Origin of the sequence: Rufibacter psychrotolerans (genome assembly GCF_016924645.1) — a bacterium.
Taxonomy (GTDB): domain Bacteria; phylum Bacteroidota; class Bacteroidia; order Cytophagales; family Hymenobacteraceae; genus Nibribacter; species Nibribacter psychrotolerans.
Genome location: NZ_JAFFJV010000013.1, coordinates 1 through 57,671, shown reverse-complemented (window position 1 = coordinate 57,671; position 57,671 = coordinate 1). Strand labels below are relative to the sequence as shown.

The following is a 57,671-nucleotide window of genomic DNA, read 5'->3' as shown; positions in this document are numbered from 1 at the left end:
AATGTTTGACCAATCTCCATCAATATCAACTCCTTCTGCTGGCGCCGGGCTAACTCCAGGGCCTCCACATGATCAATCTCTATGTACGGGAAGGTGTCATAGTGCATCCCGATGATTTTATTCACGTTCACGTAATTGGCCGCTACCAGGGCGTCTTCCATGTCCATGGTGAAGTTGTCCCCAATGGGCAGGAGCGCGAAGTCCAAACGATAACGGTCGCCAATCAGTTTCATGTCCATGTGCAGGGCGGTGTCGCCGGCGTAGTAGAAGGTTTTCTCGGCGCTTTCTACCACAAAGCCGGCCGCGGTGCCTGCGTAGGTTCCGTCTGGCAATGAGCTGGAGTGCACAGCGTTCACCATCTTCACCGTACCGAAGGGCAGGTGCACCTTTCCGCCGGTGTTCATAGGATGAACGTTCTCCACACCCTTTTTCTGATACCAGCTCACAATCTCAAACATGGCCACCAGGGTGGCGCCGGTCTTCTTGAGCAGGTACTCCGCGTCTGCCACGTGGTCTCCGTGCCCGTGCGAGAGCAGGATGTAATCGCATTCTATGGAATCAATGTCAATCTCAGATGCTAATGGATTTGGAGTGATGAAGGGGTCAAAGAGCACCCTGGTACCACCCATGTCAAAAAGAAAGCAAGATTGTCCGTAATAAGTGATTTTCATCTTTCTTGTGCCAATAGAGACGTTTAACTACCAGATAAAGCATACGCTTTTACAAAGATAAGGTAATTTGGAGAGACTTGCAGCCAAGACTTATTAACACTTTGCAGTTATTTATCCCCATTTTGGCCCAAAAACGGAGTTTGCCATCTTGTTGAATCAAGCAGGCTTAGAGCCCTGATAGTTATCATTTTAGGTTTGGGTTGGCCGGGGCGGCAGCGGCCCGCCGCCCCGGGCTGCTGCCGAAGGAGCGACCGGCTGGTTTAGAGGGCCGCCGAAAGCAGGTTAAGTACCAAAAGAGCGCCCCAAACCACCTCCAAAGTGCCCGGATTCCGGTCCAGAATTGCTGCTTTCCGGGCGTTGGCCCTGCTGTTTTGGGGCCAATTTAGAGAAAACAGCCCCAAAATAGGATTGATCAAATACTAACCAGATTAGTGTTGGCTAATGGGCTGTTTGGCCACTTTTTGAGGCATACATAGGCGTGTCTCGGCTCCTTTTCACCCGTCCAGAACTAGGAAACAGATCCCGGTTTTACCTGCTTTTTTTGTTTAGATGGGCGTTTGTAAGTGGTTGATGCCTAATGGTTTGCTTTGAGGTTGTTTCATGAAAAACGCATAAAAAAAGCCCGGCGTGAACCGGGCTTTCTCTAAGGGACTAAAAGGCTGTTATTTGGTGCCTTTCTTGCGCTTGGCTTCCTGCTCTGCGGCGGCTTTCATGGCCTCCTGCAGGCGCTTCTGGAAGCCTCCTTTGGGCTCCTTTCCTTTGTTCTTCTCCTGATACTCTTCCAGGTTCTTCCGGATGGTGGCATCGTCTACGAAGCGTCTGATCAGGGCCTGCTGGCCGAAGGTCACAATGTTAGACACGAAGTAGTAGAAGCTCAGACCAGCCGGGAAGCTGTTCAGCACGAACATGAAGATCACCGGCATGAGGTACGAGTAGAACTTCATAGGCCCCTGGATGGAGCTTACCTGGTTGTTAGACCACGTGTACAGAATGGTAGAGGCGGTCATCAGCAGGGTGAACATGCTCACGTGGTTGCCATAGAACGGAATGGTGAACGGCAGCATGGCAAACACGTCATAGGTGCTCAGGTCATGCGCCCACAGGAACGGCTCCTGCCGCAACTCAATAGAGTTAGGGAAGAAGTTGAACATGGCAAACAGGATAGGGATCTGCAGCAGCATGGGAATACACCCGCTCATGGGGTTCACGCCCATCTTGGAGTACAGGGCCATGGTTTCGGCCTGCGTCTTCTGCATGTCGCCTTCGTGCTTCTCCTTGATGGCGTCAATCTCGGGCTTCAGGACCTTCATCTTGGCCATGGAGATGTACGACTTGTAGGTAAGCGGGCTCAGGATCAGCTTGATGTAGAGTACCAGCAGGATGATGATGATGCCGTAGTTGCCAATGAAGTCTTCCAGGAAGTCAAACGCGGGAATGATGAGCAGTTTGTTCACCCACGCGAAGATGCCCCAGCCCAGCTCCAGGTTGCGGTCAAACTCATCGGTCACGTTCTTGAGCACATCGTAGTCATTGGGGCCGAAGAAGTAGGTGAAGTTGGCTTTGCCGGTCAGGGCGTCGGCCACCGGCACGGTCAGCTTAGACTGCAGGGTCTTTACCTGGGTGGTGTCCTCGGCGTTGAAAGCACTGCTCACCTCTGCGCTGGCGAAGTTGTTCTGCGCAATGATGGCGGCCGTGAAGAAGTTCTGTTTGTTGGCCACCCATTTCACCGGCTCCGCCACTTTCTCGCTCTCAGGGTCAGTGGCGCTGGCCGAAAGGTTGTCAAAGCTGCCGTCGGCGGTGTAGTAGTTAACGGTAGAGTGGTTGCGGTTCTGCTTGATGTCTTTCTCCAGGCGCTTCAGCTCATCGGTCCAGGTCAGCTGGATGGGCTGCTGCGCCACCAGGCCTTCCATGCCCCGGAAGTTCAGCTGGTAGCCTACCTCATAGGAGTCGTCTCGCAGGGTGTACACCTGCTCAATGGATTGGCCGGGGGCCACCTGGGCCGTGAAGGTGATGGCCTTGGCCGGCTTCTCATTTACCGTAAGGCTGGTTACCGCCGAGGGCTGAAAGAACAGGTCAGACAGCCTGATGCTGCGGCCGCCCTTGGTCTGGAACGTGAACTCCTGCTGGCTGCTCTCCTTGTCAAACAAGATGAGGGGCTTCTGGTCCCAGGTTTTGTAGTTCTTCAGTTCTACCTGCTCTACTTTTCCGCCCTGGGTGCCTAACGTGATCCTGAGCACCTGGTTTTCCAGAACGGTGGTCTGGTTCTGGCCGGTAGCCAGCGCACCGAACTCGCCCAGTTGGGCAGCGCGTTGGGCCAGGGCCAGGGAGTCATTGGCGGTATTGGTGGTGGCCGCCGGGGCGGCGGTAGTTGCTGTTTTCTTCTGTTGCACCGGCTGTGGCTCCGGTCCTTTCATAAAGAATATACTGTAAGCCAGTATAATCACGGCAATCAGGCCCATGCCTATTGCTGAATTTCTATCCATAGAAGTTAATAAGGGTTATTTGTTTCTGTTTTTAGAGTACGTGATGGCCGCCTTGATAAAGCGAACGAACAGCGGGTGCGGGTTCAGGACCGTGCTCTTCAGTTCTGGGTGGTACTGGGCCGCCACAAACCAAGGGTGGTGCTGCAGCTCAATCACCTCTACCAGGCCGGTGTCTGGGTTAACGCCGGTGGCGTGCATGCCCGCCTCCTCAAAGGCCTGCAGGTACTTGTTGTTGAACTCATAGCGGTGGCGGTGACGCTCAAAGATGTGGCCCTTGCCGTAGGCCTGGTACGCCTTGGAGCCTCTTTTCAGGTCGCAGGCATAAGAGCCCAGGCGCATGGTGCCTCCTTTCTGCGTGATGCTCTTCTGCTCCTCCATCATGTCAATAACAGGGTGGGGGGTGCTTGGGTTCATCTCGGTGGAAGCCGCGTCTTGCAGACCCAGCACGTTGCGGGCAAACTCCACGGCGGCCGTCTGCATGCCCAGGCAAATCCCGAAGAACGGAATCTGGCCCTCGCGCACGTAGCGGATGGCCTCCAGCTTGCCCTCAAACCCGCGTTCACCGAAGCCCGGGGCCACCAGCACGGCGTCCATGCCTTCCAGGTGGGTGTGCACGTTCTCGGCGGTGATAAACTCAGACTGGATGAACTTGAGCTTTACCTTGCACTCATTGAACGCCCCGGCGTGGATGAAGGACTCAATGATGGATTTATAGGCATCGGGCAACTCCACGTATTTCCCTACCAGGGCAATCTTCACCTCCTCGGTGGGGTTTTTCAGACGGCCCAGGAATTCTTTCCAGCTGTCCAGGTTTACTTCTTGCTTGCTGGTCAGTTTCAGTTTCTTGATCACGCGCTCGTCCAGCTTCTCTTTTTTCATGAGCAGCGGCACGTCGTAGATGGTCTCGGCATCCAGGGACTCAATCACGGCGTTGGGCGCCACGTTGCAGAACAGGGCGATTTTCTTCCGCATTTCGGCCGGAATAGGGTATTCTGAGCGGCACACCAGAATGTCTGGCTGCACGCCTGACTCTGACAGGGCTTTTACCGAGTGCTGAGTGGGTTTGGTCTTGAGCTCGCCGGCGGCCTTAAGGTAGGGCAATAGGGTAAGGTGAATCACTACGCTGTCATTGGGGTTGAGCTCCCAGCGCAGCTGGCGCACGGCTTCAATAAACGGCAGGGACTCAATATCGCCCACGCTGCCGCCAATTTCAGTGATCACCACGTCAAACTCGCCGGTCTGGCCCAGCAGCAGCATGCGACGCTTGATCTCATCAGTGATGTGGGGAATTACCTGCACGGTTTTGCCCAGGTACGCGCCCTGGCGCTCCTGCGTGATCACGCTGTGGTAGATGCGGCCGGTGGTCACGTTGTTGGCCTGCGAGGTGGGTACGTTCAGGAAGCGCTCGTAATGCCCTAAATCCAGGTCGGTCTCGGCACCGTCATCGGTCACGTAGCACTCGCCGTGCTCATAGGGGTTGAGCGTGCCCGGATCAATGTTGATGTAGGGGTCAAACTTTTGGATGGTGACAGAGAAGCCTCTCGCTTGCAATAATTTAGCCAGTGAAGCCGAGATGATGCCTTTTCCCAGTGAGGACGTAACCCCTCCCGAAACGAAAATGTATTTAGCAGAAGCCATAAGTAGTGTTTGTCTTATGGACTGCAAAGTTACTCTAAATTATTGGAACCGGCGGGAAAATGTTTGGATGCGGCGGGGCAGGAGGGACCAGGAGGGTCCGGCCCCTGCGTTTTACGCCTCTTTTCAGGAAAATTGGCTTAAAACCGGTTTCGCTTACCTCTTGAGCAAGGCATGCAAAGGCCGTAGCCTTTTTGGCCCGTCAAGGCCACTGGTAAGAAACGACTCTCCCCCGCCCAGGCCCTTTATTTGGTAAATGGCCTGGGCGAGGGAGGTTGGGTTGTGGGTGGGAAGATGTTTACCGGGAACTGTTACTTCTCCTTGCTCTTGAACGTGTAGCCTACGCCAAGCGAAATCACCTTTTCGTTGTCTGGCCTAAACCCTAAATTCTCTACCATGGCCATCACTTTGTATTGCCACACGTACGCTCCGGCGCCTATGTGAAGAAAAGGGACCATGTCTTTCTGCTTAAAGTCACTGTTGGCAGAGAATTGGGCGGTTAAACCGAAGTTTACAAACGGAGAGATCTTCTTGCCCGGAGCGTTGTTGAAGTTGTACTGGGTACCTATTGGTAGCCTAAGCATGTGCCTTTGCTCCTTCACTTCATAAGGTTTGACGGAGTACCCGTTTCGGGTTCTAGAGAGATAGTCATAGCGTATGTTCAGGTAGTTGAGGCCCAGTTTGGTGCTGAACCTGCGGCTCACGTTTGGGGCCACAATGTCCCAGGAGATACCGGCCCAATACCCGTTTCCGCCCAGGAAGGCGTCCTTGTCGGTGAGGAAAGCATCTTTATTGGGGGCGTACACAGTAGCATAGCCCGCCTCTGGTCCCCACTTCACCATAGCTTTGGCCTTGTAGGTGTGCGCAATGTTGGCGGAGGCGGGGTCCTTGCAGGAATTGTATTTAGAGATCAATGGAGCAAGCGCCGCATCTTTGAACGATACCTTATGGAGCGAGGCCGGTGCTATGGTGGGGCAGTCGTTGAGCAGGGAGATAAGTAGCCCAACGTATCTTTTGTCAACCCGGTACCCGTTGTCAGTTAGTACCTCATACTGGGCCAGGGTATAAAAGGTGGTGTCTTTCTTTAGCACGTAAACATGCTCATTGTCTTTTAGGTACTCCTGCGCTTGCTCCGTTCTGGGGAGTTGCAATTTGTACAGGCTGGTATAGCCTGTCACCAGTTTTTTAGCGTACCGGGTGGTTGTCTCAGTGGCAGAGATGCTACGGATTTGGGCGGGCACCGGCGCAAAGTGCAAGCCGTCCTTCGGGAACCCGAAACCTTCAAGTTCACCCACCGCATAGTGGCGCACGGCAGAAGATGAGTTTTCCTTGAAATTGACAGCAACGCTCAGCTTGGTTTCATCGGTTCGTTCAATAAATCCTTTCAGGGAATCTCCTCTGACAATAACATACCCCGGCTCAAAAAAATCTGCCTGGGCGAAGCTGTAACACTGGATGGAAACCACCAGGAGGAGGGTGAGTAAACATTTTTTCATGAAATAGGAATTGTGTTATAAAAGATTAAAATAAAGCGATTTGTATTCCATCAGGTAAGGACTGGAGAGGAGTTGGGTGCGGGTTTAGCGGAGGATATAGTCCAATTGATTAGAATAATGATTCTGAAAGGTAAATATTTATAATTATTCTCTAAAGAAGCAGGCCTGGTTTTTACCATCACCTGCACGGCTTTGCCTGACCAGGCCTGCTCCGGAAGCCGGTAATTGCCTGCTTCGGTAAGCACATACCGCACCCAGAACAGGAAGACATGCAGCAGAAGCCATTCGGAGTGGCTGGCCCGTGAACCGCAAGGTTGCCCCACGGATTGGGGCAAATGGTTCAGCAGAAATTGCTGGGGGTGCCGGAAGAAGGAGAGGGTATTGCGTTTTTGGGGTAATTCCAGAAAAAGAGCCCTGCAACGGGGAAGCTGCTCCAGTAAACAAGAGCAGCCTCCCCGTTGTAGGGCCTAAACTCTGGCCACCTCTTTGCTGAAGTGGGTTCTGTTTTGAGGCTTATTTTCAGAAAACCGCCCCAAAAGGGTGCGGGGTAATGGGAAGAATGCCCAGACTAAAAGCGGTTTTACCGCTCAATCCAGATGATGGAGTTGCCGGTATGGTGCTCGTTCTGCTCCCAAAGTTTGTTGTCGGGGTCAATGATCCATTCGCCGTCCACAATGAACTTGTAGCGGTTCTTGCCCACCGGCAGGTGCAGACTGAACACCCAGTCGTCTCCTTCCTTCTTCATGCGCAGGGCCTTGGGGTCCCAGTTGTTGAAATCGCCGGCCACGTACACCGCCTTGGCCTTGCCGTGGTTCCTGAGCCGGAACGTGTGGTTGGGCGAGAGGATGAGGTAGGAGTTGCCGGTGCCCTCTGGGTTGCCCACCTTCAAGGGATTTGCGGGGTCTAAGACCCATTTGCCGTCTACCTTGAACTTGTACTCATAATTGCCCGGACCAATGGCGTAGGGCAACTCCCAGCCGGTTGGGGTTTTCTTCATGGGCAGCTCAAAGTCGCGCCACTGGTTGAAACTGCCCGCCAGAAACACCTCCCGGGCCCCGGTATACCCTTCTAACCGGAACAGGTGCGTGGGCCCCAGGCGCAGCAGCGAGTTAACGCCGTTGTGCCCGTCTGGAACGGTCTCGGGGTTGGCCGGGTCATGGTGCCAGTCGCCGTCTACTATGAATTTATAGACATGGGTGCCCGGGGCCAGGAACAGCGGCAACTCCCAGCCATTAGCCGTTTTGGTCAGCTGCAGGTGGCGCTCGCGCCAGTTGTTGAAACTGCCGGCCAGGTACACCCGCTTGGCGTTGGGGAAGGCATTGAGCCTGAACACCACGTTGGTTTTGTAGTACACCGAGTTGATGTTGCCCCGGCCGTCGTTCTCGCGCAGCTGGTTGTCAAAGTCGGGCTCCCAGTGGTCGTCAATGACAAACTTGTACCAGTGCTTCCCGGCGGCCAGGGGCACCTGAGCGATCCACCCGCTGTCTACGCGGTTCATCTTCAGGCTGGTGGGCGACCACCCGTTGAAGGTGCCGGCCAGGTAGACCTTGCGGGCCGAGGGGTTGTTGCGCAGGTAAAAGGTGACCACCGAGTCTTTCTCCGGGAAAGGCTTCTTGTTCTTGAACCGGTTAAAGCCCAGCACCACCCGTTGGTGACCCTCCGGGAACAAGTCTGCCGCGGCGTGGTCTTTCTCGGTGAAGATGATGCGGTCGGCGGGGTTTATCAGGTTCTCAAACACCATGAGCGGCTTGGTGATCACCACCAGCTGGTCTGAGTTGTGCTCAATGTGCCAGCCCTGTTGCTGCAGAGAATCGGGTTTACCCGTCTGCAGGAAATGCTTCAGGCCCAGGTCGGTGAGGTTGAACTGCACCAGAAAGCTGTCTATAGAGGCGGCGGGCAGTTGCTTGTTCAACTCAATGAGCATGCGCCCGTCGCGCACCATGTATTTTCGCCCCGGCGTTTGGGCAAAAAGGTGCACCTGCAGGCAGACCATCAAGAGGATGGTGCACCAGCAGCGCCTGCGCCATGTTTGCCCAGAGAGCCGGTTGTGGGTTATTTCCATATGTAGAGTTCGCGCTTCACAAAGTTAAAGCCAATTTTATTGTTGTTGGCTGCCAGGAAGTCAAAGCCCAGCACCCCGTTGATACATCCGTTATACGAAAAACAGGTGTTCTCCAGGCTGGTGATCAAGACCGGTAGCGAAGCAAAGGCCTGGCTGCCCAGCCTCATGTCTTTCACATCGCCCCGCAGGGCTTCTATCTTTTTGTTGCCGGTGCCGCTCACCAGCACCCGGCCGGTGATGACCACCTGCTCAAAGATTTTGTTGGGCAGGCGGCTGTCCAGGATGTTGGTCTCGGCGCCGCAGTCAATGATGAAGTCTACTTTCTTGCCGGCCAGCTCAGTGCGGGCAATAATGCGGTTGTCCTTCAGGTCAATGGGAATGCTGTGGTACCGGGCCGTATCCTGTAACATTTTGCTGCGGTAAGTAGTTGCCTCTTTCCTGCCAATCTGGTGCAGGTAAATAAGGCTGCGCTCGTAGTCAATGATCATCTCGCACTGCCTGAACAGCTCCATGCCCAGCAGCCCCAGGATTTTCACCTGCTTGGAGTTCTCAATGTGGCCCAGGTTCACCAGGTCGGCCCGCAGGCGGCTGTAGCGCAGGGTGCCGAAGGAGAAGCTCCTGACCACCGTCTTCAGCACCGTGGGCGAGGTGCCGGTCACGCTGGTCCTTTCGGCGTTGCTGACCTTTAGTGTAGGGTAATCCCGGAAATAGGTGATGTTCAGGACCAGGTTCTGGGCGCCGGTGTCTAAGATGAAGTTGCCCACGGTGGTGTCGGCGGTGGCCTGGATCAGGATCAGGTTGCCGGCGCGCGTGAACGGAATAACGCAGGAGGTGGAGTCGCTGCCGGCAAAGAAGGAAGAGATGGAAAAGCCCGCCACCTTCTGGGCAAGGGCCGTGACAGCGCCCGCCCGCTGCTTCCGCTCCTTTTCCCCGGCCGCCGGCTTGGCGCAGACAAACCCACTCCCGCTCATCACCAGCAGGAGCAGCCCAAGAAACCTCACCAAGGAGAAGCGGCGCGAAAAAGGCATTAGGAACGTCTATGGTTCTGGGTAGGGAAGGGCTCAACGGCCCGTTAGGTACTTTCTAAAATAGGGTACCAGTATGTATAAGATGGAAAGAGGCGCACTTACCCTTATGCCGGGCCCAGGAAAATTTTCAGATGCCGTTGGCGACCGTGAGAATCACGGGTTTGCCGTCGGTGACCAGAATGGTGTGCTCGTGCTGGGCCACGTACCCGCCTTTGTTGCCCAGCAGGGTCCAGCCGTCTTGCTGCTCCACGGCAATGGTAGAGCCCGTGGAGATAAACGTTTCCACGGCTACCACCGAGTTTTTCCTGAACCGGGTCTTGTTTGACTTGTCGCCCCAGTTGAGGATGTCGTGCGGCTCCTCGTGCAGGCTGCGGCCCACGCCGTGCCCGGCCAGGTTCTCAATGACCTTGTAGCCGCGCTTGCGGGCCTCGGCCTCTATCAGGAAACCAATGTCGGCCACTTTCACGCCGCCCCTAATCTGGCTTACTGCTTTTTCCAGAATCTGCCGCGAAGCGTCTACCAATGGCTGCCGCTGGTGCAGATCCCGGCCCAGAATAAAGGAGCCGCCGTTGTCGGCCCAGAAACCGTCCAGCTCCGCCGAAACGTCAATGTTGACCAGGTCGCCTTCCTGCAGCACCTTTTGGGCCGAAGGGATGCCGTGCGCCACCTCCTGGTTCACGCTGATGCAGGTCCAGCCCGGAAAGCCGTACGAGAGCCGCGGAGCCGACCTGGCACCCGCCGCCGACAGCAGCTCCCCGCCGAAGTCGTCCAGTTCCTGGGCGGTCATGCCGGGTTTGGCGTGTTCGCGCATCTGGCGCAGCGTCTCCGCCACGGCCGCACTTATTTTCTGTATTCCAAGTAATTCGGCTTCTGAGGAGATAGACATGGGATTGGGTTTTTAAGGGGTGAGAATGAAGACGGGGCGAAACGAGACGCTTGGGCCAACAGGCGGGCCTTGAGGTAACCTGCCAAAGGCGCGAGGTTGCAGCAGGTGCCTCTGAAATCCTTGGGCCAGGTACGTTGGGTTTCGGGGCCGTTTTAGAGAAAACAGCCCCGAAACCCGGGAACGCTCCGGGGCGCTACGCCTTATAGTGCCGGATAGCCGCGATGATTTCCTGAATCATGTCATCGGTCAGGTCCAGATGCGTCACCATCCGGATTTGCTGCGGACCAAAGGTGGAAGCCAGGATTCCTTTCTCTTCCAGGTAGCCAATGAACCCATTGGGGTTCACCTCAGGGGCCAGCGTGAAAATCACAATGTTGGTGTCTACGGGGAGCACCTCCGTTACATAAGAGGCTTCCTGCAGCACTTTGCCCAGCAGGGCGGCCCGGTCATGGTCCACTTGCAGGCGCGGTATGTTGTGTTGGAGCGCGTACAAGCCGGCGGCGGCCAGGAAACCGGCCTGACGCCATCCGCCGCCTAAGGCTTTGCGCACCCGCTTGGCTTTTTCAATCAGAGGTTTTGGACCCAGCAGGAGGGAGCCCACCGGAGCGCCCAAACCCTTGGAAAGGCATACCGAGATGGTGTTGAAATAGCGGCTGTAGTCCTGCGGGTTCTCGCCGGTGGCCACCAGGGCATTGAACACGCGGGCCCCGTCTAAGTGCAGCGGAAGGTGGTGCTGGCGGCATACCTCAGAAATGGCGGCAATCTCCGGCAGGGTGTAATAAGAGCCCCCGCCCTTGTTGCTGGTGTTCTCCAGAGACACCAGGCTGGTGACCGGATGGTGGATGTTGTCTGGGTTGATGCCGTCTGCCACCTGCTGCGGCGTGATTTTCCCCCTGGTGCCCTGGATCAGGTGCACCGAGGCCGCCGAGTTGAAGGCAATGCCGCCCACTTCATATAAATAGATATGGCTGGTGCGCTCACAGATCACCTCAGAAAGGGGCTGGGTGTGCAGTTTAATGGCAATCTGGTTGGTCATGGTGCCGGAAGGGCAGAAGAGGCCCGCCTCCATGCCAAACAGGCGGGCCCCGTAGGCCTGCAATTCGTTCACGGTGGGGTCCTCGCTGTACACGTCATCGCCTACCTGGGCCCGAAACATGGCCTCCAGCATGGCGGGGCCAGGTTTGGTCACCGTGTCGCTCCGGAGATCTATCAAAGGATTCATCGGTTTTTTTAAGCTGAAATTTGAGATTGTAAAAGTAATAACTTACTTTTGCGATTCAATTTTAAATATTGACCGATGGCAGTTACTAGATTAAAAAGAAAAGACCGGAAGAATAAAGCAAGACAGAACAACAAAGTGCGCGTGATCAAGCAATTGTTGACTACTCCCGTAATCAAAAACGTAGACGTTGAAGAGCTGAAAGCTCGTTTCGCTACCGCTCCAGCCGCTTCTACAGCAGCCGCTGAGTAATTCTGCGTTTTTTCGTTCGCCTGCTGCCTTTCGGCAAACTGTACGCGATTACTCTAGCTACAAGATACTTTAAAGTGTAACCACTGCGGTTACACTTTTTTTATGCCCTTTTGCCTAGCTCAATCACCTGCAGGTGCTGCACCTTGCCGTCCAGGACCTCAAAGCGCATCATGGTGCGTACCTGGTGGAAGCCGTGCCGCCCGGCCGCGCCCGGGTTCAGGTGCAGCAGGTTGCCGTGCCTGGGGTCTTGCATCACCTTTAAAATGTGGGAGTGGCCGCAGATGAACAGCCCCGGCGGGTTTTCCTTGATCAGGGCCCGCACCTCTGGGGCATACTTGCCCGGGTAGCCGCCAATGTGCGTCATGAGCACGTCCAGCCCGGCGCAGGTAAACCGAAGCGTCTTGGGGTGGAGCGCCCGCACGTCCTGGGCGTCAATGTTGCCGTACACGCCCCGTACGGGAGCCACCTGGGCCAGCCGCTCAGACACCGCCGCCGTGCCAAAATCGCCCGCATGCCAGATCTCGTCGCTCCCCTGCAGCAGGGTGAGCATCCGGTCGTCCAGGTAGCTGTGGGTGTCAGAGAGCAGGCCAATTTTCATAAAGTAATGCTAATGTGCTAATGGGTTAATGTGCTGATGTGCTAATTATCGTGGAACGGATAGGGTAGGATACGGCTTGAATGAGTTCCAGTTTTGGGCTTGTTTTTAGAAAACAGGCCCAAAACAGATTCATCAATCTTAACATCTCCACATCCTCAAATTTCACATTCAAAAAATTAGCACATCAGCACATTAGGGAATTAGCACATTACTTCCCCCACGTTTCGGGTTGCTGGCGCCATTGGGCCAGGGTGGAGATGGCTTCTGAGGAGATGTAGCCTTGTTGGGCGGCAATCTCTAACAGGGCGTTGTAGTGGCTGAGGCACACGGTGGGGATGCCGGCGGCCGCGAAGTTCTCATCGGCCTTGCCGAAGCCGTAGGTGAAGATGGCGGCCATGCCAATCACTTCGCCCCCGGCGGCCTGTACCGCCCTGGCCGCTTTCAGCGACGAGCCCCCGGTGGAGATCAGGTCCTCTACCAGCACCACGCGCTGGCCCGGTTCTAACTTCCCTTCAATTTGGTTGCCCATGCCGTGGCTCTTCGGCTCGGGGCGTACGTACAAATACGGCAGGTCCAGCAGGTCGGCTACCAGGGCGCCCTGGGCAATGCCCGCCGTGGCTACGCCGGCAATGGCCTGCACGCCGGGAAACTGGTCTTTCACGGCCTGGGTCAGCGCGTTTTTGATGTACGTACGGATGTGCGGATAAGAAAGCGTGACGCGGTTATCGCAGTAGATGGGGGAGTTCCAGCCGGAGCTCCACTGGAACGGCTGCTCCGGACGGAGGCGCACCGCCTGGGTTTCCAGGAGGTAGGCCGCAATTTGTGCGGCGGTTTCTGTGTGTGGCATGGGCGAAATTACGCAAATACTGCCAATCTTTTCCGCGCCGGCACTGCTTGTACCCTATGAATTTTCTTTCTTATTTTGTATCCTCTATACGCTCCGTACATAAGCGCCTACTTCATGAATGTCTTTATCAACGACATCCCCCTGATCATCAAGAAGAGCAGTGACAAGATCTTCAAGCACAAATACGACTTGGTGCTGGGTAAAGACGATCAATTTACTTCCAAGGACCTGGTGGGTGACGTGCTCATCCGGGACGTGGACCCCATCCTGATAGACCGCCTGGTACGGTTAATGGAAGTCAAGAAACTCAAGAAGCTGGATTCCCTCACCCTGGTCACTGACAAGAAGAAGAAGCTCATTGAGCACCTCAAAGACCAGTTCAAGATTATCAAGGCGGCCGGCGGTCTGGTGGAAAAGGACGGAAAACTGCTCATGATTCACCGCCTGGGCATCTGGGATTTGCCCAAGGGCAAGCTCAACAAAGGCGAGGACGTGCAGCTGGGCGCCCTGCGCGAGGTAGAGGAGGAGTGCAACATTAAGGTGGCCATTACCGGCGAGCTCCCCAATACCTGGCACTCCTACGCGTACAAGGGCAAGAAAATCCTGAAGAAGACCAGCTGGTTCACCATGCAGTGCCTGGACGACACTTACATGAAGCCCCAGGCCGAGGAGTTCATTGAAGAAGTGCGCTTTATGTCCCCCAACGAGGTGCTGGAAGTGCTGCCAGACACCTACGCCTCCATTCAGTTCGTTATCCGGGGCTATTTGAGGGCAATGCGGAAAGGTGGAAAGGGATAAAATCCTGCACGTCGCCGCCAAAGCGGTGAATCTCCCTGATGATAGAAGAGTTGATGGCCGCCAGCCGCGGTGAGGTGATCAGGAACACGGTTTCCAGGTCTGGGTTCACGTGCCGGTTGGCCTGCGCAATGGTGTTCTCGTACTCAAAATCGGTGGTGTTGCGTAAGCCGCGCAGCAGGAAACGGGCCCCCACCTCCTTCGCGAAATCGGCCGTGAGGCCTTTGTACGCCTGCACCCACACCTTGGGGTTGTCTTTGAACACGCCCTCAATAATGCCCACCATGTCGGCCACCTGAAAGTAGCGGTTCTTGCTGCTGTTGTTGCCAATGGCCACAATTACGTTGTCAAACAGCTCACAGCCCCGCTGTACCACGTCATAGTGCCCGTTGGTGAAAGGATCAAAGGAGCCGGGAAAGATGGCAATGCGTTTCATGCGGTGGTCTGGTTACGGTGAAAGGGAATGCAGGGGTGAAGATGCTGAAAAAATCCGTACCCCGCCCGCTTGCCCCCTCAATTCTTTCCTGAAATGCGGTTTTAGCCCCTTTTTCCAGAAAACAAGCCCAAAACAGGCATCCTCACCGGCAGGCAACAGGACTGCCTTCGGCGCCCGGGCACACCACCCGGCTAATACGCCTTGATCAGGTCCTCCAGCCGGGTGGTGTAGCAGGGCGAAAGGTTTTCGCTCTTGATCTTCCACTTGTGGGAGGTGCCCTGTACCGCGTATTTCACAATGCCGTGCCCAAACTTCTCCCGCAGCCCGTCCAGGGTCTGCATGAGGCTGTTGTCCCGCTCCCGGGTGTTGGCCGAGAACAGGCTTTCCTGCACCTGGTTGGCCGGCACCAGACCAGACACAATAATGCCCGTCTTTTTGTACCTGAACCCCGGCCGGTAGATGGCCCTGAGCGCTTCTAGGGCCTTTGCCACCAGGACCAGCTCACTGCTGCTGGGTACCTCCAGCTTTACCGTTCTGCTCTGGTGGTAGTGCTGGGTGGGGCAGGTAAAGCGGCTGGTCTCCAGGAAAACGGTAAAGGAGAAGGCGCAGCTGTTCTGTTTCCGGAGCTTGGAGGCGCACCGCACGGTATGGGCCGCCAGGGCTTCCTCAATATCAGTCAGTTCGGTAAGGGGCTCACCGAAGGAGCGCGAGGTGCAGATGTTCTGCTTGGGCGGCGGGGCCAGCTCCAGGTCAAGGCAAGACTCGCCCCGCAGTTCCTTTACCGTGCGCAGGCCCACAATGGTGAGGTGTTTCTTCACAAAGCTGTCGGTGGCGCAGGAAAGGTCATAGGCGGTCTGCACGCCATACCCGGCCAGTTTGCGCGCGTACTGCCGCCCTACGCCCCAAACATCGGCGACGGCTGTGGCTCTCAGGGCCTGCTCTATCTGCTCCCTGTCTCTGAGCACCAGGGTGCCCGTTCCTTTCTTGGCCAGGCGGTTGGCTATCTTGGCCAGCGTTTTGGTAGGGGCCACGCCCACCGCCACCGGAATGCCGGTGGCCCTGGGAACGCGCTCCCAGATGGCGCGGGCGTGCTGCTCCAGATCTACGTGCAGGAAATTGCTCAGGTCCAGGAAGCTCTCGTCAATGCTGTAGATCTCCAGGTGGGGCGTGTACTCAGACAGGATGAGCGTCACGCGGCGGCTCATGTCGCCGTACAGCTCGTAGTTGGAGCTGAACACGTGCACGCCGTGGGCCTTCACCAGTTCCCTGATCTCAAAGAACGGAGCACCCATGCCAATGCCCAGGGCCTTGGCCTCGTTGCTGCGGGCAATCACACACCCGTCGTTGTTGGAGAGCACCACTATGGGCTGGCCTACCAGGGTGGGGTTGAAAACCCTCTCGCAGCTTGCGTAGAAGTTGTTGCAGTCTACCAGGGCAAACAGGCTGGTCATGGGCTAAAACTTACGGTGAATGCCTACCACCACGCCCCAGATGAGGCCGCCCTCGGGCGAGTCTATCTTGATGGGCGGGTACTTCTCATTCTCAGACATGAGGTACGCGGCGTCTTTCTTCACCTGCAGGCGCTTGATGGTGTAGCCGCCCTCCACAAACGCCAGCACCACCATGCCGCTCGTCGCCCTGAGGTCGCGGTTCACGATGGCCAGGTCGCCGGGCATGATGTGCGCCCCGATCATGCTGTCGCCCATTACCTTCACCAGGAACGTAGACCCCGGATGGGTGGAGGCATAAGTGTTCAGGTCAATGGGCTCGGCGCTGTAGTCAGAGGCCGGGCTCGGGAAACCGGCCTGCACGGTGGTGGTGAAAAGGGGCAGGGACTGACCCTGGTTAATGATCACGAGGAACCTGTTTTCCTCCACGGGGTGTAACGGGATAATGGCTGCTTCCATACGGCTCTTGCTGTTCTGTTGCTCTTTACGAACAAAATTAGCAAAAGCTCTATATTTAGCTAATTATTTTAGTTTTTAAGGACTAAGTGGCGATTGCTGAAAGGGCCTTTTTGCGGCTATTCAGTTGGATAGCTTGTTGGTGTGGGGGTGCTTGTTGGTGATAACACCAACAAGGGTGTAGGGATGTAGGATAGGAGGAAAGCAGGGGTAGGAACGATAGGACAGGTGGAAAGCAGGAAACGGAGGAGCACCCACTGAACCAGTTTAGAAGGCACAAGCCGGAGGTTCGCGCCAGCGGATCTCCACCAGCGGACCTCTGTAGTATAAAGGAACGCTTACTTCTGTTTTCCTATTGAAGCTAGTACTTCACTGCTTTGCAAACTGCCGCCATGGTAGGTCCAAGTCACAGACTTGAACCATGGGAGGAGTGAAGGGATTACCCCTTTTACCCTTTTTGAGAGGAAAGCGCGCAGACGCTCGCAGGTCCTCCAGATGCTACGAAGTTTTTTGGGCAGGCGGTAGTACGGCGGCAGGCGGCCTGTACCCACCCCTGCCCCTCCCGGGAGGGGAGTCATCTGCACGAGTAAGGAAATTGCCTTAGCGGGCCATAGGCTCCCACGTACGCAACCCATCGGCCAAGGTCCACCCTAAGGCAATTCCATCCGCCATCAACCGGAACTCCCCTCCCGAGAAGGGCAGGTCTACTCCTGCAGAGCTGCCGTTGTTACTTTTTGAGACGGCAATCTTTGTAGTGTGATTGAGTAGGTCTACTCCTGCTGAGTACCGTCGTTACAAGCAAAGCTTCCGCCACCAACCAGCAGTAGCCTCTACTAAACGCACCTATTCCAGTCTTTGGCTCGAGCGCCTCGCTTGTGGCCCCTGAAGAACAGAAGCTAAGCACAAACTACAAAGGTGGGCCGCAAGGGCAGTGCGAGGGGCAAAGACGGGGCCTCGCGGCCGTGAGCGCACCAAGTAAACTATGCAACAACACAGCCTATAAGTTCATAGGCAAACCGCCACTACGCCAGTAAAAACCAAGAAAACACGGCTTTCAAAGCCATAAACAAGCCAGAACTACGCCAGCAACACCATCTTAGCAAGGACCAGGTAAGTAGACAACCGCCGCCACGCCAACAACAACCAAATCAGCAAAGGTCAAGCTATTGCTCAGCAAGCACTCTGCCAGCAGCAAACAACTTTGGGCGCAAAGGAGCAGGTTCCTGCCAGGCCTAGCGGCTAACAAAGAAAGGGTGTTTTCGGCTCGTTCTTCAAAAAAGAGCCCGAAAACACCCCCTGCGTGATACCCAGCTCAGACCAAGCCTCGCTTGACAGACAATTCAAACCGAAGGAGCCAATTCCTTGGCCTCAGCCGTCGGCGCCACCAGCCTGAACCCATTGCCGTGCACGTTGATGATCTCCACCCGGGGGTCGCCTTTGAGGTATTTGCGAAGTTTGGTGACAAAGACATCCATGCTGCGGGCCGTGAAGTAATTGTCGTCTTTCCAGATTTTGCTGAGCGCTACCTCCCGCGGCAGCACGTCGTTGAGGTACTGGCAGAGGAGCAGCAGCAGCTCGGCCTCCTTGGGCGAAAGTTTCTGGGTGTCTCCGTGGTGGGTGATGAGGCGGGTCTTCGCGTTGAAGTGGTAATGGCCCAGCTGGTACTCAGTGGCGGCGGGCTTTTCGGCGGTGGTGGGTACCGCCTTCCGCTGCAGAATGGCCTTGAGCTTGCAGAGCAGGATCTCAGAGTCAAATGGCTTGGTGATGTAGTCATCGGCGCCCAGCCGGAAGCCCTCCAGCATGTCGGCCTTCATGGCTTTGGCGGTAAGGAAGATCACGGGCATGAGCGGGTCGGCCTTCTTGATGTCGGCGGCCAGGGAAAAGCCGTCTTTGAGGGGCATCATCACGTCCAGGATGCAGGCGGCGAAGGCCTCTTTCTGGAACATGCGCCAGCCCTGCAGGCCATCGGTACAGAGGGTGACGTCATAGTCATGAAGCTCCAGGTAGTCTTTGAGGACCATCCCGAAGTTGGGGTCATCTTCTACCAGGAGAAGGCGGGTGGCAGACAGTGCGGTCATGGTGTAAGGCGTTTAAGGGTAGAGAATCGTTTAGCTCATGTTTTTCTGAAAAGGCAGCCAAAGCGTGAACTTGCTGCCCTTGCCCAGTTCGCTGCGGAGGTGGATGCTGCCGGCGTGCGCCTCGGCCATGGTCTTCACGTAGCTGAGGCCCAGCCCAAAGCCTTTCACGTTGTGCACGTTGCCGGTGGGCACCCGGTAGAACTTGTCAAACACCCGTTTCTGCGCCTCCCTAGACATGCCCACGCCCTGGTCCTCCACCGAGATGTGCAGGCCTTTGGAGATGGTGGTGGTCTGGATCACAATCTTGGGCGCGGTGGGCGAGTACTTGTTGGCGTTGTCCAGCAGGTTGGCCACCATGTTGGCCAGGTGCCCGGGGTCGGCCCAGACGTACGGTTCCTGGGCCTCCAGCTTCAGGTCCAGCATGCCCTGGCGCTGCTCAATGTGCAGCTGGAACGGCTCGGCGGCCTTCCTGATGAGTTGGTGCACGTCTACCCGCTCGCAGGCCAGCTGGATGGATTGGCGCTCCATCTGGGCGGTCTGCAGCACTTTCTCCACCTGCTGGTGCATGCGCTTGTTCTCATCCCTGATGATGCGGGCGTAATAGTCTACCCGTACCTCGTCTGAGCGCACCTTGGGGTTCACCAGCGCATCCAGGGCCAGGGAAATGGTGGCAATGGGCGTCTTGAACTCATGCGTCATGTTGTTGATGAAGTCGTTCTTAATCTCAGAAATCTTCTTCTGCCGCAGAATGGTGTACAGGGTGAAGGAGAACGTAAGAATGATGATGAGGGTGAACAGCACCGAGATCACCGACGGAAGCAGCAGGCTTTGCCACACGTACAGGTTGCGGTTGGGGAAGTTCAGCAGCAGGAAGCTGGGGGCGGTCATCACGTCGTTGGGGAAAAGGCGCACCGCGTACTCGTTCTCCCGCAGGTTGGCAGAGGCAAACGTGTGGTGCGAGGCCAGCACAAAGTTGGCGTCTTTGGAGGCCGCCGCCACCGACCGCAGCGAGCAACGGTAGGGGGTGGAAATGCTGCGGTTGTGCAGTTCGTTGGCCAGCAGTTCCTTGAGCTTGAGCTGCTGCAGGCGCTCTTCCAGGGGCTTCTCCTTGCGCACGTACTCCACCGCCATCTGCTGCATGACCTGGTTCAGGTGCTGCGCCTTGGCCTGGGCTTTCTGGTGCGGGTCCTTCTCCGGGGTGCCGCTGTGGGCGGGAGCCGGTGTCTTTTGCTTTACCGCCTGTCTGCGAGCTGGTTGCGCAGTGGCATTGAAGCCAGGACTTGAATGGGTAGGAGCCTTGCCGGACCAGGTCTTTCCGCTGTGGGCAGGTACGTATCTGGTAGGAATCTGAAGGGAATCAACGGAGATGGTGAACGACTGCCGCAGTTGTTTGCCAAGCAGAGAGTCGGTGACCAGGTCTATGGTCCTGCCTTGCAGCTTGATGGACTTGAGGTGTTTGGGGTTGAGTAGCCGCAGGGCTTCCTGCTGCCTTAGGGGAGTAAGCGTGTCGCCCTCCAGCCTGTACAGGAAATCCTGGTCGGCCTTGCCGCGCTGGAAGTGCTGGGCCAAACCTTTTTTCAGGAGCGAATCGGCCTTGGCCTGCGAGGCCAGGAACTTCCAGACCACCACTGAGTCGGTGGCTCCCTTCCCGAAGATCTCAATGTGCTGCCCCCCCGACACGAAAGCCCGGGTGCGGGGAGCTTTTACGCGGGTGGTTTCCACCATGCCGTACACCTGCGTCAGCGCCTCGGTGCGCGTCACCAGTACCTGCGGGGGCACTACCGTAACCGCCGGTGGACCAACGGAGGCCGTTACCGGTGCCGGCGGGGCAGGAGCCGCTTTCCTGGGCTGCCGCTTTCGGGCTTCCCTGGACTGGGGTTTGGCGGGCTTGGCGGGTACGGTGGGCTCGGCCTCCGCCAGGGGGGCCGGAGCATCTGTGGTCAAGGCCGCCGCCGTAATCTGGGGAGCTTCCTCTTTGAGGAAGTGCACGGCTTCCTGCTGCTCCAGCCGGCGGGCCACCTGGTGCAGGGCATCGTTGACGTTCCTGTCAAACACCTCTTCCTCCATCTGCACCGCATGCTGAATCCAGTACACCTGGAAGCCTATCAGCCCTATCAGGGAGATGCTCATCAAGACAATGACCCAAAGGAGCGTTTTCTTTCTCATCTCAACAAAGATACGGGGGAAAATGAGGCCTATTCTTACTTTAACGTTTCATTAACAGACTTTAACCAAGCCTTAACCTCTTCTCAAAAAGATACCCGGTAATATTGTAGGCATCAACCACATAACAAACCTAATGTACAAGTTCTATGGAGAAGAAACAATACTTTCTGCACTGCTTTGCCGCGCTGGCCTTCTTAGGAGCCACTGCCTTTTCCCGGGCGCACGCCCAGGCCCCCCAGAAGGAGAAGGCAGCCCCCGCCAGACAGGCAAAGGTGAAAATTCTGAAGCAGGAGAACGGCGAGTTTCTCCTGCTGGACACCACCCTTACCGTGGCGGAGGGCAAGTCACTGGAGGAGGCCGTGAAGCAGATGGAGGCAAGCGGAACCGCGTTCAGAAAGCTGGGGGCCAAGCCCATTGCCCCGGCAGACCTGGCGCCGGGGCAGGACCTGAAGGTGTTCCGCCGGGTGCCGGGCCAGGGCCACGACTCGCTGCGGGTGTTCCGGTTCAGGAGGGCCCTGCCAGACTCAGTGTTCAGCCGGCTTAAAGGGGCTGCCCGGCTCCACGACCTGGAGATGCTGCACCCCGAGCGCCTCAAGGACCTGGAGCACCGGGTGCTCACCATCACCGGCGACTCTATCGCGTTCAGGACCTCCATCAAAGTAGATTCCCTGATAAGGGGCCACCGGTTCTTCCGGCTAGACAGTGCTTTCCACGTGCGGCCCGATTCCTTTCTGCTGCGGGAGACGATCAGGGTGGAGAAAGACGGCACCGGCGAGGTGAAGATCCTGCGGGAGAGCGGCCCGGGAGCGGTGGAGCTGCTGGAGGAAGGGGAGTATGACGTCATTAAGCTCCGGAACGGGAAGCAGCAGGACCGGGTCATCATCCTGAAGGCTACCAAAGCGCCCGCCAGCAAAAAAGAAGCCGCCAAGGCCGCCAAAGCCAGCCGGAAGAAAGGAGAGGCCAAGGCCGCCAAGCTGGACGTGACCTATTCCCCCAACCCCACCAGCGGCAGGGTGAACGTGTCTTTCCACGCGCAGAAGAAAGCCAAGGCGCAGCTACGGGTGGTAGACAGCCAGGGCAAGGCAGTGTTCCAGGAAGACCTGGGCACCGTTCAGGGCACCGTCTCCAGAGACCTGGACCTTAGCCGCTTTGGCAAAGGCGTGTACGTGGTGCAGCTGCAGGTGGGCAACACCGCCCAGGCGGGCAAAGTAGTGGTGCAGTAGCGTTTTAGCCTTGTTTTTAGAAAAAGGCCCGGGAAATAACTTCCGGGCCTTTTGTGCGTTTTCATCACAGCAACGCTGCCTGCGCCTAACCCCCAACTTTAGAGCATGAATTTACCTTTACCCAACCCGCAACTATTTTGTAGTAAGTTACTTGTGTCTGTGTGCCTCCTCTTGTGGTTGAATGGGGCACCAGGGTGGGTGCGGGCCCAGGACAAGGCCGAACACCCATGCGCGGCCAGCCGAATCAGCACCACCCCGGCGCTGCTGGCCGACGGCATTACCTCTGAGGCCCACCGAAACCTGATGCAGAAGTATGACCTGCACTGGTACAAACTGGACCTGCAGGCCGAGCACAATTCGCTGGACCTGAGCGGCAACGTCACCCTCTACGCCACGGCCCTGGCCCCATCCCTCACCGAGTTTGCCTTTGAGCTGCACCCCAATTTCACCATTGAGCAGGTGCTGCTGGAGGGAACTCCCTGCGTGGTGCGGCGCTCGGGCAGTGAGGTGGTGGCCCTGCTGCCCCAAGCCCAGCCCCGGCAGGTCAGGTTTAAGGTGCAGGTGTTCTACGCTGGCTGGGCACCCTCAGGAAGCAGCGCCGCCATCGGCAACGGGTTTAACACGGCCCCCACGCCCTGGGGAGGCGTGACCTGGAGTTTGAGCGAGCCCTTTGCCGCCTCTGAGTGGTTCCCCTGCAAGCAGTTGCTCAGTGACAAGGCCGACTCGGTGGAGGTGTGGGTCACCACCAGCAAAGGCAACAAGGTGGGGTCTAACGGGAGGCTGCAGCGCATTACCCCCGTGGGGGCGCAACGGCACCGGTATGAGTGGAAATCAAACTACCCCATTGCCTATTACCTTATCTCGGTGGCCATCGGGCCCTATGAGGAGTATTCCTTTCAAACCCAGATTCCCGGAGCGCCGGCGCCAGTGCTGGTGCAGAATTACCTCTACCCGGGTGTCCTGAGTTCCATGAAAACAGACATAGACCGTACAGGCGATTTTCTGCGGCTCTTTTCTGAGCTGTACGGCGTGTATCCGTTCCACCGGGAGAAGTACGGCCACACCATGGCACCCATTGGCGGTGGCATGGAGCACCAGACCATGACCACGCAGTCTAACTTTGAGTTCTCGCTCACGGCCCACGAGCTGGCGCACCAATGGTGGGGCGATGAGGTCACCTGCGCCGACTGGAGCCACATCTGGCTGAACGAAGGTTTTGCTTCTTATAGTGAGTACCTGGCCTACGAGCGGCTCTTGCCCGCCAATGCCCCCAACTGGCTCAACGGGGCCCACCAGAGTGCCCTGAGTGCGCCGCAGGGATCGGTGTTCGTGAGGGACAGCACCAACGTGGCCCGTATCTTCAGCTCGGTGCTTTCTTACCGCAAGGGGGCCCTGGTGCTGCACATGCTGCGCCATGCCCTGCAGAACGATGCCCTGTTCTTCCAGGCCCTGCGGGCTTACCGGGAGGAGTACCGCTACCAGGTGGCCACTACCCGAGACTTCCAGCGCGTGGTGGAGCGGGTGAGCGGGCGCCCTTTGGGGTACTTCTTTGACCAATGGGTGTACGGCGAAGGGTTCCCGGTGTTTGACGTGGCCTGGGCCCAGCAGAAAAACGAGGTCTACCTCCAGAGCCGGCAGTTTACCTCCAGCCCGGCTACGCCGCTGTTCACCACCGAGGTGGAATACCGGATCAGGATGGCCACCAAAGACACGGTGGTGCTGGTGCAGCACGGCCAGGAAACAGAAAACTACCGGTTCAAGGTAAGCGGTCAGGTGACCGGGGTGGAGGTAGACCCCCACCAGTGGCTCCTGAACCAGGCCACCGTGCGGCAAGACGCTTCCATCGTGCCGCAGGCGGGGTGGGTGGCTTACCCAAATCCAACCCAAGGGGCGGTGCTGCTCAAAGGGGGCGCGGGCACTCCCCAGCAGATTTCCATCTATGACGTAGTGGGCAGGCACGTTAGAACTGTCTTAGCCTCAGGTACTTCCTTCTCGGTGGAAGGCCTGCCGGCCGGCACGTATCTGGTGCGGGTGTTGGCCGCCGGGGAGTGGTCTCAGGTGCGGGTGGTAAAGCTCTGAAATAAAAATCCTGCTTTTTTAATGTTTTTTTCTAAACAAAATCTTAATATATCAGTTTAAAGCTTTGCGAGTTCTTTAAAGATTCTGCCCCGTTTGCGTTTCTTTTCCCTAAAACAGCCCAAAAACCGGCCTTTTTACCAAGAGGTGCGCCTCTGCCTTGAAAGTCTTTTGAGCTTACCAGATAAGAAGTTAAACCTTTACCTATTGCTAAAACTATGTCTATAACTACTGAAACCGCCCTTGACCTGGATATAAAACATAGGTTATTAGAAGAATGCCTGCGCCAACAGACAGACTTTGTTGACAACGCCCGGCAAGCCATGGAAGAAGCCCAGATCAGCGCCAATGAAAGCCAGGGTGCCATTGAAGACAAGTTTGAGTCGTTCAGGGAGGCTTGCCAGATTCAGCGGGACATGTTTGCCAAGCAACTGGACGAGGCCATAGGAAAACTGGGAATCCTGAAGCGCATTGTGCGCAACAAGGTGAACGAGGATATCTCGCTGGGCTCCGTAGTCCGGACCGATGCCCAGAACTACTTCATCTCGGTGAGCCTGGGCGAGATTGTGCTGGACGGGGAGAAGTACTACGCCATCTCGGCCGCCTCCCCGGTGTTCCAGGCCATGGCCGGCAAAACCAAAGGCGAGTCGTTTACCTTCAGAGATAAGAAAATCAAGATCCTGGACCTCTGCTAACCCGGGCAGGGCAAGTGCCTGAAACCAAAAAAGGGGCTTCTATGGAAGCCCCTTTTCTATTATTGCTGCAATCTGGTTTACTGTACCCGGGTCCACACCTGGGAGCGGCCAATGAGGGAAATGCCAATGTAGCCTTTTACCTCCATCTTGTCGTTGCCCATCAGTTTCATGTAAGAAGAATAGGTCTTGCCAGACTTGGGGTCATAGATGGTGCCGTCGTCCCACTTGCCTTCGCCCTCAGGGGAGAAGTTCTTCAGGAACACCAGCCCAATAATGGGCCGTTTCTGCAGCTTGGGGTCTGGGTTGAACTGGTCAAGTTTGGGTTTGCCGTCGCGGTTGGGTTCTTTCAGCCAGATGATCTTTCCGCAGAGTTTGTCGCCGCACTGGTAGATTTCAAAGCGGGCTTCTTTCTCCTCGTTGGTCCAGATGCCAATGGGAGATTTCTTCTGCGCCCAGCCCAGGGTGGTCAGGCAGAGGAAAAGCGCTAACAAAAAGATCTTTCTCATACGTTTGTTGTTTGATAGTTTGGTTTTAGTTACTCTAAATATAGGCAAATATTGATCCTAAATAATCCGGGGCCCGAAAGTTTCTCGTAGACCAGAGGCAAATACCGGTCTGCTGAGCAGAAACCAACATGCGCAAACTACTTTTAACCACGCAAGGGATATTTTACACCCTCACCGGCCTCTGGCCCCTGCTGCACCGGCCCGGTTTCCTGGCCGTTACCGGGCCCAAGAACGAGGTCTGGCTGGTAGACACGGTGGGCGTGCTGGTGCTGGCCATTGGGGCCGGGCTGCTGACCGCCGCCTTCCGGAAAGAGCGGGAGCGGGGCCCCGAACTGATAGGATTCTTCTGCGCCGTGGGCCTGGGCGCCATGGATGTGCGCTACGCCACCCGTGAGGTTATCCTGGATATTTACCTGTTAGACGCCGCCGCCGAGGCGCTGCTGGCCCTGGCCTGGATCTGGGTTTTCTTCAAAACAGAGAAAACCGGCCCGGAAGAAAAAACATAAAATTTTTCATCAAACCTTTTGAACTATCCTTCCGTCTTTTAACTTTATAAAACGGAAGCGAGTGCTCCGGGCCCCTCTACACAACCATAAGGTACTTGGAAGTCCAGATGGGTTTATGTTGGACTTAAAGAAAGGAGGTAAAAGTGTCTAATCCCAGTAAGAATGTATCAAGCCTAGCTCATGTGTCAACCGTTAACCGTGTTGAAGCTTGCTAAAAGACCTTGGTCTACTGGCGAATCCGGCATGAGGTAGCCAGGCGCGTGAGGGAGGCAGTTCCTTCCTGTGTCGCTTGATACCATTTCAAAGGATTCCGTACCCGGCTACTGCAATGGCCGGGTATTTTTTTGTCCTTACTTTTCTGGCTTGCAAGTAGTAACTGTTGATAATCAAGGGGTTGTATTGTATAAATCCGGTATTTATACTGAGGAAGCCAGGATCGTTTTCTTAGAAAAGTTCAGTTCAACAGCCGGGCGAACCAGGCCGCAATCTAAGCTTGTACTTTGAAGATGAAGCACTTAAGTGCCGGGCCTCAGCCGAAGTTCCGTTTTTGGGGCGTTTCCCTGAAAATCCCCCTGAAACGGCTGCCTCGCCCCTCAGGGCAACACCCTCCTGATGTCCAGGAAGCGCTTCTGGTACAGGGTGCCTTCCACCTCGCTCACTTTCACCCCGCCCTCTGAGGAAGAATGCACAAACTGGATGGGCTTGGGGGCGTTGGAGATGACTATGCCCACGTGCCCGGGCGTGCGGTCCTCGGGGTTGGTGCCGGTGAAGATGATCAGGTCGCCTTTGCGGGCTTCCTGCATGGACACGCTTTCGCCCAGTTTGGCCTGCAGCGTGGAGCCGTGCGGCACCTTCTCCCCAAACCGGCTGTAGACGAACGTGATAAACCCCGAGCAGTCAAAGCCTTCTTCCTCGGTTACCCCGCCGTAGAGGTACTCGGTGCCGTAGCGCTGCAGGGCAAAGGCCACCAGGCTGTCGGCTTTGGTGGGGTAGTTGCCGTCCAGTACGCCCAGGGAGGCGGCTCCGTCAGCCGGGGCAGGGTTCGCCGAGGTGTCGTTATGGAACAGCTGGTCGCCTCCGTCCTGGCTGGTCTGCTTTACCGCCGGACCCAGCAGGGTGCCGGGGCCAAAAACCGCCCGGTACAGGACGAGCAGAGAGAGGAGTACGCCAAAAATGATCCAAATTTTCTTCATGGGAGGGCTTTCTCCTGCATACGTTCGGCCCCGGGGCCGCGGTTGCCCACCAGGGGCTATTCCTTGGATTAACAGGTTTTTAGCCGTATTATTCGCTTTTTAACCCCATCTACCCTTACATGTGTATGCAAAGAATAATCCATTCCTGGGCGTGGGGAGTGCTGCTGCTTCTGGCGGTGGCCCTCTCTTCCTCCGCGTCTGCGGCGCCCACCATCACGTACCGCCTGTCTATGCCAGAGCCGCACACCCACTACTTTGAGGTGGAAATGCGCCTGCAAGGTTTCAGGGGCAAGCACCTGGACCTGACCATGCCGGTCTGGACGCCGGGCTCTTACCTGATCAGGGAATTCCCCAGGAACGTGGAGGCGTTTGAGGCCCAGGCAGGCAACCGGCAGGTGTCCGCCTCTAAGCTGGACAAGAACACCTGGCGCGTGGCCACCGGCGGAAAAGACGTGACCGTGACCTACAAGGTGTACGCCTTTGAACTGACGGTGCGCACCAGCTTCCTGGACGCCAGCCACGGCTACCTGAACGGCACCAGCGTGTTCATGTACCCCGAAGGCCACAAAGACCTGCCCTCTACCTTAACAGTGGTTCCGTTCCAGGGTTGGAGCAAAGTCTCCACCGGCCTGCCTCCGGTACCGGGCCAGCCGTTTACCTACCGGGCCGCCAACTATGACGTCTTAGCCGATTCGCCCATAGAGATTGGCAATCATGAGATCCTGTCGTTTGAAAGCAACGGCGTGAAGCACGAGGTGGCCATGTACGGTGATGCCAACTATGACCCGGCCCGCCTCACGGCTGATATGAAGCGCGTGACCGATGAGTCTACCAAAATATTTGGCGAGCTGCCGGTAGACTATTACCTGTTCATCGTGCATAATTTACCCGCCGGCGGGGGCGGACTGGAGCACCTGAACTCCACCACGCTACAGGCTACCCGCACCGCCTACGGCACCGAGCGCGGCTACCAGGGCTTTCTCACGCTGGTGGCCCATGAGTACTTCCACCTCTGGAACGTGAAGCGCCTGCGCCCCGCGGGGTTGGGCCCCTTTGACTACAACCAGGAAGTGTACACCAACCTGCTGTGGGTGTCTGAGGGCTTCACCTCTTACTACGCCGATCTGATCATGCGCCGGGCTGGCCTGCTCTCGGAGCGCGAGCACCTGGACAAGATTGCCAGCAGCATCACCAGCGTGGAGAACACGCCCGGCAACAAAGTAGTGTCGGCGGCGGAGTCCAGCTTTAACACCTGGATCAAGCAGTACCGCCCCGACGAGAACTCCTACAACACGCACCTGTCTTACTACAGCAAGGGCGCGCTGCTGGGCATGCTCCTGGACCTGGAAATCCTGAAAGCCACCAACGGCACCAAAAGCCTGGACGATGCCCTGAAAGCCCTGTACGACGAGTACTACAAAAAGAAAGACCGCGGCTACACCGACCGGGAGTTTCAGCAGGGCATTGAGAAGTTCACCGGCCGCTCCATGGAAGACTTCTTCCGGCGCTACGTGTACGGCAAAGAGACCCCAGACTACAATGCCTTCCTGAGCACCGTGGGCATCCGGCTCACCGATGTAAACGCGGGCACCAACCAGCCTTTGCTGGGGGCCGCCATCTCCACGGCCAGCGGCAAGCCGGTGGTGAGCATTGTGACCAGAAACGGCAGTGCCTGGCAGGCGGGCCTCAACGTGAACGATGAGATCATTGCCGTGAACGGTTACCGGGTCTCAGAAGACATCAACCGGTCCATTCCGGCGTACGCCGTGGGCGATGTGCTGGAACTGGTCATCAGCCGCAGCGGGCAGCTCATGGTCATTCCGGTGAAGTTGCTGAAAGACCAGACGCTCAAATACCGCGCAGAGTTGGTGCCCTCGCCCACCGAAGCCCAGCGGAAAGCCTACCAGAAGTGGACCAACCCCAAGTGATTTGTGGCTGTTTCCCGTAAAACAGGCTATAAACGCGTAATCAATCTCCATTAAAAACAAGAAGGCCACCCGTTGGGGTGGCCTTCTTGTTTTGGGTCTGTTTTCTGGAAAACAAGCGAAAAACGGGCGCTACTCAATCCGTTTCAGCTCAACCTCGCGGGCGGGTTTAATGATGAGCGGCACTTTCTCCACCTTTACTGAGCTGGTGTCTAGCCCGAACCATTTGCCCTCTGAGGTGGTGAACTCCTTGATGTAGAAGTACGACTGCATGATGGTGTTCTCCCAGAACGGCAGGTCGTTCTCGTAGCTCAGGAACTTCTCCAGCACCACAAACCGGAAGTCCCCAATGAGGTTCTGCTTGTTAAGGGAGCTGTAGCGGCTGGTGATGTCTACTTCCTTGTTCTGCACCAGGTCTTCCACCACTTTCCTGAAGAACAGGTTAATGCGCTGTTCCACCCTGAAGCCCAGGTTGAAATCAATGCGCACCACATCCTGGCTGGCCAGCACCTTCACCTTGTATTCCATGGTGTAGGGCTCATCTACCGTGTTCACGTGAATGAACCAGTAAATGTCGGCGCGTTTGGGCCGCTTCTGGAAGATGGAGTAGATGATTTTAGACTCAATGTCGGTAGTGCGCTCGGCGCTGGTCATGAACACCAGGTGGGTGGTGTACTTGGGAATGGTGTCATCCTCGCTCAGCTCGCGCAGGGCAGGCACGTACTCAGGCAGGGGCACGTACTCGGTGAGGCGACGCTTGATGTAGAACGCCTTCAGCCAGATGTACATCACCGAGATGAGCAAGAGCCCGATCACCAGGGTCACCCAGCCGCCGTGCGGAAACTTGATGAGGTTGGCCACCAGGAACGAGCCCTCAATGGCCAGGTACACCGCCAGGAACAGCCAGACCCACACCTTGGCCACGCGCTTGGTAATGAGGTAGTAGCTGAGCAGGGTAGTGGTCATGAGCATGGTCACGGTAATGGCCAGGCCGTACGCCGCCTCCATGTTCTCAGATTTCTGGAAATACAGCACCACGCCCACGCAGCCCAGCAGCAGCAGCCGGTTAATGCTGGGCACGTACAGCTGGCCTTTCACGTTGGTAGGGTAGATCAGGCGCACCTTGGGCCACATGTTCAGCCGGATGGCCTCCCCGATGAGGGTGAAGGAACCCGTGATGAGGGCCTGGCTGGCAATGATGGCGGCCATGGTGGCAATGGTGATCCCGATGATGAGGAACCACTCGGGCATAAGCCCATAGAACGGGTTGCGGTTAGAGAGCGAGGTGAGCAGGCGGCCTTCAAACTGCATCAGCCAGGCGCCCTGGCCCAGGTAGTTGAGCACCAGACAGGTTTTCACGAAGGCCCAGCTGATCCGGATGTTGCCGCGGCCGCAGTGGCCCAGGTCTGAGTACAGCGCCTCGGCCCCGGTGGTACACAGGAACACCGCGCCCAGCAGCCAGAACCCGCCCGGGTAGTTCACCAGCAGGTCATAGGCGTACACCGGGTTAAAGGCCTTAAAGATCTCCGGGTGCTGAACGGCCGATACCAGCCCCAACACCGCCAACATGGTGAACCAGACCAGCATGAGCGGCCCGAAAGCCTTGCCTACAATCTGGGTGCCGAAGCTCTGCAGCAGGAACAGGACCACCAGAATGCCAATAACAATGGGCACGGTGGGGATGTGGGGGTAGAGCAGCTCCAACCCCTCTACCGCCGAGGACACCGAGATAGGCGGGGTAATGATGCCATCGGCCAGCAGGGCGCTGCCGCCAATGATGGCCGGCACCGTGAGCCACTTGGCCCGCCGCCGCACCAGCGTGTAGAGCGAGAAAATACCGCCCTCGCCCTTGTTGTCGGCCCGCAGGGTGAGCAAGACGTACTTGATGGTGGTTTGGAGGGTCAGCGTCCAGATCACGCAGGAAATGCCTCCGTACACCAGGGCGCCATTGATGGGAGAACTGCCTATGACGGCCTTCATCACGTACAGCGGTGAAGTGCCAATGTCGCCGTAGATAATCCCCAGCGCGATCAGCAAACCTGCCCCCGATACCCGGTGGGCGTGGCTAGTGTTGTTCATCTTTGTTGTGTCTAAGAAAGTTTCCCCCAAAGCCATTCCTTAAACTGGCGGAGCCCCCGTAATGTTCTCCCTTTCTGAGCCATTACGGGTTGCCCGTTTTGAGAGGGGGCCAAAAATACTAGCTGTTCCTGAATAAAAATAGGCTTGCCAAAGGTATTTTATTGGCGGACCGGCGGGCCACGGAAGGGCAGAAAAAGCGGGCCGGGGCGGCAGCCTGGCCCGGAAGGTGTAGGGTGAAAAATAGCTACATCTCTATTTAACTATGTAAGAGTTTGGTAAATCGGGTTGCTGTTGTATATTTATAACAAATTTTATTCAAATACCAATAAATATCCTTTATTCATAGTAATTAACTAATACTAGAAAGCCGGTAAAACTATATGGTTCCAATTGAAACAGAGTGTTTTAAAGTTTTTATTGATGAAGCAAACGCTATAGCGGTCCTAATCTGGAACGGACAGGTGAACACCAAGGAATACCAGAAAGGGTGCGCCACCCTGATCAACACCATGACGAGCCACCACCTGAAGAAATGCCTGATTGACACCAACAAACGCGACAACCTGCCGGCCGAGTCTGAGGAGTGGGAAGTGGCCATCCTGCAGGGCGAGGTGGTGCTCTGCGAGTCAAAGGACCTGCACGTGGCCCTGGTGATGTCTGAGGAGAAGTACCAGCGCATGGTCCACAACTATTCCCTGTCCTTTGCCAAGCCCACCAGCAAGCCCCTCAACTTCCACTACTTCACCAAAGTGGAAGAAGCCATGGACTGGCTGGTGAACGAGCCCCTGGCAAAAGAATAGCCCGCCTGCCAAAGGCCGGGCCCGTAAACCGTTCCAATACTCCCGCCCTTTGTCGGGCTGGCTTTGAGCAAAAAAGCAAGAGCGGTGCCCCCAAAGGGGAAGCACCGCTCTTGCTTTTTTCAGGGACTAGCTCCGGTTAGCTGTTTACCTTGAGCAATTCCACGTCAAAGATCAGGGTGGCGTTGGGCCCAATGTCTGCGCCGGCACCTCTGGCACCGTAGGCCAGGTTGCTGGGAATAAACAGACGCCACTTATCACCTTCTTTCATCAGTTGGAGGGCTTCTGTCCAGCCCGAGATAACGCCGTTCACGGGGAAGGTGGCCGGCTCGCCGCGCTCATAGGAAGAGTCAAACACGGTGCCGTTGATGAGGGTGCCGTGGTAGTGGGTGGTCACGTGCGAGCTCTTGGTAGGGGTCTTGCCAGAGCCGCTTTCCAGCACTTGGTACTGCAGACCGCTGGGCAGGGTGTTCACGCCCTCTTTCCCTTTGTTTTCCGCCAGGAAAGCTTCGCCCTCTTTCTTGTTCTGCTCCCCGGCGGCACCGGCGGTGGCCTGCTGTTTCTCCTGCATCTGCAGCTGGAGCTGCATCATGGCAGACTGCACCTCGTCCTGGCTTAGCTTGGACGGGTTGCCGGCAATGGCTTCCTGCAGGCCGAAGAGCAGCGCCTCTGGCTCAATGTCAATGCCTTGCTTCTGGAAGTTGGCAGCCATGTCACGGCCAATGATGTAACTGATTCTCTGGGAAAGGTCTTTTAATTCCATAGTTTTCAATTTGTAGAGTAAAGGTACGGTTTCTGGGAGAATTGGATCACTAAAAACAGAAAACCCCGCTGGGGCGGGGCTTTCTGACCTATAAGTAGGGCACCTTATAAGTACAAATGGATATCTTCATCTGAAAGATCTACATCCAGGTTTCCGGGAGTAAGCAGGGTAGTCGCCAACAGGCCTAAAGCGCCCAGGATCAATAAGGAGGAAATGGTCGAGATCTTTTTCATGGCCTTTCGCTTTTATCGTTTATATTATTAACGTAAAAATCTACAATTTAGTTTACCGGTACGTAAAGCGCCCATTAGCATTTTGTTAAACCTGTGCCCGCTTGCCAGCCACCTGCCACCAGGCTGCTTTTCAACGACTAAACACGTCCTGCAGCCCGCCCAATCAGGTACAAAAGCCGTTTTTAGCCTATTTCCAGGAAAGTGGCCCCAAAACAGAAAAGGGAAGCAACTTGCGGCCTTCGGACAGAAAGAACAAGAATACAACTGCCACCTACCTGCCGCAGCCTCCCCAAAATGCAAAAGGAGCCGGCGTTAACCGGCTCCTTTCCAGAAAATAGGTCAAAATCAGCCCAGACTCAGGACACAAGACACAAACTCAAGACTCAAGACTCAGGACTCCTCTACATGTTTCGTCTGTACTGGCCGCCCACTTCAAACAAGGCATTGGTGATCTGGCCTAGCGAGCAATACTTAGACACCTCCATGAGGGCCTCAAAGATGTTGCCGTTCCGGATGGCCACTTCCTGCAGGTGCTTCAGGTGCGCCGGGGCAGAATCCGCGTGGCGGGCGTGCAGCTCCTGCAGCATGGCAATCTGGTACTGCTTCTCTTCCTCGGTGGCCCGGATCACCTCAGCCGGAATCACGGTAGGGGAGCCTTGGCTGCTCAGGAAGGTGTTCACGCCAATAATGGGGTACTCGCCGGTGTGCTTCAGGGTCTCGTAGTACAAGCTTTCTTCCTGGATCTTGCCGCGCTGGTACATGGTTTCCATGGCCCCCAGCACGCCGCCGCGCTCGGTGATGCGGTCAAACTCGGCCAAGACGGCTTCCTCCACCAGATCGGTCAGTTCTTCAATGATGAAAGAGCCTTGCAGCGGGTTCTCGTTCTTGGCCAGGCCCAACTCGCGGTTGATGATGAGCTGAATGGCCATGGCTCTACGCACCGATGCTTCCGTAGGGGTTGTAATGGCTTCATCGTACGCGTTGGTATGCAGCGAGTTACAGTTGTCGTAGATGGCGTACAGCGCCTGCAGGGTGGTGCGGATGTCGTTGAAGTCAATCTCCTGCGCGTGCAGCGAACGGCCCGAGGTCTGGATGTGGTACTTCAGCATCTGCGAGCGGGCGTTGGCCCCGTACTTCAGCTTCATGGCCTTCGCCCAGATTCTGCGGGCCACCCGACCAATCACCGCGTACTCTGGGTCAATGCCGTTGGAGAAGAAGAAGCTCAGGTTAGGCGCAAACGCGTTGATGTCCATGCCGCGGCTCACGTAGTACTCCACAAAGGTGAAGCCGTTGGCCAAGGTGAACGCCAGCTGCGTGATAGGGTTCGCACCCGCCTCCGCGATGTGGTAGCCCGAGATGGACACCGAATAGAAGTTGCGCACGTTGTGGTCAATGAAGTACTGCTGCACGTCGCCCATGAGGCGCAGGGCGAACTCGGTGCTGAAGATACAGGTGTTCTGGGCCTGGTCTTCTTTCAGGATATCGGCCTGCACCGTACCGCGCACCGCGGCCAGGGTTTTCTCTTTGATTTGAGCATAGACTTCGGCCGGAAGTACCTGGTCGCCGGTCACGCCTAAAAGCATGAGTCCCAGGCCGTCGTTGCCTTCGGGCAGTTCGCCCTGGTACTGCGGACGTTTCTGGCCTTTTTCTTTGTAAATAGCCTCAATACGCTCGTTTACTTCTTGCTCCAGGCCGTTCTCTTTGATGTACAGCTCGCACTGCTGGTCAATGGCGGCGTTCATGAAGAAACCGGTAAGGATGGCGGCTGGACCGTTGATGGTCATGGACACCGAGGTCTTAGGGTCGGCGAGGTTGAAGCCCGAGTACAGCTTCTTGGCGTCATCCAGACAGGCAATGCTCACCCCGGAGTTACCAATCTTGCCGTAGATGTCTGGCCGCAGGTCCGGGTCTTCGCCGTAGAGCGTTACGGAGTCAAACGCGGTGGAAAGGCGCTTGGCCGGCATGCCCAAGCTCACGTAGTGGAAACGGCGGTTGGTGCGCTCGGGTCCGCCCTCACCGGCGAACATGCGGGTAGGGTCCTCGCCCTCGCGCTTGAACGGAAACACGCCGGCGGTGTAGGGGAACTCGCCGGGCACATTTTCCTGCAGGTTCCACTTCAACAGATCGCCCCAGGCCTCGTAACGTGGCGTAGCTACTTTGGGGATTTGCAGTTGCGAAAGGCTGGTGGTGTGGGTGGCCACTTTCAGCACTTTGTCGCGCACCTTGAACTCGTAGAACTCGTTTTTGTAGCTCTGACGCTTCTCGGGCCATTGCTCCAGCAGCTTCTTGTTCTGGCCGTCCAGCTTTAAAGCCGTTTCTTCGTAAGCGTACTCTAACCCCTTGACCAGACGGTCTTTATCTTCTACCTCCAGGGCCTGAATGGCTTCAATGGACTGCCGGATGCCGTAGAGTTTCTGCGCCACGCTGGCCTGCTCCACCACCCATTTGTCATAATTGCGGTTGTTCTCCGCGATCTCAGACAGGTAGCGCGTGCGGCTGGGCGGAATGATGTACACTTTCTCCGACATCTCACCGGTGGCCTGCAAATTTGACTCAAAAGCAACGCCGGTTTTCTCCGTGATTTTCGCCATCACGGCCTTGTACAGGCGGTTCATACCGGGGTCGTTGAACTGCGAGGCGATGGTCCCGAACACCGGAACCTCGTCATCAGACACGTCCCACAGCTGGTGGTTGCGCTTGTACTGTTTCTTTACGTCGCGCAGCGCATCCAGGGCCCCGCGCTTGTCAAACTTGTTCAGTGCGATGATGTCGGCGAAGTCCAGCATGTCAATTTTCTCCAGCTGGGTAGCCGCGCCGTACTCGGGCGTCATCACGTACAGGCTGGCATCGGAATGCTCAATGATCTCGGTGTCTGACTGGCCAATGCCCGAGGTCTCCAGGATGATCAGATCAAAATTGGCGGCTTTCACTACGTCCACCGCGTCCTGCACGTAGCGGCTCAGGGCCAGGTTGCTCTGGCGGGTAGCCAGCGAGCGCATGTACACGCGGCTGTTGCTGATGGAGTTCATTCTAATTCTATCGCCCAACAGAGCCCCGCCGGTCTTGCGTTTAGAAGGGTCCACCGAGATGATAGCGATGGTTTTCTGCGGGAAATCCATGAGGAAACGGCGCACCAGTTCATCTACCAAAGACGATTTTCCGGCCCCGCCGGTCCCCGTGATTCCCAGCACCGGCGTAGTTTTGGTAGCAGTCTGCTGGTCAATACCGGAAAGCAGCTGTTCTTTCGCCTTCGCGAATTCCTCCGGGAAGTTCTCGGCGGCGGAAATGAGGCGGGCAATGGATTTAATGTCTTTCGCTTTTACGTGGCTGGCTTCGCCGTTCAGGTTCTGGCCCGTGGGGAAGTCGCACTTCTGCAGCATGTCGTTGATCATGCCCTGCAGGCCCATGGCGCGTCCGTCGTCGGGGGAGTAGATGCGCGCGATGCCGTAGCCGTGCAGTTCTTCAATCTCGTGGGGGAGGATCACGCCGCCGCCACCGCCGAAAATGCGGATGTGGCCGCAGCCGCGCTCCTGCAACAGGTCATACATGTATTTGAAGTACTCCAGGTGCCCGCCCTGATAGGAAGTAATGGCAATGGCCTGGGCGTCTTCCTGAATGGCGCAGTCCACAATCTCCTGCACCGAGCGGTTGTGGCCCAGGTGGATCACTTCGGCGCCCGATGCCTGAATGATGCGGCGCATGATATTGATAGCCGCATCGTGGCCGTCAAACAGGGAGGCAGCGGTGACAATGCGGATGTGGTTGACCGGTTTGTAAGGTTGTACAGTGGTAACTGACATTTGTTAGCTTAACTGGTGAATGGTATGCGAAAGTACGAATTTTCAGATACAATGGAGAAGGGGCACCTAACTCCTTGCGGACCGTTTTTGCCCTGATTTCCTGGAAACACCCCCAAAACGGCTTTCGTTCGGCTGCAATTGTTTCATATCAGCCGCTTTTGCGTAGTTTAACCCAAAACTGTTGCCTATGCCCGTTCCCACGTCTGAGTTGCCCGTCTCTGCCCTCATCCCCGTCATTGACATAGTGGGCACGTTTGTGTTCGCCATCAGCGGCACGCTTACTGCCGCCTCTAAAAAGCTGGACCCGTTTGGGGCCTCCGTGATTGCGTTTGTGACAGCCCTGGGCGGCGGAACCCTGCGCGATGTGCTGCTGGATGTACGGCCGGTCTGGGTGGAGGAGGAGCGGCTCTTGATCACCGTGTTTGTCTCGGTGATGGTGACGCTGCTGTTCAGGCAACAGGTGGAAAAGTACCGCCGCACCATGTTCCTGTTTGACACCCTGGGCATTGCCATGTTCACCATTCTGGGCCTGGAGAAAGCGCTGAGGTTTGGGGTGTCGCCCCTGATTGCCCTGGTCATGGGCGTGGTGACCGCGGTGTTTGGCGGTGTGGTGCGCGACATTCTCTGCAACGACATTCCGCTGATCTTCCGGCGCGAGATCTACGCCACCGCCTGCCTGGCCGGGGGCGTGGCCTATCTGCTCATGCGCCTGGCCCCCGTGCCGGATGAAGTGCCCATGACCGTGGCCGTGGGCATCATTATCTTGATCCGGCTCCTGGCCGTGAAGTTAAAGTGGGCCTTCCCAAACTTGAGTTAAGCGGTAGTTTCTAAAAAGAATGCTTCAGGTTGGTACCTCCAATCTCAGGTACATTTCCCCTCAGTCATTATTTTTGAGGGCTGGTACCTCAGCCAGGTTAGCACATTTTACCTTTCTATGGCCTTTTTGAAAAACTTACTGCTTTTCTCTGCATTATTAGTATTCTCCTGCGCAGACCAATCAGACCATGTACAACCGGTAAAAGCGCCAGAATACGAGGTTACTACTTTTGCGGGGAATGGGGTGTATGGGTCCGTGGACGGGTCATTGCCTGAATGTTCTTTTGCCTACCCCATGGGAATTGCCTTTGACGCGGCCGGAAACCTTATGGTGATGGACTCTGGCACAAATTCTATCAGGAAAATAAGCCCTGCGGGAGCAGTGACTACCTTGCCTGTAAAAGGATTTAAAACCGACAATGGAGGAAACCTGGCCATTGATCCTGCGGGCAACATATTTATCGTGAACTGGGGCTCAGAGATTTACAAGGTAGCACCAGACGGCACCAGCATCATCTTTGCAGGAGGGGAAACAGGTGACAGAGACGGGCTTGGAAGAGAGGCCCGGTTCAACGGCCTGGGCGGCATCATCTGTGATGCCCAGGGCAACGTGTATGTGACAGACAGGAGAAACCACAAAGTCAGGAAGATATCACCGGCAGGTCTGGTGAGCACCGTGCCCGGAACCGGACCCCTGGAAGAGCCGGGTAGAAGTTACCTCAACATTCTGGAACCCAGCTGTCTGGTGATGGACCAGGCCGGCAATCTCCTGGTTGCTTCCCATAACCACATCTACAAGGTAAACCCGTCCACTGGCAAGGTCACCGACTATGCTTACCTGCCCGAAACAAAGCCCATTACCAACATGGCGCTTGACGCTGCGGGAAATCTTTACGCCACCATTCTTAATGAGAGTTCGGTGAAGCGGGTAAGCCCAGACCAACAAGTGACGCTGGTGGCCGGTACCGGCAGAATAGGGTACAAAGACGGAAAAGGCCCTGAGGCAGAGTTTTATTGGCCGCAGGGTATTGCAGTCTCTTCTGACAATACCTCAATCTACGTGGCCGATGCCACCAATTACAGAATAAGAAAGATAGAAATCCGGTAGGCATTGTTACCAGTGGAATCCTTTTGGCAATTCCCGTTTAGGGCCTGCTTTTCAGAAAACAGGCCCTAAACAGGACATTGCTCCCTAGTCTTGGTTCTTTTTCTGCTGCTCCAGTTTTTCCTGGTGGTGTTCCATGGTGTCCATGACCTTCTCGGGGTGCACGTTCTTCATGAGCTCGTCAAACTCGGGATCGTGGGCTTCGGCAATGTCCATCTTCTTGGCGATGGCGGCCACCAGGGTCACCAGGCGCGTGATCTCGTGTTCAGACAGCAGGCTCACCTGCAAATCCAGGTCCGCGCGCTTGTCGGCCTGAATGTTCATGCGGTTCTGGCTGATGAGCACGAAGGTGGAAAGAAAAATGGCCTCTACTGAGGCGAACATGGCCAGCACCACAAACGACTCGTCAAAGGGCGGTAGCCCCAGCCAGCCCAGGTTCCAGATAATCCAGGTCCCGAACAGGAGTAAGTGCAGCACCACAAACAGCATGCTCCCGGTAAAGCGGGTAATGGCGTCTGAGAGGCGCTCAGAGGTAGTGCGGTGCTGCTCTTCTACCCGTCGCCTTTCCAGCAGCGCCTTGATGTTACGCTCTACTACCTGTGCCATTCCCTGGCCTTTGGAGGCGGCGCCTACCGGTGTTCTCTCAGCATTCTGTTCCATAGCGGTATAATCTGAGGCTTATACGCACCACAGGAAAGCCGGATAGGCGCGAAACCTAAAAAATAGCCCTAAAACAGCAATTCACCAGGTTTTTTAGAGACGATGAGCCGGGGAGCACCCTCCGGCGCTACAAAAGCCAGGGGCCTAGGTGGGCTGGACTGGGTACATCCGCAGGACGGCAGGTTGTCTGCAACCCCAAATGGGGTAGACCACTTGGGAGGAGTGTTGAAAAAATACTATGCCGGGGCTATGGTGGGTTTGTTTTTTAACGCTAGATTGTGCCTTCATGCGGTTGGTAAGCGGCCCGGCAGGAGGGAGGCAGCGGGGAAGGACAGGCTATTACAGCATGGCAACAGGGGTACCCCGGGTACCCGGCAACAAAACCAAGGATATACGTATTTTCCATTAACCTTTACAATAGATAATGCCCTCAGGTCTTCTCGCTCTTTTAGATGATGTGGCGGCGCTGGTGAAAGTCAGTGCGGCCAGTTTAGATGATGTGCCCACCCAGGTAGCCAAAACCACCAGCAAGGTGTCTGGGATTGTGATTGATGACACCGCCGTAACGCCCAAGTACGTGATGGGGCTGGACCCCTCGCGGGAACTGTCCATCATCTGGCAGATCGCCAAAAAGTCCTTTATCAACAAGGTGATCTTGCTGGCGCCGGCCGCCCTGCTGCTGGGGTTCTTCGCCCCGTGGGCCATCACGCCCATTCTCATGCTGGGTGGGGCCTTCCTCTGTTTTGAAGGCTATGAGAAGGTACACTCCATGTTTGTGCCGCACGCCGAGGAGACGCACGGCCCGGGCGACGTGAAAGTGATCACCCCCGAGGAACTGGAGAAAGAACGCGTGACCAGCGCTGTGCGCACCGACTTTATCTTGTCGGGTGAGATTGTGGCCATCACCTATTCTACCGTGGCCGACCAGCCCCTGCTCAACCAGATAGCCGTGATGCTGGCCGTGGCCATTTTCATCACCTTTGCAGTGTACGGCTTTGTGGGCCTGATTGTAAAGGCCGATGATTTTGGGATGCACCTGGCCAAGAAGAACAATGCCTCTACCCAGCAGTTGGGCCGGGGCATTGTCAAGTTCATGCCCACCTTCCTGAAGGTGTTGGGCTACGTGGGCACGGCCGCCATGCTGTGGGTAGGCGCGGAGATTGTGATCCACGGCATCCCGTTCCTGCACCATTACATGGAAGACCTGGAACACGCCCTGGCGGGAATCCCTATCCTGGCCTGGGTGGCCAAGGTGGTGGTGAGCGCCATCTTCGGGATTGTGCTGGGTTTTGTGATTGAAAAGCTGGTGCGGCTGGTGAAAGGCGTACTCAAGCGTTCGTAACCGCTATCGGGCTATTCGTTGTATACCATAAAGCAGGAGCAGGGGAGTTTTTCCCAGTTCCTGCTTTTTTGTTTTTGTACTTACCTTATACTGGTGCCGGGAAATAATTAGCGTACACCATTTGCCAATACTAATCGCCTGGCGTAGCTTTGCCGCAGGATGTTAAGGGCCTTCTTCATATTTCTTTTATCGCTGACCACCTTTTTCTTAGGTGGGTTTCAGCAGTTGGCTGCCCAGGCGCAACAGAAGGCTTCTTTCTATATTCCCGCCAAAGACAACCAGGCAGTTGCTTTTGCCCGTGCAGGCCTTTCCCAAATTAATCCTGGCTTTCTCCTCAGCGCTACTCCTACCAAAGGTGCCAAAGTACATGATAAGATTGCTAGCACAGAAAACCAGGTAGAAGAAGAGGAGTCTGAAGACGTTAAAGAGTTATTGGTTGGTGATTTTCTGCCGGCCATTTATTATGGCTTTGCCCTCGCTTTTCTGTTAGGCAATCTGCAGCGAATCCTGCGGGTATGTAAGCAGGTTGCTTCTTTCTATTTCCGGAGATGGTATCTTCTCTTCCGGGTTTTGCGCATTTGATTAACACCTCTTTCATAGGCACTTCTCCTAAGCCTATTTCTCTTTTGCTGCCCATCATCCTCCTTTATTCTTGGGGCAGAAATAAATTTCCCAAAAAATTACTCCTTGAGGGTAAGTCAAATTTTGTCTCTCCAAAGTTTGCCATTCCATCAGCGTTTGCGGCATCCCCTACGCCCGCGCTTTCTTAAACTATTCTAAGTTGTTCCGTGCTCTGGCTGCATAAGGTTGGGCCAGGCACCTGTGTACCTGCGGTACTTCTCAAAATCATTTCAACTATCATTTTTAATAACTCATAACCAGTATGAAGAGAATTTTCATGCTCATGGGCTTGTGTGCACTCCTGTGCCAAACCGCCTGTCATTCAGAAAAAGAAGAAAAGGAAGAGGAGACTAGCTTTTTGGTCACCAGTCCTCTGGCAAAAGACACCCTGATCACCAAGGAATATGTGAGCCAGATCCGCTCCATCAGCCACATTGAGGTAAGGGCCCTGGAAAAAGGCTACCTGCAGAAAATCTTTGTGGACGAAGGGCAACTGGTGAAAAAGGGACAGCTCATGTTCCAGATAATGCCGGTAATGTACCAGGCCGAGCTGCAGAAAGCCCAGGCCGAAGCCAGTTTTGCGGAGATTGAGTACCAGAACACCAAAAAGCTGGCCTCCAACAACGTGGTGGCGCCCGGTGAACTGGCCATGGCGAAAGCCAAACTGAACAAGGCCAAAGCCGAGGTTTCCTTAGCCCAGGTGCATCTGGGGTTCACGCAGATCAGAGCTCCCTTTGACGGCATCATGGACCATTTCCAGGTGCGGCTGGGTAGCCTGGTGGACGAAGGCGATCTGCTCACCACGCTGTCAGACAACAGCCAGATGTGGGTGTATTTCAACGTGCCCGAGGCCGAATACCTGGATTATAAAACGAGCCAGCACAGCGAGAACCAGACCCAGGTGAAGCTTGAAATGGCCAACCGCCAGGTGTTTGACTACGCTGGTGTGGTGCAAACCATTGAGGCTGACTTCAACAACGAGACCGGTAACATCGCGTTCAGGGCTACCTTCCCCAACCCTAAAGGACTCCTGCGCCACGGCGAAACAGGCAACATCCTGATGGAAGTGCCCATGCGCAACGCGCTCCTTATTCCGCAGAAAGCCACCTTTGAGGTCCTGGACAAAAAGTATGTCTACGTGCTGGACAATGACAACAAGATCAAGTCAAGGGAAATTTCCGTGGCCGCCGAATTGCCGCACATTTATGTGGTGCAGAAAGGTTTGTCAGAGCATGACAAGATCCTGCTGGAAGGGTTGCGTTTAGTGCGCGAAAACGAAAAAATACACTCAAAATACGTGGAGCCTAAAACTGTCCTGTCTCAGCTGAATTTGTATGCGGAATAGTGAGGTATCCTAAAAACCAGAAGACATGTTTAGCAAGTTCATACGCAGACCCGTATTCGCGATTGTAATATCGGTCATGATCGTTTTTGTGGGTGGTTTGGCCATCCGGAAACTTCCTATTTCCCAGTTCCCGGACATCGCGCCTACCACTGTCAATATCTTTATCGCTTACCCCGGCTCCAGCGCCGATGTGCTGGTCAAATCCACCCTGATTTCCTTAGAACAGGCCATAAACGGGGTGGAAGGCATGCGCTACATCGCCACGGATGCCACCAGCGCCGGTGAGGCCACCCTGAGGATCATCTTTGAACCCGGCACCGACCCCAATGATGCGGTGGTGCGGGTGAAAACCAGGGTAGACCAGGTAATGCCGCTCTTGCCTGAACTAGTTCAGCGCGAAGGGGTGGTGATTACCCCGGTGCAGCCTAGTATGTTGATGTACGTCAACCTCTACTCCAAGAATGAGAGCATGGACGAGAAGTTCCTGTTCAACTACGCCACCGTGAAGATGATCCCCGAGATCCAGCGGATCAAAGGGGTGGCCAGGGCCCAGATCCTGGGTAGCCGCCGGTACGCCATGCGCGTTTGGCTCAACCCAGACCGCATGCGGGCCTACAACATCTCCGTGGAGGAAGTAATGAAAGCCCTGGGTGAGCAAAGCATCATCGGCCGGCCGGGCCGGATTGGGCAAAGCTCCGGTATAGCCGCGCAGTCCCTGGAATATGTGCTGACCTACAAAGGCCGGTATAACAAACCAGAGGAGTATGAAAACGTCATCATCCGGGCCAACTCACAGGGCGAGAGCATCCTCCTGAGGGATATTGCCAAAGTGGAGCTAGGCAGTGAGTTCTTCGATATCTACTCCAACCTGGACGGTCACCCCTCCGCGGCGATTGTATTGAAGCAGAACTACGGCAGCAACGCCAGCGAGGTAATTGCCGATGTGAAAGCCCAGCTGGAGGAAATGCGCCCGTACTTCCCGCCCGGAATGGATTACAAAATCAGCTATGACGTTTCCAAATTCCTGGATGCCTCTATTGAGCAGGTGGTGCATACCCTGCGCGACGCGTTTATCCTGGTGGCCATTGTGGTGTTCATCTTCCTGGGCGACTGGCGCTCTACTTTGATTCCTATTCTGGCGGTGCCGGTATCCTTGATTGGGGCGTTCTTCGTGATTCAGTTCTTCGGGCTTTCCATTAACCTGGTGACGCTCTTTGCTTTGGTATTGGCCATTGGTATTGTGGTAGATGATGCCATTGTGGTAGTGGAAGCCGTCCACGCCAAGATGGAGGAAGAGCCTCATCTATCGCCGTTCAGTGCGGTGAAAAAAGTGCTTGGTGAGATCAGCGGCGCTATCATCGCCATCACGGCGGTAATGGTGTCTGTGTTCCTGCCTATCTCCTTTATGACCGGTCCGGTGGGTACGTTCTACCGTCAGTTCTCTATCACCATGGCCAGTTCCATTGTGATCTCGGCGCTCATTGCCTTGACGCTTACGCCGGTGCTGTGCGCCATGCTGTTGAAAAACCACCATGGCCACGCCAAGAAGAGCAACGTCTTTACCAGAGCCCTGGACAGTTTTAACCGTGGTTTTGATAAAATGACCGGGAAATACGTGGGCTTGCTGAAGTCCATCGTGAGCAGAAGATGGCTGACGTTTGGGGTGTTGCTGGCCTTCTGCGCCGGTATCTTCATCGAGAACCAGATGGTGCCATCGGGTTTCATACCTAACGAAGACCAAAGCACTATTTACGCCATCATCCAGACGCCGCCGGGATCAACCCTGGAGAAAACAAACCAGGTGTCTCAGAAGCTGCAGAAAGTCTGCGAAGAGATTGACGGGGTAGAGTCTGTGTCTTCTTTGGCTGGTTACGAGATCATGACCGAAGGCCGGGGCTCCAATGCAGGTACCTGTTTGATCAACTTGAAAGACTGGTCAGACCGCAAGCACACCGTGAAAGAGATCATGGAAGAGCTGGAGGAGAAATCCAAAGGACTGGGCGCGGTGATTGAGTTCTTCGAGCCACCCGCAATTCCAGGCTTCGGATCTTCCGGCGGTTTCTCCATGCGTTTGTTGGACAAAAACTCCGATACCGATTACCACGAGTTTGACAAGATCAACCAGGAGTTCATGGATAACCTGCGCAAGCGGCCAGAGCTCACGGGCTTGTTCACCTTCTTCGCGGCCAATTATCCGCAGTACGAACTGGAGATTGACAACAACAAGGCCATGCAAAAGGGTGTGTCTATTGGCAAAGCCATGGATAACCTGAACATCCTGATTGGTTCTACTTATGAACAGGGCTTCACCAAGTTCAACCAGTTCTTCAAAGTGTACGTGCAGTCTGACCCTAAATTCAGAAGGCTCCCATCTGACCTGTTGAACCTGTATGTGAAGAACGAGGCAGGCGAAATGGTGCCGTACTCGGCGTTCATGAAGCTGAAAAAGTCGCAGGGACCCAATGAGATCACCCGCTTCAACATGTATAACTCGGCCTCCATCCAGGGACAACCGGCCAAGGGTTATACCACCGCCGATGCCATCCACGCCATCCAGGAGGTAGCGGCCAAGACCTTACCCAAAGGCTATGACATTGCCTGGGAAGGTCTGTCTTATGATGAGTCTATCCGGGGGAACGAGTCTATCTACGTCTTCGCGATTGTGGTGGCCTTCGTTTACTTCGTGCTGGCTGCGCAGTATGAGAGCTTTATCATTCCGCTGGCGGTGGTGTTCTCGCTGCCGGTAGGGGTGTTTGGGTCGTTCATGGTGCTGCAGATGATGGGGCTGGAAAACAACATCTACGCGCAGATCGGGCTCATCATGCTGGTGGGGCTCTTAGGTAAAAACGCGGTGTTGATTGTGGAGTTTGCCGTGCTCAAGCGACAGCAGGGCTACTCAATTCTGGAGGCCGCCATTGAAGGAGCCAAAGTGCGTTTCCGGCCTATTTTGATGACTTCGTTCGCTTTCATCGCCGGTCTTATTCCGTTGGTGATTGCCACCGGCGCCGGGGCCATCGGGAACCGGACCATCGGTGCCTCGGCCATGGGCGGGATGCTGTTCGGTACCATTTTCGGGGTGATTATCGTGCCTGGGCTGTACTACATCTTCGCTAAAATGTCCGATGGTCGTCACCTGATCAAAGACGAAGAGGAAAGCACTTTAACGGAGGACTATGTTCACGCCATTGACAGATTTCCCCAACCAATAGAAACTGAAATCAATGCTCACTAAGAAAATAAGGAATTGGGTTGGGGCAACACTGGTTGCCCTCACCTATACCGCCTGCAGCGTACCCACGCTGGTGCAGAAATCAGAAAACAGAACAGTACCTGCGAGTTTCAACAACTCGCAGGATACTACCAACACCGCGCAAGCCAAGTGGAAGGACTTCTTCACCGATCCTTACTTGGCGGCCCTCATTGACACGGCCCTGCACAACAACCAGGAGCTGAACATCACCTTACAGGAAATTGAGATCGCCAGAAACGAGGTAAGGGCCAGAAAAGGGGAGTACCTACCCTCAGTGGGTCTGAGAGCCGGCGCGGGCGTAGACAAAGTGGGCCGTTTCACCAACATCGGGGCGCTGGAAGCCACCACCGACATTGAACCAGGGAGAGAGATGCCAGAGCCGTTGCAGGATTACCTGGTGGGCGCCTTTGCAACCTGGGAGGTGGATGTCTGGCATAAGCTGCGCAACGCCAAAAAAGCGGCTGTAAACCGGTACCTGTCCTCGGTGGAAGGCAAGAACTTCATGCAGACGAACCTGGTTTCCGAGATTGCAGAGGCTTACTATGAACTGCTGGCCCTGGACAACCAACTGGCCATTGTGAAGCAGAACATCGAAATCCAGAGCAATGTCCTGAAGATCGTGAAGCTGCAGAAAGAAGCCGCCCGGGTGACCGAGTTGCCAGTCCGCAGATTTCAGGCGCAGGTATTGAACACCCAAAGCCTGCAGTACGAGATTCAGCAGAAGATCACTGAGACCGAGAACCGCATCAATTTTCTAGTGGGTCGGTTCCCGCAGCCGGTGCAACGGAATACCCAGGATTTTGCCAGCTTAACGCCTAAGGTTGTGAATGCCGGGGTTCCGGCGCAGTTACTCGCCAACCGGCCAGACATCAGACAGGCTGAGTTGGAACTGGCAGCGTCTAAACTAGATGTACAGGTAGCCCGTGCTAGGTTCTATCCTTCCCTGGGCATTTCCGCAGGAGTAGGCTACCGGGCCTTCAACCCCAGCTTTCTGCTCAAGCCTGAATCCATCCTGTATTCACTTGCCGGGGATATAGCCGCCCCGCTCGTGAATAAAAACGCGATCAAAGCGGTGTACTACAGTGCCAATGCCCGGCAGATTCAGGCCGTGTACAACTATGAGCGCACCATTCTGAACGCCTACATGGAGGTGGCCAATCAGGTGTCCAAGATCAGCAACCTGGAGAAAAGCTATGGTTTGAAAGCCAGGGAAGTGGAGGCGCTGACCCAGTCTATTGACATCTCCAATCAGCTGTTCACCTCGGCCCGGGCAGATTACATGGAAGTACTCATGACCCAACGCGATGCTTTGGAATCCAGATTTGAACTGATTGAAACCAAAATGCAGCAACTCACCGCCTGGGTGAACATGTACCGGGCATTGGGTGGCGGCTGGCGGCAATAAAGCGGGATGACGGGGCAGCCTCAGTGAAACAGCTGCGTTTGAAAAGGCCCTTTTACAACCTTGTAAAAGGGCCTTTTCATGTCTAAGGTATTGGCTTGCTGACATGCCAGCGCTCGCTTATGGCCATAGCTGCTTACATTTCCGTTTTCAGCCTGTTCTGCCAAAAGAAGCCCTGAAACGGAGCCAAGCAGCCGCTTGCACCAAAGCTGTAGCTAATGCAGCGCATAATCAAAGTTGCTACCGGATGCTACCGGAAGAGCTGAATGGTATAGTCCAGCAGTTCGGTGCCGCCGGGTTGGCCGTGGCCGGGAATGACCACCCTGGCCTTTGGATAGTGTTGTTTCACCTTTGAGACAGTCTCAGGCCAGGCCTGTACGTTGGCATCTGCCAGATTGCCCTTGTTGGCCCCTATTTCCTTGATTAAGCAGCCCCCGAACAAAACCCGGTCTTTGGGGAAGTACCCAATAATGTTGTCTGTGGTATGGCCTTCTCCCAGGAACCGGGCCTCAACCTTTTCTTTGCCCAAGGGTAAGGTGAGCCTGCCCTCAAAGCTTGTTTGCGGCATATTGCTTTTTTCTCCCTGTTGCATGAGCAATTCAACCGTTGCCCTGCTGGCGTAAGAGGGAATTTGTGCGTCAAGAAAGGCTTGGAGTCCACCTACACAATCTTCATGGAAGTGCGTGGCAACAACGGCTTTTACCTTGATTTGTAGCTTTTCAGCAGCTAAGGCCAGCAATTCATTTGAGCTTTCGGGATCTGTGGGGGTGTCAAAAATAATACCTGTACCTGCCTGCACCACCAACATGCCGTTACACGCCACCTTCCCAAAGCTTTGGGTGCTCAAGAAGGAGGTGTGCATATAGGTATGTTCTGCAATCTTCACCACGGTAAGTCTTTCTGACGCATACACTACTTCATGCTTGGGGAGGGCAGGCTTAGTCTGGGCAATAGGGGCGTGCCCGGAGGACGGCAAGCTGGTACGGCAGGCGGCGGCAAGTGGGACCGCTAGAAGAAAGAGTAGAAGCGTTTTTCTGGTCACGTGTGCTTGGTTAGGAATTGGTATAGGAGGGAAAGAAGTCAAGAATTGTCTGCTCGCTGCATTCTGTTACCGCAGGCTACATGGCGCATAGGGAGGCAAAGGTACCAAAGCAGGGCCACACCTCAGGTATACGCCATCACCAGTTTACAGCCAAGCTGTTGCTCCCGGGAAACCTGATTCTGTGACATCACGATAAGCGTACCAGCCCAAACCTGGGGCGCAACGGTATTGCCGTAAGGAGATGACCGGGTGGGGCTGCCAATGGACTCAACGCGTAATGGGGGTTACCTGCGAAGAAAGCGCTTTCCAGGTACCATGTTTTTTCTGCCAGACATCGTACATACGCGTTCTGCGGTTGTGGAAGCTTACGCCTTTCTTGGTGCCTTTGCTCACGCAGAGAAACGTGACAATGGCAATGCGATCATACAACCTGACCTGAAAATCAGCCAACTCAAACGACTCCACCAAGTTGCCCTCTTTGATCCTGTTGGTGATGTTTCTGTGGATTCCTTCCAGCTCTTCCCGTTTGGTGGCTATCCTATCTGGATTAACCGCAATAAACGCGTCGTCCATCAACCTGGCAATGGTGGCCGTGTCGGCCCTGAATTCGGCTTCCAGCCAGGCGCGCTCCAGTTGCTTTAGCGTCTCCACGTCTTTTTGATGTTGCGCGGAGGCGGCCAGGCTTTGCCAACAAATCAGAACCAGTATACCAAGTACTTTCATGCTGCCGGTTTTAAAGAATGGGTGGTAATGTCTGGTAGAAACAGGGGGCGGGGCCGCCAGGCGGGGAGGGGAGCGGGTGCACCTTTTGGTGTTCGGGTCTTTCGTTTAATTGGCTAAAGCGGTAACGAGGCTTCTGTTTTGGGGTTCTTTTCCGGAAAGAGCGTAAAAAACGCAGCACTAGGTTTTGTGCAGCGGGGTCTATTGAACCTTATGCTATTAGTTATCTTCTGGCACTCCTGAGGTATAGATCACTTTGCCTTTTTGGTCAAACACCACCTGGCACTGGAACGAAGCGCCGGGCGGAGCAGGATAGTGGTAAAAGGTGTGCCCCTGGTGCGTGTACTTTTCCGCCGGGTTCCCCATCAGCCCTGAAACGGTCAGCGAGTCCATGCCGGGTTCTACTTGGAGGAGGTTCTGCACGTTCTGTTTGCCGGCAATGGCCGCTGCGCTGTATTCGCTGTTGTAGAGATCGTATCCCAAAACCAGCCCCGGGAACCCTACTAAAGCAAGGGCAGAAAAGAAGAGTCCTTTAATCATGTTATACCTTGGCACCAGGGGAATAAGGAGGAGAGTTGTTCTGGAGTATTCTGGCCCGGTTTATCTCTTGCGGTCGGCCTGCCGTGTAGCTTTTGAAAGGTAGTGGTTCCGCCGTTTATTTACCAACCCTGGGACAGCGGTAGTTTAATGTTTTGCAGTTTGTTTGTCCCGGGCATCAGAAATCAGGTGGGCCTTTATTCGCCAGCCTTCTTTCTCTTTCTGGAACACCCGTAAATGGGTGGTTCTGCGGTCAGGTAACACAGAACCATCGGGTAGTTGCTGTCCCTTCCGGGTGACCGCGGTATGGACAATGACCTGCGTACTGCTCAGCACCTGGTACCTGTGTTCAGTTGTCTCGCTTTTACCCGCCATCACAAAGGGCAGGGCAAAAACTTCCTGGAGAAGCGCCTCTATCTGCGCTTGCCCAAGGCGCTTGTCGCCAAAGGCATTGGTGAAATGCGCGTCCCGGCTGTACCACCTGGCGGCAAGGGCATGATCTTTTACTTCCCAGGCTCTGTTCCAGTCGGCTATCATGCCATGAAGAAGCAGGCTGTCTCTGGCAGGCAGCTGCTGGGCCTTCAGCGTAGAGGCCATACCCAGCAGGAACACCAAGGTAAAAAGCTTCTTCATAGTACTGGTTTACGAATTTTTAGAAACATGGTCTGGCAATTATCGGCTAACAGGGTGCAGGTGAGAAGGGTAGTGGCGGCAGGGGCTACGGGCACTTCGCCTGGCGAAGCTGTTGGGTTGGAGGCTTGTGGGGTGGCGTAGTTCCCCTATAGGCGTGGTTCACCCGCGTGTTCTTCACTCAACTGTATAGAGGGGTTCATTCTTTTTAGCTCTTCCAGGAACGCTTCTCTATTCTTGGGGGAAATGACTATTTCATCGTACTTCCCATAGGTGATCAGTATTCTGTGGCGTGAGCAGGCAGGAGCTGCCAGCATGGTGCTTGTGCTCTTTAACCCTTTAATGTCTGCAATGTGAATGGGCGTATAGGTAAAGAGACCCGCGCGGACGCATAACTTGTCACCATCAATCACATACCTCGTCCCCAACCAGATTTTACCGACAAGCAATCCAACAATACTGGTTATAATGCTTGCTGCATGTTCCCTTGTATATATTGAGAAGATAATAGCTCCTAAGATCGGTATCCAGATGAACAGTCCTAATGCCCAGTCCCTTCTTGACCTATGGAGTTTCATTCGCTATATTTTTGTTAACGCCCTCGTAATAAACGACGAAGAAGGCCGCCTGCTGAAGGCTGACGATTAGGTAAAGTTGGCAAAAGTTATTTTACCTTTTGATAGTAGAATTCAGAAAAGCGGGCTATTCTCGGCTCACTAAAATAGCTTCGGTATAGGTCGGTAGGGTATACTACAGTACTTACAGAATCTTTTGTATAGTTCATACTGATTTTGGTTCCTGTTACAGTATGTTCAATATTGTATGTTCCAGTTCCATAAACATTACTTATGATGCTGTTGTCTGCAAACAAGGTCAAACTGTCGGGCAAAACTTGCCCGTGGAAAGCCGTTTCTTTGTTGTTGGTCACATACATTCCTGCAACCATATTCTTTGTAAATAAATTACTGTACAAATAGCAGACGGATATGACAAGGAATGCTGAAACTAGTACAGTTGTTTTCTTTTTCATGATTTTTGTTTCTGACAACGGCCTCGTGTAAACAACGTGCTAGGCCGCCGGCCGAAGTATGTTGTTTATGCAATGTTAGAGCTAGTTTTTTTTCTTTATTTCAATTTATCTTATAAATATTTGTTAATAGGTAATTTTTATTTATTTTATTAAATATAAATTAAAAATAAACTTAATATCATTGAACTTTTTTGCTTTTAGCTTAATTTATACTAAGTTATATTATTATTGTTGCCTACAAACAGGCTCATCATTGCTTTTGACTTTTCAAGATTGGTGACAAGATCATTCTCATTTAAACCAAGTTCTTTAAATACGTTAGTTGTAAAGCTTAATTCTAAACCATTAGGTTTTCCATCACAATTTATCATTTCCCAAGCAGCAATAAATAAAAAATCTTTCTGGGTTTTGCTTAATGCGTTTAAGTCTTCAAACATTTGCAAAGGGCCTTTTGATTCAAGATAACTTGTACATCTATCACTTCGAACATCTAAGGCTTTAACATAGGTGTTGAGACATGCCATTTCTTTATCTGCATCACCAAGTTTATTATCACAAACTGCAATAGCAAGTAAGAAATTAATTAAAGACATTCTTTGATTTATAGTGACATCACTGTAGGTTTTAAAAACTGGATCTACTTCTTTGTTTTCTGTTGAATAAGTTAAACATAGCTATTTTTTTAAAAAATAAATTTGAAATGAGTTTTATTATGAATGACCCTTTTTTAAAGGTTAATTTGGGTGTTTACTTACTAGGATAATGTTTAATGTTTGTTTTCAACATAGAAGCTAGTTTGAATGTATTTACCTTGATGTTTAAAATCTAATATCTGGTACATAAAATCAAAGTATAATAATGCTACCAGCGGGTTATTACTTCCTTTTGCGTCAAAAATAGTTTCTTTAAAATCTTTATCTGTTTTTTCACTAACATAGATAAAACCATTATCTATAAAAAATTTATTTAAGTCAACTCCTGGAGGTATACGCATTTTTGTAATATAAACAGTACCGTTATTCTCTTTCATTATAGCCCTTACAAGAGGAAATTTACTTTTTAATTTATACGAATAAACAAACATCTCATAATTCTTGTCGTTTATTTTCTCAATATCAACTGTGTCACCATAGACTTGTTTTATTTTAGAAGCAGTCGTTAAAACCCCTTCTCTTGCTATTGAAATAAAATTATCAAAGAATTTTTGAGGATCGTTCTTATAGTCAGTGGTTGACAATAAATAATTCTGAGCATTTGCTGATAAACAACAAAAGCAAAGTAATACTACAAAAAGTCTTTTCATAAAGATGGTTTTATATTCCTTGAAACCTGATTGTCTATATTTAAAATTAGCTATAACGGTTAGTATAAAAAACGTGCAAGGCCGTCGGCCGTAGCATGATTTTTATACATTGTTAGGTGACGATATTTTTACTAGTTTGAGCTGTGCTTTTTAATTAAATTTTTCATTATTTCTAAAATGTCTTCTTTAAAGTAAGTTCTTCCTTTATTTTTGTTCTAATATAATTATTCTTCCTATTTCATATAAATCATTATCGGTAACTTGATTTACCTCTTGTTCAAAATCAATTTGTTTATTCTGGTGTGCCAATTCACTGTCCAATAGGTTTCCTAAACGCGAATCTGTATTTTTTACATCTACTCCAGTTTTTTGTAAAAATTCGTAGAGAGTCATTCTTTATCAAATTAAAAGTTAGGTTATAAATCCAAGGATTGCACAAACATATTTAATAACAGAATGTAAAATGTGACAAAAGGTGCCAGTATCAATATTCTTTTGATTAATAAAAGTTCATGGAATTTAGCTATTAACTGTTCATGCCTTGCTTTGATCCCTGATTTGTCTAAAACTAATTCTACAATGGCTTGGTTGATACAATAAAAAAAAATTGCTAGAATTACTGTTCCTCTATTATTCTCCTTAAGAGAATCAATTGTTGTTTCGGAGATTAAATTAAATGGTTTTGAGCCATAGAATATTAGACCTAATATAAGGCAAGATGACAATATTGATATAACTGTGATGAATGAAAATAAACTTATTACTTCAGTCGTAGTTAATCTTTCTGTTCTTATTGGGTTTAAAGTAGCTTCAGATATTTTAGAGGAATCTATTTTAAAAGACTCAATACTGTTTAATGCTGTAAATTCATTATGGGTTACTAAATTGTTTTTATTTGTTGTAGCTATTTCTTGTAAACTTAAATCCTTTAAGCTGCCTTTAAATAAATAAACTATAACAGCTATTAGTAAAAGCGCAGCTAATACTTGTGAGAAGTGCCACGGATTAAAATCATAAAAAAGACGAATGAGAGAAGATAGCGTCTCAGGAAGTTGTTTTACAACCCCAATTGTCAACAAAAATGCTATACCTATTTTTAAGATTTTCATAATATTTATATTGTTGCCTAACTATTGTGTAAACCGTGCCTTTTCCGCTTATCTGCCCTGTGTGCGGAGGAAACATCCATTTATCCGGCTGTCGTTGGGCGGATAACCGGCACTGCGCTATCGAATATACAATATATTCATTATAAGATACAATATCTTTCTGCTTTCTGCCACTTTTCCCAAAACCGGCCCAAAAACGCCCGTCCTCCCCAGAAAAAGTAGCTTTCCCGGCGGCAAACCCATTCCACCGCCGCGCATTTCTTTGTATCTTTGCTCTTTGTAATCGTTTTCTATGAAGAACATCCGCAATTTTTGCATCATTGCGCACATTGACCACGGCAAGAGTACCCTGGCCGACCGTCTGCTGGAGTTTACCCAGACCGTCGCCGAGAGGGAAATGCAGAACCAGCTGTTAGATAACATGGATCTGGAGCGGGAGCGGGGCATCACCATCAAGAGCCACGCCATCCAGATGAACTATCATTATAAGGGCGAGGACTACGTGCTCAACCTCATTGACACCCCCGGCCACGTAGACTTTAGCTATGAGGTGTCCAGGTCCATTGCCGCCTGTGAGGGTGCCTTGCTGATTGTAGACTCCAGCCAGGGCATTGAGGCCCAGACCATCTCTAACCTGTACCTGGCCATAGGCAACGACCTGGAGATTATCCCGGTGCTCAACAAGATTGACCTGCCGCACTCCATGCCCGAGGAAGTGAGCGACCAGATCATTGACCTCATTGGCTGTGAGAAAGAAGACATTATCCATGCCTCGGGCAAGGCGGGCATTGGCATTGAGAACATCCTCAACGCCATCTGTGACCGCATTCCGGCCCCCAAAGGCGACCCAGACGCGCCCCTGCAGGCCCTGATCTTTGACTCGGTGTTCAACTCGTACCGTGGCATTGAGGTGTACTTTCGTATCATGAACGGCACCATCCGCAAGGGCGATAAAGTAAAGTTCATTGCCACCGGCCGCCAGTACGAGGCCGATGAAATTGGCGTACTCAAACTGAACCAGGAGCCCAAAGAGGTGATGGGTGCCGGCAACGTGGGCTACCTTATCTCGGGCATCAAGAACGCCAAAGAAGTAAAGGTGGGCGATACCATCACCCACGCCGCCAACCCAGACACCATCCGCATTCAGGGCTTTGAGGAAGTGAAACCCATGGTATTTGCCGGTATCTACCCGGTAGAAACCACCGAGTACGAAGAACTGCGGTCTTCCATGGAGAAACTGCAGCTGAATGATGCCTCGCTGGTGTGGGAGCCCGAAACATCGGCCGCCCTGGGCTTTGGTTTCCGCTGCGGGTTCCTGGGCATGCTGCACATGGAGATTGTGCAGGAGCGTCTAGAGCGCGAGTTTGACATGACCGTGATCACCACCGTGCCCAGCGTGCAGTTCAAGGCCTTCACCACCCGCGACGAGGAGATTGCCGTGAGCGCCCCGTCTGAGATGCCGGAGCCCAACTACATTGACCACATTGAGGAGCCCTTCATCAAGGCGCAGATCATTTCCAAGGCCGAGTACATTGGCCCCATCATCTCGCTCTGCATGGACAAGCGGGGCATTCTCAAAGCCCAGAACTTCCTCACCTCAGACCGCGTGGAGCTGATTTTTGAGATGCCCCTGGCCGAGATTGTGTTCGATTTCTTTGACAAACTCAAGACCATCAGCCGCGGGTACGCCTCTTTGGACTACGAACTCATTGGGTTCCGCGAGTCGCACATGGTCAAGCTGGACATCATGCTCAACGGCGAAAAGGTAGACGCGTTGAGTGCGATTGTGCACCGCGACAAAGCCTACGACTGGGGCAAGCGCCTCTGCGAAAAGCTACGCGAGTTGCTGCCGCGCCAGATGTTTGAGATTGCCATTCAGGCCGCCATCGGGCAGAAGATCATTGCCCGCGAGACCGTGAAAGCCCTGCGCAAAAACGTGTTGGCCAAGTGCTACGGCGGGGATATTTCCCGTAAACGCAAGCTCCTGGAAAAGCAGAAGAAAGGAAAGAAACGCATGCGCCAGGTAGGCAACGTGGAGATTCCGCAGGAAGCCTTCTTAGCCGTTCTAAAACTAGACTAAGCAGAAAGCCCGGTGCCTTGGCCCCGGGCTTTTTTGTTTCCCCTGGGGCCGGCCCCACCAGGGGCACACCCTGCTGGCCCGGGCTGGAAGCAGAAGCCGGTTTTGCGTATCATTGCATGGGGTTGAAAAACCTCCTTCCCCAGCCCCGGGGAGAAGACTACGTTTCACCTTTGCCGTACCCTATGCCGTTCACCTTTTCGCACCCCGCGGTCATTCTGCCGTTCAAATCGGTCTCGGGCCAGAAAGTCTCCCTCACCGCGCTGGCGTTGGGCAGCATGGCCCCTGATTTTGAGTTCTTTTTCAGAATGCGGGCCGAAACCGACATCAGCCACACGCTCCGGGGCATCTTCCTGTTTGACCTGCCGGTGCTGGTGGCCATGGCCTTTTTGTACCATTGCTGGCTCAGGAATCCGTTCATAGACCATCTGCCGCCTTTCTGGCAAAGGAAATTCTCCCGCTACAAAAGCTTTGACTGGCCGGCATTCTTCCGGCAGAACTGGCGCATGGTAATTTTCTCGGGCTTCCTGGGCGTGGTCACGCACCTGCTCTGCGATGACTTCACGCACCACTACGGCTGGACGGCCCAAAACCTCAACTTCCTGGCCGCCCAGTACCAGATCTTCGGCACGCCGGTGCCCGGGTACCATTTGCTGCAGTACGTGAGCAGCCTGTTGCTGGGGCTCCTGCTGGTCATTGAAGCCCTGTATCTGCCAGACGGTACCGCCACCTGGCACGCCCCGGCGTTCTACCGGTACTGGGGCCTGGTAGCGCTCATCGGCCTGCCCACCTTTGTGCTGCGGTTTGCCCTGCGTGAGCGGGAAATGATCATGGACGACCTGATCATGACTGCCATCGCTGCCGGGCTGTTGGGCATTGTGGTGGCCTCCTCGGCGGTGCGCTGGTTCAAGCGGTAAAGTGCCGCCGAAGTTTGCCCCGGTGATCTCCCGCGTTTCAGGCGCGTTTTCAGGAAAAAGGCTCCAAAACAGGGTAGCTGTTCTTTTGCGCAGAAGGGGAGACCCCAAACCTCCGGTAAACAGGCAGCTGGGCCTAAGCCAAACTCTTGCAAAAAAAGATAAGGCACTTTGCCCAATGGCTTGTACTTTTGGCTTTCGTATCATCTCTTCATTTCTAGTTACCCATGATCCTTTTAGACGGAAAGAAAACCTCTGAAACCATTCAAGCAGAAATTGCGGCCGAAGTAGCCGAGATCAAACAAAAGGGCGGAAGGGCGCCTCACCTGGCGGCCATTCTGGTGGGCAATGACGGCGGCTCCATGACGTACGTGAACAACAAAGTGCTGGCCTGTGAGCGGGTGGGTTTTGAATCAACGTTGCTGCACTATGAGAACGACATCACCGAGGAGGCGCTGCTGGACAAGATCAGGGAGATTAACGAGGATGAAGCCATAGACGGACTGATTGTGCAGTTGCCGCTGCCCAAGCACATCAACCCCAACAAAGTGCTGGAAGTGCTGGATTACAAGAAAGACGTAGACGGGTTCCACCCGGTGAACGTGGGCCGCATGGTGGCCGGTTTGCCAGCCTATCTGCCTGCCACCCCGTACGGCATCATGCAGCTGCTGGAGCGCTACAACATTGAAACCAAGGGCAAGCACTGTGTGGTGGTGGGCCGCAGCAACATTGTGGGCACCCCCATCAGCATCCTGATGAGCAAATGTACCATCCCCGGCGAGGCCACCGTCACCATCTGCCACCGCAACACCGTAGACCTGGCCCACCACACCCGCCAGGCCGATATCCTGATTGTAGCGGTTGGGAAACCAGGCCTGATCACCGAGGACATGGTGAAGGAAGGCGCCGTAGTGATTGACGTGGGCACCACCCGCGTCACCGATGCTACCCGCGAGCGGGGCTGGCGCCTGCGCGGCGACGTGGACTTTGACAAGGTAGCCCCCAAGTGCAGCTACATCACCCCGGTGCCCGGCGGCGTTGGCCCCCTCACCATTGCCATGCTGCTCAAAAACACCCTGCGCGCCGCCAAAAAAGAAGTACACGCCTAAGGGCACCCCAATAAACAGAAACGCCTCCCTTGAACAGGGGAGGCGTTTCTGTTTATTGGCTGATTTTTAAAAAACACCAGAAAATCAAGGAAGGTTAATTTTCCTGATTCTGACTTTATCTACTTAAAAAAGAGCACTTTTTTGACTGGCGCGAACGCTCCAGACTCGTGCCTCCAGATAACGGGTAGTCTCCCGACTACCCTCGCGGCCCCGCCGCGAAACCGGGCATTGCCGGACTTCTATGGCGCGGGTTTTATTACGGGGCGTGCGGGTATGGTTATGGACCGAAGTAAATACACGCCCAAGC

At 54.3% G+C, this 57,671-nt stretch carries 50 protein-coding genes (1 of these 50 running past the window's edge); 18 read left to right on the top strand and 32 right to left on the bottom strand.

Going from position 1 to position 57,671, the window contains the following annotated elements; translation table 11 throughout:
* From JT718_RS13300 to JT718_RS13265, 8 genes are all read right to left on the bottom strand, one after another.
* On the bottom strand, positions 1-671 hold the 5' portion of the coding sequence (locus tag JT718_RS13300) for a metal-dependent hydrolase (RefSeq protein WP_205503201.1). Its footprint begins 10 nt before the window's first position; the window shows 671 of its 681 coding nt (coding positions 1-671); its start codon is at positions 669-671; the stop codon falls past the left edge of the window.
* Positions 672-1,333: 662 nt separating this feature from the next.
* Positions 1,334-3,154, bottom strand: a complete 1,821-nt coding sequence (yidC, locus tag JT718_RS13295) for a membrane protein insertase YidC (protein ID WP_205503200.1) — start codon at positions 3,152-3,154, stop codon at positions 1,334-1,336.
* 15 nt (positions 3,155-3,169) lie between these two features.
* Positions 3,170-4,792: a CTP synthase gene (gene pyrG / locus JT718_RS13290; protein WP_205503199.1), complete on the bottom strand. Its 1,623-nt coding sequence runs from the start codon at positions 4,790-4,792 to the stop codon at positions 3,170-3,172.
* A 308-nt stretch (positions 4,793-5,100) separates the two neighbouring features.
* Positions 5,101-6,285: a hypothetical protein gene (locus JT718_RS13285; RefSeq protein WP_205503198.1), complete on the bottom strand. Its 1,185-nt coding sequence runs from the start codon at positions 6,283-6,285 to the stop codon at positions 5,101-5,103.
* A 580-nt stretch (positions 6,286-6,865) separates the two neighbouring features.
* The gene (locus JT718_RS13280) at positions 6,866-8,347 is read right to left on the bottom strand and encodes a glycogen-binding domain-containing protein (protein WP_205503197.1); all 1,482 of its coding nucleotides are present in this window, start codon (positions 8,345-8,347) and stop codon (positions 6,866-6,868) included.
* Complete coding sequence (locus JT718_RS13275; RefSeq protein ID WP_205503196.1) at positions 8,338-9,375, bottom strand: aspartyl protease family protein; 1,038 nt, start codon at positions 9,373-9,375, stop codon at positions 8,338-8,340. The genes JT718_RS13280 and JT718_RS13275 overlap by 10 nt, the downstream gene beginning before the upstream one ends.
* A 127-nt stretch (positions 9,376-9,502) precedes the next feature.
* Entirely contained in the window at positions 9,503-10,261 is a 759-nt protein-coding gene (map, locus tag JT718_RS13270) for a type I methionyl aminopeptidase (RefSeq protein ID WP_205503195.1), read from the bottom strand.
* A 193-nt stretch (positions 10,262-10,454) separates the two neighbouring features.
* Positions 10,455-11,483 (bottom strand): threonine aldolase family protein, encoded by a 1,029-nt coding sequence (locus JT718_RS13265; RefSeq protein WP_205503194.1) that lies wholly within the window; start codon positions 11,481-11,483, stop codon positions 10,455-10,457.
* A gap of 75 nt (positions 11,484-11,558) precedes the next feature.
* On the opposite strand from JT718_RS13265, the gene JT718_RS13260 reads away from it, so the two are divergent.
* Entirely contained in the window at positions 11,559-11,732 is a 174-nt protein-coding gene (locus tag JT718_RS13260; RefSeq protein WP_205503193.1) for a hypothetical protein, read from the top strand.
* 100 nt (positions 11,733-11,832) lie between these two features.
* Here JT718_RS13260 and JT718_RS13255 read toward each other — a convergent pair whose 3' ends face one another.
* Positions 11,833-12,330 (bottom strand): metallophosphoesterase family protein, encoded by a 498-nt coding sequence (locus JT718_RS13255; RefSeq protein ID WP_205503192.1) that lies wholly within the window; start codon positions 12,328-12,330, stop codon positions 11,833-11,835.
* A gap of 208 nt (positions 12,331-12,538) precedes the next feature.
* Entirely contained in the window at positions 12,539-13,177 is a 639-nt protein-coding gene (gene pyrE / locus JT718_RS13250; RefSeq protein WP_205503191.1) for an orotate phosphoribosyltransferase, read from the bottom strand.
* 114 nt (positions 13,178-13,291) lie between these two features.
* On the opposite strand from pyrE, the gene JT718_RS13245 reads away from it, so the two are divergent.
* The gene (locus JT718_RS13245; RefSeq protein WP_205503190.1) at positions 13,292-13,975 is read left to right on the top strand and encodes an NUDIX hydrolase; all 684 of its coding nucleotides are present in this window, start codon (positions 13,292-13,294) and stop codon (positions 13,973-13,975) included.
* On the opposite strand, the gene coaD is transcribed toward JT718_RS13245, so the two are convergent.
* The 5 genes from coaD to JT718_RS13220 form a co-directional block, all read right to left on the bottom strand.
* Entirely contained in the window at positions 13,929-14,408 is a 480-nt protein-coding gene (gene coaD / locus JT718_RS13240) for a pantetheine-phosphate adenylyltransferase (protein ID WP_205503189.1), read from the bottom strand. The two genes, JT718_RS13245 and coaD, sit on opposite strands and share 47 nt — an antisense overlap.
* 191 nt (positions 14,409-14,599) lie before the next feature.
* On the bottom strand, positions 14,600-15,859 hold the full coding sequence (locus JT718_RS13235) for a Y-family DNA polymerase (protein ID WP_205503188.1): 1,260 nt from the start codon (positions 15,857-15,859) through the stop codon (positions 14,600-14,602).
* Positions 15,860-15,862: 3 nt separating this feature from the next.
* Positions 15,863-16,315, bottom strand: a complete 453-nt coding sequence (locus JT718_RS13230) for a LexA family protein (RefSeq protein ID WP_205503187.1) — start codon at positions 16,313-16,315, stop codon at positions 15,863-15,865.
* 1,337 nt (positions 16,316-17,652) lie between these two features.
* A complete protein-coding gene (locus tag JT718_RS13225; RefSeq protein WP_205503186.1) occupies positions 17,653-18,390 on the bottom strand; it encodes a response regulator transcription factor in 738 nt (245 codons plus the stop codon).
* A gap of 30 nt (positions 18,391-18,420) precedes the next feature.
* Positions 18,421-20,556: a sensor histidine kinase gene (locus JT718_RS13220; protein WP_205503185.1), complete on the bottom strand. Its 2,136-nt coding sequence runs from the start codon at positions 20,554-20,556 to the stop codon at positions 18,421-18,423.
* Positions 20,557-20,702: 146 nt separating this feature from the next.
* Between JT718_RS13220 and JT718_RS13215 the strand changes: the two genes are divergently transcribed.
* From JT718_RS13215 to JT718_RS13205, 3 genes are all read left to right on the top strand, one after another.
* On the top strand, positions 20,703-21,779 hold the full coding sequence (locus tag JT718_RS13215) for a T9SS type A sorting domain-containing protein (RefSeq protein WP_205503184.1): 1,077 nt from the start codon (positions 20,703-20,705) through the stop codon (positions 21,777-21,779).
* 105 nt (positions 21,780-21,884) lie between these two features.
* On the top strand, positions 21,885-23,858 hold the full coding sequence (locus JT718_RS13210) for a M1 family metallopeptidase (RefSeq protein WP_205503183.1): 1,974 nt from the start codon (positions 21,885-21,887) through the stop codon (positions 23,856-23,858).
* A 215-nt stretch (positions 23,859-24,073) separates the two neighbouring features.
* Positions 24,074-24,550 carry a hypothetical protein gene (locus JT718_RS13205; protein WP_205503182.1) on the top strand — a complete coding sequence of 159 codons (477 nt, stop codon included), beginning with the start codon at positions 24,074-24,076 and terminating at the stop codon, positions 24,548-24,550.
* Between the two features lie 77 nt (positions 24,551-24,627).
* Here JT718_RS13205 and JT718_RS13200 read toward each other — a convergent pair whose 3' ends face one another.
* Positions 24,628-25,056 (bottom strand): DUF2147 domain-containing protein, encoded by a 429-nt coding sequence (locus JT718_RS13200; RefSeq protein ID WP_205503181.1) that lies wholly within the window; start codon positions 25,054-25,056, stop codon positions 24,628-24,630.
* 128 nt (positions 25,057-25,184) lie between these two features.
* Here JT718_RS13200 and JT718_RS13195 point away from each other — a divergent pair, with 128 nt between their 5' ends.
* Entirely contained in the window at positions 25,185-25,562 is a 378-nt protein-coding gene (locus tag JT718_RS13195) for a hypothetical protein (RefSeq protein WP_205503180.1), read from the top strand.
* A gap of 593 nt (positions 25,563-26,155) precedes the next feature.
* Here JT718_RS13195 and JT718_RS13190 read toward each other — a convergent pair.
* Complete coding sequence (locus JT718_RS13190; protein WP_205503179.1) at positions 26,156-26,755, bottom strand: C40 family peptidase; 600 nt, start codon at positions 26,753-26,755, stop codon at positions 26,156-26,158.
* 125 nt (positions 26,756-26,880) lie between these two features.
* On the opposite strand from JT718_RS13190, the gene JT718_RS13185 reads away from it, so the two are divergent.
* The gene (locus JT718_RS13185; RefSeq protein WP_240337085.1) at positions 26,881-28,683 is read left to right on the top strand and encodes a M61 family metallopeptidase; all 1,803 of its coding nucleotides are present in this window, start codon (positions 26,881-26,883) and stop codon (positions 28,681-28,683) included.
* A 129-nt stretch (positions 28,684-28,812) separates the two neighbouring features.
* On the opposite strand, the gene JT718_RS13180 is transcribed toward JT718_RS13185, so the two are convergent.
* Positions 28,813-30,759, bottom strand: a complete 1,947-nt coding sequence (locus tag JT718_RS13180) for a KUP/HAK/KT family potassium transporter (protein WP_205503178.1) — start codon at positions 30,757-30,759, stop codon at positions 28,813-28,815.
* A 461-nt stretch (positions 30,760-31,220) separates the two neighbouring features.
* On the opposite strand from JT718_RS13180, the gene JT718_RS13175 reads away from it, so the two are divergent.
* Positions 31,221-31,559: a hypothetical protein gene (locus JT718_RS13175; protein WP_205503177.1), complete on the top strand. Its 339-nt coding sequence runs from the start codon at positions 31,221-31,223 to the stop codon at positions 31,557-31,559.
* Positions 31,560-31,695: 136 nt separating this feature from the next.
* Here JT718_RS13175 and bamJ read toward each other — a convergent pair whose 3' ends face one another.
* From bamJ to JT718_RS13165, 3 genes are all read right to left on the bottom strand, one after another.
* A complete protein-coding gene (bamJ, locus tag JT718_RS13170; protein ID WP_205503176.1) occupies positions 31,696-32,319 on the bottom strand; it encodes a BamJ family beta-barrel-assembly machinery protein in 624 nt (207 codons plus the stop codon).
* 104 nt (positions 32,320-32,423) lie between these two features.
* The gene (locus JT718_RS20665; protein WP_262897355.1) at positions 32,424-32,552 is read right to left on the bottom strand and encodes a hypothetical protein; all 129 of its coding nucleotides are present in this window, start codon (positions 32,550-32,552) and stop codon (positions 32,424-32,426) included.
* A 401-nt stretch (positions 32,553-32,953) separates the two neighbouring features.
* On the bottom strand, positions 32,954-36,352 hold the full coding sequence (locus tag JT718_RS13165; RefSeq protein WP_205503175.1) for a methylmalonyl-CoA mutase family protein: 3,399 nt from the start codon (positions 36,350-36,352) through the stop codon (positions 32,954-32,956).
* A 187-nt stretch (positions 36,353-36,539) separates the two neighbouring features.
* On the opposite strand from JT718_RS13165, the gene JT718_RS13160 reads away from it, so the two are divergent.
* Together JT718_RS13160 and JT718_RS13155 are read left to right on the top strand one after the other, a co-directional pair.
* Entirely contained in the window at positions 36,540-37,169 is a 630-nt protein-coding gene (locus tag JT718_RS13160; protein WP_205503174.1) for a trimeric intracellular cation channel family protein, read from the top strand.
* Between the two features lie 294 nt (positions 37,170-37,463).
* A complete protein-coding gene (locus tag JT718_RS13155; protein ID WP_205503173.1) occupies positions 37,464-38,276 on the top strand; it encodes an SMP-30/gluconolactonase/LRE family protein in 813 nt (270 codons plus the stop codon).
* Positions 38,277-38,360: 84 nt separating this feature from the next.
* Here JT718_RS13155 and JT718_RS13150 read toward each other — a convergent pair whose 3' ends face one another.
* Positions 38,361-38,933, bottom strand: a complete 573-nt coding sequence (locus tag JT718_RS13150; protein ID WP_205503172.1) for a DUF1003 domain-containing protein — start codon at positions 38,931-38,933, stop codon at positions 38,361-38,363.
* Between the two features lie 424 nt (positions 38,934-39,357).
* On the opposite strand from JT718_RS13150, the gene JT718_RS13145 reads away from it, so the two are divergent.
* The 5 genes from JT718_RS13145 to JT718_RS13125 all read left to right on the top strand — a co-directional run bounded on the left by JT718_RS13145 (position 39,358) and on the right by JT718_RS13125 (position 46,896).
* Positions 39,358-40,275, top strand: coding sequence for a DUF808 domain-containing protein (locus tag JT718_RS13145; RefSeq protein WP_205503171.1), 918 nt, complete (start codon positions 39,358-39,360; stop codon positions 40,273-40,275).
* A 159-nt stretch (positions 40,276-40,434) separates the two neighbouring features.
* Positions 40,435-40,857, top strand: coding sequence for a hypothetical protein (locus JT718_RS13140; protein WP_205503170.1), 423 nt, complete (start codon positions 40,435-40,437; stop codon positions 40,855-40,857).
* 301 nt (positions 40,858-41,158) lie between these two features.
* Positions 41,159-42,241 carry an efflux RND transporter periplasmic adaptor subunit gene (locus tag JT718_RS13135; RefSeq protein WP_205503169.1) on the top strand — a complete coding sequence of 361 codons (1,083 nt, stop codon included), beginning with the start codon at positions 41,159-41,161 and terminating at the stop codon, positions 42,239-42,241.
* A gap of 25 nt (positions 42,242-42,266) precedes the next feature.
* Positions 42,267-45,473: an efflux RND transporter permease subunit gene (locus tag JT718_RS13130; protein WP_205503168.1), complete on the top strand. Its 3,207-nt coding sequence runs from the start codon at positions 42,267-42,269 to the stop codon at positions 45,471-45,473.
* Complete coding sequence (locus JT718_RS13125) at positions 45,463-46,896, top strand: TolC family protein (RefSeq protein WP_205503167.1); 1,434 nt, start codon at positions 45,463-45,465, stop codon at positions 46,894-46,896. The genes JT718_RS13130 and JT718_RS13125 overlap by 11 nt, the downstream gene beginning before the upstream one ends.
* A 247-nt stretch (positions 46,897-47,143) precedes the next feature.
* Here the strand turns inward: JT718_RS13125 and bla are convergent, their stop codons facing one another.
* The 10 genes from bla to JT718_RS13075 all read right to left on the bottom strand — a co-directional run bounded on the left by bla (position 47,144) and on the right by JT718_RS13075 (position 53,264).
* Positions 47,144-47,806 (bottom strand): subclass B1 metallo-beta-lactamase, encoded by a 663-nt coding sequence (bla, locus tag JT718_RS13120; protein WP_317195512.1) that lies wholly within the window; start codon positions 47,804-47,806, stop codon positions 47,144-47,146.
* A gap of 396 nt (positions 47,807-48,202) precedes the next feature.
* Positions 48,203-48,658 (bottom strand): nuclear transport factor 2 family protein, encoded by a 456-nt coding sequence (locus tag JT718_RS13115; RefSeq protein WP_205503165.1) that lies wholly within the window; start codon positions 48,656-48,658, stop codon positions 48,203-48,205.
* Positions 48,659-48,874: 216 nt separating this feature from the next.
* Positions 48,875-49,195 (bottom strand): hypothetical protein, encoded by a 321-nt coding sequence (locus JT718_RS13110; protein ID WP_205503164.1) that lies wholly within the window; start codon positions 49,193-49,195, stop codon positions 48,875-48,877.
* Between the two features lie 144 nt (positions 49,196-49,339).
* On the bottom strand, positions 49,340-49,825 hold the full coding sequence (locus JT718_RS13105; RefSeq protein ID WP_205503163.1) for a YybH family protein: 486 nt from the start codon (positions 49,823-49,825) through the stop codon (positions 49,340-49,342).
* 146 nt (positions 49,826-49,971) lie between these two features.
* The gene (locus tag JT718_RS13100) at positions 49,972-50,400 is read right to left on the bottom strand and encodes a PH domain-containing protein (RefSeq protein WP_205503162.1); all 429 of its coding nucleotides are present in this window, start codon (positions 50,398-50,400) and stop codon (positions 49,972-49,974) included.
* An 86-nt stretch (positions 50,401-50,486) separates the two neighbouring features.
* Positions 50,487-50,852, bottom strand: a complete 366-nt coding sequence (locus JT718_RS13095) for a hypothetical protein (protein ID WP_205503161.1) — start codon at positions 50,850-50,852, stop codon at positions 50,487-50,489.
* Positions 50,853-51,064: 212 nt separating this feature from the next.
* Positions 51,065-51,445: a hypothetical protein gene (locus tag JT718_RS13090; RefSeq protein WP_205503160.1), complete on the bottom strand. Its 381-nt coding sequence runs from the start codon at positions 51,443-51,445 to the stop codon at positions 51,065-51,067.
* 173 nt (positions 51,446-51,618) lie between these two features.
* Positions 51,619-52,155 (bottom strand): hypothetical protein, encoded by a 537-nt coding sequence (locus JT718_RS13085; protein ID WP_205503159.1) that lies wholly within the window; start codon positions 52,153-52,155, stop codon positions 51,619-51,621.
* A 204-nt stretch (positions 52,156-52,359) separates the two neighbouring features.
* Positions 52,360-52,548: a hypothetical protein gene (locus JT718_RS13080; protein ID WP_205503158.1), complete on the bottom strand. Its 189-nt coding sequence runs from the start codon at positions 52,546-52,548 to the stop codon at positions 52,360-52,362.
* A gap of 23 nt (positions 52,549-52,571) precedes the next feature.
* Positions 52,572-53,264, bottom strand: coding sequence for a hypothetical protein (locus JT718_RS13075; protein ID WP_205503157.1), 693 nt, complete (start codon positions 53,262-53,264; stop codon positions 52,572-52,574).
* Between the two features lie 292 nt (positions 53,265-53,556).
* On the opposite strand from JT718_RS13075, the gene lepA reads away from it, so the two are divergent.
* The 3 genes from lepA to JT718_RS13060 all read left to right on the top strand — a co-directional run bounded on the left by lepA (position 53,557) and on the right by JT718_RS13060 (position 57,364).
* On the top strand, positions 53,557-55,344 hold the full coding sequence (gene lepA, locus JT718_RS13070) for a translation elongation factor 4 (RefSeq protein ID WP_205503156.1): 1,788 nt from the start codon (positions 53,557-53,559) through the stop codon (positions 55,342-55,344).
* A gap of 182 nt (positions 55,345-55,526) precedes the next feature.
* Positions 55,527-56,258, top strand: a complete 732-nt coding sequence (locus tag JT718_RS13065) for a DUF4184 family protein (protein WP_205503155.1) — start codon at positions 55,527-55,529, stop codon at positions 56,256-56,258.
* 224 nt (positions 56,259-56,482) lie between these two features.
* Entirely contained in the window at positions 56,483-57,364 is an 882-nt protein-coding gene (locus JT718_RS13060) for a bifunctional 5,10-methylenetetrahydrofolate dehydrogenase/5,10-methenyltetrahydrofolate cyclohydrolase (RefSeq protein WP_205503154.1), read from the top strand.
* Positions 57,365-57,671 lie beyond the last annotated feature (307 nt).

Excerpts from the sequence above, each read along its gene's own strand:
- yidC (WP_205503200.1), bottom strand. The coding sequence starts at position 3,154 with ATGGATAGAAATTCAGCAATAGGCATGGGCCTGATTGCCGTGATTATA.
- pyrG (WP_205503199.1), bottom strand. The coding sequence starts at position 4,792 with ATGGCTTCTGCTAAATACATTTTCGTTTCGGGAGGGGTTACGTCCTCA.
- JT718_RS13285 (WP_205503198.1), bottom strand. The coding sequence starts at position 6,285 with ATGAAAAAATGTTTACTCACCCTCCTCCTGGTGGTTTCCATCCAGTGT.
- JT718_RS13280 (WP_205503197.1), bottom strand. The coding sequence starts at position 8,347 with ATGGAAATAACCCACAACCGGCTCTCTGGGCAAACATGGCGCAGGCGC.
- JT718_RS13275 (WP_205503196.1), bottom strand. The coding sequence starts at position 9,375 with ATGCCTTTTTCGCGCCGCTTCTCCTTGGTGAGGTTTCTTGGGCTGCTC.
- map (WP_205503195.1), bottom strand. The coding sequence starts at position 10,261 with ATGTCTATCTCCTCAGAAGCCGAATTACTTGGAATACAGAAAATAAGT.
- JT718_RS13265 (WP_205503194.1), bottom strand. The coding sequence starts at position 11,483 with ATGAATCCTTTGATAGATCTCCGGAGCGACACGGTGACCAAACCTGGC.
- JT718_RS13260 (WP_205503193.1), top strand. The coding sequence starts at position 11,559 with ATGGCAGTTACTAGATTAAAAAGAAAAGACCGGAAGAATAAAGCAAGA.
- JT718_RS13255 (WP_205503192.1), bottom strand. The coding sequence starts at position 12,330 with ATGAAAATTGGCCTGCTCTCTGACACCCACAGCTACCTGGACGACCGG.
- pyrE (WP_205503191.1), bottom strand. The coding sequence starts at position 13,177 with ATGCCACACACAGAAACCGCCGCACAAATTGCGGCCTACCTCCTGGAA.
- JT718_RS13245 (WP_205503190.1), top strand. The coding sequence starts at position 13,292 with ATGAATGTCTTTATCAACGACATCCCCCTGATCATCAAGAAGAGCAGT.
- coaD (WP_205503189.1), bottom strand. The coding sequence starts at position 14,408 with ATGAAACGCATTGCCATCTTTCCCGGCTCCTTTGATCCTTTCACCAAC.
- JT718_RS13235 (WP_205503188.1), bottom strand. The coding sequence starts at position 15,859 with ATGACCAGCCTGTTTGCCCTGGTAGACTGCAACAACTTCTACGCAAGC.
- JT718_RS13230 (WP_205503187.1), bottom strand. The coding sequence starts at position 16,315 with ATGGAAGCAGCCATTATCCCGTTACACCCCGTGGAGGAAAACAGGTTC.
- JT718_RS13225 (WP_205503186.1), bottom strand. The coding sequence starts at position 18,390 with ATGACCGCACTGTCTGCCACCCGCCTTCTCCTGGTAGAAGATGACCCC.
- JT718_RS13220 (WP_205503185.1), bottom strand. The coding sequence starts at position 20,556 with ATGAGAAAGAAAACGCTCCTTTGGGTCATTGTCTTGATGAGCATCTCC.
- JT718_RS13215 (WP_205503184.1), top strand. The coding sequence starts at position 20,703 with ATGGAGAAGAAACAATACTTTCTGCACTGCTTTGCCGCGCTGGCCTTC.
- JT718_RS13210 (WP_205503183.1), top strand. The coding sequence starts at position 21,885 with ATGAATTTACCTTTACCCAACCCGCAACTATTTTGTAGTAAGTTACTT.
- JT718_RS13205 (WP_205503182.1), top strand. The coding sequence starts at position 24,074 with ATGTCTATAACTACTGAAACCGCCCTTGACCTGGATATAAAACATAGG.
- JT718_RS13200 (WP_205503181.1), bottom strand. The coding sequence starts at position 25,056 with ATGAGAAAGATCTTTTTGTTAGCGCTTTTCCTCTGCCTGACCACCCTG.
- JT718_RS13195 (WP_205503180.1), top strand. The coding sequence starts at position 25,185 with ATGCGCAAACTACTTTTAACCACGCAAGGGATATTTTACACCCTCACC.
- JT718_RS13190 (WP_205503179.1), bottom strand. The coding sequence starts at position 26,755 with ATGAAGAAAATTTGGATCATTTTTGGCGTACTCCTCTCTCTGCTCGTC.
- JT718_RS13185 (WP_240337085.1), top strand. The coding sequence starts at position 26,881 with ATGCAAAGAATAATCCATTCCTGGGCGTGGGGAGTGCTGCTGCTTCTG.
- JT718_RS13180 (WP_205503178.1), bottom strand. The coding sequence starts at position 30,759 with ATGAACAACACTAGCCACGCCCACCGGGTATCGGGGGCAGGTTTGCTG.
- bamJ (WP_205503176.1), bottom strand. The coding sequence starts at position 32,319 with ATGGAATTAAAAGACCTTTCCCAGAGAATCAGTTACATCATTGGCCGT.
- JT718_RS20665 (WP_262897355.1), bottom strand. The coding sequence starts at position 32,552 with ATGAAAAAGATCTCGACCATTTCCTCCTTATTGATCCTGGGCGCTTTA.
- JT718_RS13165 (WP_205503175.1), bottom strand. The coding sequence starts at position 36,352 with ATGTCAGTTACCACTGTACAACCTTACAAACCGGTCAACCACATCCGC.
- JT718_RS13160 (WP_205503174.1), top strand. The coding sequence starts at position 36,540 with ATGCCCGTTCCCACGTCTGAGTTGCCCGTCTCTGCCCTCATCCCCGTC.
- JT718_RS13155 (WP_205503173.1), top strand. The coding sequence starts at position 37,464 with ATGGGAATTGCCTTTGACGCGGCCGGAAACCTTATGGTGATGGACTCT.
- JT718_RS13150 (WP_205503172.1), bottom strand. The coding sequence starts at position 38,933 with ATGGAACAGAATGCTGAGAGAACACCGGTAGGCGCCGCCTCCAAAGGC.
- JT718_RS13145 (WP_205503171.1), top strand. The coding sequence starts at position 39,358 with ATGCCCTCAGGTCTTCTCGCTCTTTTAGATGATGTGGCGGCGCTGGTG.
- JT718_RS13140 (WP_205503170.1), top strand. The coding sequence starts at position 40,435 with ATGTTAAGGGCCTTCTTCATATTTCTTTTATCGCTGACCACCTTTTTC.
- JT718_RS13135 (WP_205503169.1), top strand. The coding sequence starts at position 41,159 with ATGAAGAGAATTTTCATGCTCATGGGCTTGTGTGCACTCCTGTGCCAA.
- JT718_RS13130 (WP_205503168.1), top strand. The coding sequence starts at position 42,267 with ATGTTTAGCAAGTTCATACGCAGACCCGTATTCGCGATTGTAATATCG.
- JT718_RS13125 (WP_205503167.1), top strand. The coding sequence starts at position 45,463 with ATGCTCACTAAGAAAATAAGGAATTGGGTTGGGGCAACACTGGTTGCC.
- JT718_RS13115 (WP_205503165.1), bottom strand. The coding sequence starts at position 48,658 with ATGAAAGTACTTGGTATACTGGTTCTGATTTGTTGGCAAAGCCTGGCC.
- JT718_RS13110 (WP_205503164.1), bottom strand. The coding sequence starts at position 49,195 with ATGATTAAAGGACTCTTCTTTTCTGCCCTTGCTTTAGTAGGGTTCCCG.
- JT718_RS13105 (WP_205503163.1), bottom strand. The coding sequence starts at position 49,825 with ATGAAGAAGCTTTTTACCTTGGTGTTCCTGCTGGGTATGGCCTCTACG.
- JT718_RS13100 (WP_205503162.1), bottom strand. The coding sequence starts at position 50,400 with ATGAAACTCCATAGGTCAAGAAGGGACTGGGCATTAGGACTGTTCATC.
- JT718_RS13095 (WP_205503161.1), bottom strand. The coding sequence starts at position 50,852 with ATGAAAAAGAAAACAACTGTACTAGTTTCAGCATTCCTTGTCATATCC.
- JT718_RS13090 (WP_205503160.1), bottom strand. The coding sequence starts at position 51,445 with ATGTCTTTAATTAATTTCTTACTTGCTATTGCAGTTTGTGATAATAAA.
- JT718_RS13085 (WP_205503159.1), bottom strand. The coding sequence starts at position 52,155 with ATGAAAAGACTTTTTGTAGTATTACTTTGCTTTTGTTGTTTATCAGCA.
- JT718_RS13080 (WP_205503158.1), bottom strand. The coding sequence starts at position 52,548 with ATGACTCTCTACGAATTTTTACAAAAAACTGGAGTAGATGTAAAAAAT.
- JT718_RS13075 (WP_205503157.1), bottom strand. The coding sequence starts at position 53,264 with ATGAAAATCTTAAAAATAGGTATAGCATTTTTGTTGACAATTGGGGTT.
- lepA (WP_205503156.1), top strand. The coding sequence starts at position 53,557 with ATGAAGAACATCCGCAATTTTTGCATCATTGCGCACATTGACCACGGC.
- JT718_RS13065 (WP_205503155.1), top strand. The coding sequence starts at position 55,527 with ATGCCGTTCACCTTTTCGCACCCCGCGGTCATTCTGCCGTTCAAATCG.
- JT718_RS13060 (WP_205503154.1), top strand. The coding sequence starts at position 56,483 with ATGATCCTTTTAGACGGAAAGAAAACCTCTGAAACCATTCAAGCAGAA.